The organism is Geodermatophilus sp. SYSU D00867 (assembly GCF_054050315.1).
The window spans coordinates 1-49143 of sequence record NZ_JBJGZC010000030.1; the positions used below are offsets into that span (position 1 = coordinate 1).

The following is a 49143-nucleotide window of genomic DNA, read 5'->3' on the forward strand; positions in this document are numbered from 1 at the left end:
GGGGGCGGCGGCGCGGCGTACCACCCGCGGCACGCGGGCCCCCCCCGGTTGGGCCGCGCCGGGGGATCGGGGCGGCCCCCTCCCGTGTCAGGCGGGTGCGCCGATGCGCGGCATGCCGAGCAGCACGCCGGGCGTGGTCGGGCGGGTTCCGGCCTCGTGCGCGTCGCCGGCGCGGGTGCGGCGGTGCGACAGCAGCGGGCCGTCGGCGACCAGGTGGTGCGGCGCGGCCGCGGTGACGACGGTCTCGACGACGTCGCCGGGTCGCACGCCCTCGCCGCCGGCGAAGTGCACCAGCCGCCCGTCGCGGGCGCGGCCGCTCATCCGGCCGGTGCGGGCGTCCTTGCTGCCCTCCCCCGCGGCGGCCAGCAGCTCCACCGTGCGGCCGACCTGCGCACGGTTCTCCGCCCAGCTGACCTCGTCCTGCAGCGCGGTCAGCCGCAGGTAGCGCTCCTGCACGACCTCCTTGGGCAGCTGGCCGTCCATCGTGGCGGCCGGCGTCCCGGGACGCTTGGAGTACTGGAAGGTGAACGCGCTCGCGAAGCGGGCCCGCCGCACCACCTCGAGGGTCTGCTCGAAGTCGGCCTCGGTCTCGCCGGGGAACCCGACGATGACGTCCGTGGTGATCGCGGCGTCCGGCATGGCGGCGCGGACCCGGTCGATGATCCCGAGGTAGCGGTCCTGCCGGTAGCCGCGGCGCATGCGGCGCAGCACGTCGTCGGACCCCGACTGCAGCGGCATGTGCAGCTGGTGGCACACCGCCGGCGTCTCGGCCATCGCCTCGATGACGTCGTCGGTGAACTCCCGCGGGTGCGGGCTGGTGAACCGGAGCCGCTCCAGGCCCTCGATCCGGCCGGCGGCGCGCAGCAGGTCGGCGAACGCGCCCCGGTCCCGGAACTCGACGCCGTAGGCGTTGACGTTCTGCCCGAGCAGGGTCACCTCGAGCACGCCCTGGTCGACCAGCGCCTGCACCTCGGCCAGGATCTCGCCCGGCCGGCGGTCCTTCTCCTTGCCGCGCAGCGCCGGGACGATGCAGAACGTGCAGGTGTTGTTGCAGCCGACGCTGATCGACACCCACCCGGAGTAGGCGGAGTCCCGCTTGGCCGGCAGCGTCGAGGGGAAGACCTCGAGCGCCTCGGCGATCTCCACCTGCGCCTCGGCGTTGTGCCGGGCCCGCTCCAGCAGCGCCGGCAGCGACCCGACGTTGTGCGTCCCGAAGACGACGTCGACCCACGGCGCCCGCTGCACGATCTCGCCGCGGTCCTTCTGCGCCAGGCACCCACCGACGGCGATCTGCATGCCCGGGTGCGCGTCCTTCACCGGGCGCAGGTGGCCGAGGTTGCCGTAGAGGCGGTTGTCGGCGTTCTCCCGCACGGCGCAGGTGTTGAGCACGACGACGTCCGCGTCCTCGCCCTCGGGCGCCGCCGCGTAGCCGGCGGCCTCCAGCAGCCCGGACAGCCGCTCGGAGTCGTGCACGTTCATCTGGCACCCGTAGGTGCGCACCCGGTAGGTGCGCGGCGGGCTGGCGACCTCGGTTCCCATGACGCCTGCGAGGGTACGGCGCGACACCGGTCACACGGCGTCACCGCCTTCGTTACTCGACCGTGACGCCCCCGGGACGTCGGCACCTGCTCACGGCCCTAGGGTTCCGGACGTGACCAGCCAGCTCGCCGGAGGACCTCTCGTCCAGCTGACCGGCGTCAACAAGTGGTTCGGTGACCTGCACGTCCTGCAGGACATCGACCTCTCGATCGACCGCGGCGAGGTCGTCGTGGTCATCGGGCCGTCCGGGTCGGGCAAGTCGACGCTGTGCCGCGCGATCAACCGGCTGGAGGCCATCCAGCAGGGCGAGATCCGCATCGACGGCGAGAAGCTGCCCGAGGAGGGCAAGGCGCTCGCCCGGCTGCGCAGCGACGTCGGGATGGTCTTCCAGAGCTTCAACCTCTTCGCCCACAAGACGATCCTCGAGAACGTCACCCTCGCCCCGACGCGCGTGCGCCGGATGCCGAAGGCCGACGCCGAGCGGCGGGCGCGCGAGCTGCTCGACCGGGTCGGCGTCGGGCACCAGGCCGACAAGTACCCCGCCCAGCTGTCGGGCGGCCAGCAGCAGCGCGTGGCCATCGCCCGCGCGCTGGCCATGGACCCCAAGGTCATCCTCTTCGACGAGCCGACGTCGGCCCTCGACCCCGAGATGATCAACGAGGTCCTCGACGTCATGACCTCGCTGGCCCGCGAGGGCATGACGATGGTCGTCGTCACCCACGAGATGGGCTTCGCCCGCCGGGCGGCCAACCGGGTGGTGTTCATGGACGGCGGCCGGATCGTCGAGTCCGCCGACCCGGAGACCTTCTTCACCAGGCCGCGCTCGGAGCGGGCCCGCGACTTCCTGTCCAAGATCCTCAACCACTGACCCACCCGGGAGGACACCCCATGCGCAGCACCCGACGGCTCGCGGCCCTGGCCACCCTCGGCCTGGCGCTGGCCGCCTGCTCCAGCGAGGCGGGCACCCAGGCCGAGGAGTCGGCCGAGAACACCGCCGAGGTCCAGGAGGACGTCGAGTTCGAGGCCGGCACGACGATGGCCGAGCTCAACGAGGCCGGTGCCATCACCATCGGCACCAAGTTCGACCAGCCCGGCTTCGGCCTGCTCAACCCGCAGACCGGGGACCCCGAGGGCTTCGACGTCGAGATCGCCAAGATCGTCGCGGCCGAACTGGGCATCCCGGAGGACGGCATCACCTGGACCGAGACGGTGTCGGCCAACCGGGAGCCGTTCATCCAGAACGGCCAGGTCGACATGGTCGTGGCCACCTACACGATCAACGACGCCCGCAAGCAGGTCGTGGACTTCGCCGGGCCGTACTACATCGCGGGCCAGGACATCATGGTCGCCGAGGGCAACCCCGAGGGCATCGAGGGCCCCGACGACCTGGCCGGGAAGACCGTGTGCTCGGTCGAGGGCTCGACGCCCGCGCAGAACATCCGGGACAACTACCCGCAGGCCCAGCTGGTCACCTACGACGTCTACTCCAAGTGCGCCGACGACCTGCGCAACGGCAACGTGCAGGCGGTGACGACGGACAACGTCATCCTCACCGGCCTGGTCGCCGGCAGCGACGGCGCCTTCGAGCTGGTGGGCAACCCGTTCACCGAGGAGCCCTACGGCATCGGGCTCGAGCTCGGCGACACGGACTTCCGCAACTTCATCAACGACGTCCTCGAGGAGTCCTTCGAGGACGGCCGCTGGGCCGACGCGTGGGACCGCACCGCCGGCTCCATCACCGGCGAGGAGGCCCCCGAGCCGCCGACGGTCGACCGGTACTGATCCCACTCGACCCGGACGGACGCGACGCCGCCGGGCGGGCTCCCGCCCGGCGGCGTCGCCCCGTCCCCGACCTCCCGAGGGCGCGGTGCAGTTCCTCAGCGACAACTCCGACCTGTTGTGGAGCGCGTTCCTGACGACGCTCTCCCTCGCCGTCGTCAGCGGCGTGTGCGCCCTGGTGCTCGGCACCGTGCTCGCGGGCATGCGGGTGAGCCCCGTCCCGCCGCTGCGCGGGCTGGCGACCTTCTACGTCGAGGTCTTCCGCAACACCCCGCTGACGGTGGTGTTCTTCTTCCTCGCCTTCGGCATCGTGCAGATCGACCTGCAGTTCCCGAGCCGGTTCATCACCGCCGTCGCCGCGCTGTCGCTCTACACCGCCGCGTTCGTCTGCGAGGCGCTGCGCTCGGGCATCAACGCCGTCCCGCCGGGGCAGGCGGAGGCCGCCCGCGCGCTGGGCCTGACCTTCGGCCAGTCGCTGCGCCAGGTGGTGCTCCCCCAGGCCTTCCGCACCGTGGTGCCGCCGCTGGGCAACGTGTGGATCGCGCTGGCGAAGAACACCTCGATCGCCGCCGGCTTCGCGGTGACGGACCTGACCGCCGCCCTGCAGCGGCTGGCCAACACCAACGCCGACCAGCTGCTCGCCGTGTTCGCCGCGGTCGTCGCCGGCTACCTGGTCATCACACTGCCCTCCGCCTGGCTGATCCGGGTGGTCGAGACCCGGGTGGCGATCGTCCGATGAGCAGCACCGTCCTGTTCGACCTGCCCGGCCCGCAGGCCCGCCGCCGCCAGCGGATCGGCACCGTCGTCGGCGCGCTGGTCATCGCGGCCCTCGTCGGGTGGGCACTGTGGCGCCTGGGCGTCAACGGCCAGCTCGAGCCCGACCGCTGGGCCATCCTGTTCGACCCGGCGTCCGGGGTGCCGCAGGCGCTGTGGGAGGGCCTGGTCAACACCCTCGCCGCGGCGGCCGTCGGCATGGTGCTGGCCACCCTGCTCGGCGCGCTGCTCGCCGTGGGGCGGCTGTCCGACCACGCCTGGGTGCGGGCCCCGGTCGGTGTGGTGATCGAGTTCTTCCGCGCCGTGCCGCTGCTGATCCTGATCCTGTTCTGCCTGCTGTTCCTGCCGACCGTCGGCGTCCCGATGACCGCGTTCCGCGCGCTGGTCCTCGGCCTGACGCTCTACAACATGGCCGTGCTGGCCGAGATCTTCCGCGCCGGCATCCTGTCGGTGGACCGCGGGCAGCGGGAGGCGGCCTTCGCCCTCGGCATGCGCAAGACGCAGGTCATGACCCTGGTCCTGCTGCCCCAGGCGGTGCGGCGGATGCTGCCGGTGCTGGTGGCCCAGCTGGTGGTGCTGCTCAAGGACTCGTCGCTGGGCTTCATCGTCGGCTACGTCGAGCTGCTGCGGACCGCCCGGAGCCTGGTGGAGTTCTTCGCCTTCTCCTTCGGCAACACCTACACGTTCCAGCTGTACGTGGCCGCCGCGGTGATCTACATCGTGGTCAACGTGCTGCTGTCCTGGCTGGCCAGGTACGTGGAGAAGCGCACCCGGCGGAACACGAAGGCGGCCGCGGCCAAGGACGTCGAGCTGCCCGCCGACGTGCAGATGGGCGGGGGCGGCGGGCCGGTCTGACCCGGGGGCCGCGGGACACGGAACGGTCACGCGGCGTCCCGTCCGCCCCGCCGCGCACCCCGGGCCCGTCGGTGGTCAGCCCGCGCGGCGGGGCTGCCGAGAGGGGACCCGTGGACACCGCTCTCCGCCCCGCCGTGCCGCCGCTGCCCTCGGTGGTGCGCCTGCCCGAGGGACAGGTCGACGTCGCCCAGGACTTCGTGACCCGCCTGCGCGCGGCCGCCGTGCAGTTCGCCGTCGCCGCCGGTGCCCAGACCGCCGTGGTCCGCGAGGCCGTGCCGCCGGCCCGGCACCGGCGGGCCCGCTGCCGGGTGGTGCTGCGCGCCGCCGACGGCAGCGAGCGCGACCTGACCTTCCTCGGCCCGGTCAGCCGGCCGGCCGTGCTGCCCGACCGCACGTTCGAGCAGCAGATCCAGCAGTGGCTGGCCGCCCGGGTGGGCGACGAGGGCGAGTGGCTGGTGGCCGACGACGAGGCGCCCGACGGCGTCGCCGTGGACCTCACCGCGTGGACCGGCCGGCCCGCGGCGGCCGGCCTGCCGACCCAGGCGATGCCGCTGCAGAGGGCCCAGGCGGTCCCGGGGCCCGCGCACGCGCCGGCGACCGCGGCGGTGCCCGCCGTCGCCACCCCGCTCGCGGGCTGACCCCACTCCGGACGGACAGCGGCCGGTCGCCCCGAGGGCGGCCGGCCGCTGGCGTTCCGTGGACGGACGGGGACGGGCCCGTCAGAGGTCGGCGTCGTCCCAGCCCGCGGAGTCCTCGTCGGGGTCGGTGCCGAAGCCGGTCTCGTCCATGACCTCGCGCACCACGCCCGCGGCCAGGCCGCCGTTGTAGCCCTTGCGCGCGAGCATCCCGACCAGCCGGCGGGTGGCGGTGACCCGGTCCACCCGGCGCAGCGCCGGGAGCCGGCGCTCCACCAGGTGGCGGGCGGCGGCCCGCTCGTCCTCCTCGTCGACCTGCGCGAGGGCCTGCTCGGCGTCCTCGCCGTCGACGCCCTTGGCGCGCAGCTCGGCGCGCAGCGCCCGCCGGGCCAGGCCGCGGCCGGCCTGCCGGGAGCTCACCCACGCGCGGGCGAAGGCGGCGTCGTCGATGAGCCCGACGTCGCCGAACCGGTCGAGGACCGCGGTCGCGGCCTCCTCCGGGACGCCGCGGCGCTCGAGCAGGTCGGCCAGCTGCCGGCGGGTCCTGGCCGCGCCGGTCAGGGCCCGCAGGCAGATGGCCCGGGCCACCGACTCCGGGTCCCCCGGGTCGTCGGCGTCGCGGTCCCAGGGGACGGGTGCGGTCCCCGCACCGGCGGCGGCCGGGCCGTCCGGGTCAGGGGACGGCCCGGACCGCCGCCGCCCGCGCCCACCCCGGCCCGGGGAGCCCGGCTGGCGGGCTCCCCGGGCGCGGCGGCCTGCGGGGCGATCGGCCTGCTCGGGCCCGGCCTCCTCGGGGGCCGGGCCGGACCAGCCGGTCACGAGGTCGCTCAGAAGTCGACCGGGTCAGCGGCCGGGGCGTCGACCTGCGGGCCGATGCCCAGCTTCTCCTTGACCTTCTTCTCGATCTCGTCGGCGAGGTCGGGGTTGTCGCGGAGGAACGTGCGGACGTTCTCCTTGCCCTGGCCGAGCTGGTCGCCCTCGTACGTGTACCAGGCACCGGACTTGCGGATGAAGCCCTGCTCGACGCCGGCGTCGATGAGGCCGCCCTCGCGGCTGAACCCGACGCCCCACAGCAGGTCGAGCTCGGCCTGCTTGAACGGCGCGGCGACCTTGTTCTTGACGACCTTGACGCGGACCCGGCTGCCGACGGCCTCGGTGCCCTGCTTGAGGGTCTCGATCCGGCGGACGTCCAGGCGGACCGACGAGTAGAACTTCAGCGCGCGGCCACCGGTGGTCACCTCGGGCGAGCCGTAGACGATGCCGACCTTCTCGCGCAGCTGGTTGATGAAGATCGCGGTGGTGCCCGAGTTGTTCAGCGCACCGGTGATCTTCCGCAGCGCCTGGCTCATGAGGCGGGCCTGCAGGCCGACGTGGCTGTCACCCATCTCGCCCTCGATCTCGGCGCGGGGCACGAGGGCCGCCACGGAGTCGATGACGATGATGTCGAGCGCGCCGGAGCGGATCAGCATGTCGGCGATCTCGAGGGCCTGCTCACCGGTGTCGGGCTGGCTGACCAGCAGCGCGTCGGTGTCGACGCCGATGGCCCGGGCGTACTCCGGGTCGAGCGCGTGCTCGGCGTCGATGAAGGCCGCGATGCCGCCGGCGGCCTGGGCGTTGGCCACCGCGTGCAGGGCGACCGTGGTCTTGCCGGAGGCCTCCGGGCCGTAGACCTCGATGATGCGGCCGCGGGGCAGGCCGCCGATGCCGAGCGCGATGTCGAGGGCGATCGAGCCGGTCGGGATGACCTTGATCGCCTGCGCGGTGCTGTCGCCCAGGCGCATGACCGAGCCCTTGCCGAACTGCTTGTCGATCTGGGCGAGGGCCATGTCGAGGGCCTTGTCGCGGTCGAGCGTTGCCATGGTGCTCACCTTCGGGAAGTCGCGTGTCGTGGAGTCGATGCGGTGTCGGAGGGGAACGCTAGGCCGGGGGTCTGACACTTTCCGGTGACCGACTCGACCTGTGGAGGGACGACCTCCCTGTGGACCCACCCGTCACTGTAGGGCGAACACGTGTTCGAGTCGAGCACCACGGACGGGCGCCGACCGGTGTCGGGTCAGACCAGCCCGCGGGTGTGTGCGAACACCGCCGCCTGGGTGCGGTCGCGCACCTCCAGCTTGCCCAGGATCCGGGCGACGTGGGTCTTCACGGTCAGCTCCGACAGCACCAGTGCCTCGGCGATCTCGGCGTTGGACTCCCCGCGGGCCACCGCGCGCAGGACCTCGAGCTCCCGCTCGGTGAGCAGCGCGACCCGGGGGTCGGGCGGCGTCCCGCCGGGCAGCCGGTGGGCGAGGGTCTCCAGCAGCCGGCGGGTCACCCGGGGGGAGACCACCGCGTCCCCGGCGGCGACGGCGCGGACGGCGCGCAGCAGCTCGGTCGGCTCGGCGTTCTTGAGCAGGAACGCGCTGGCGCCGGCCCGCAGCGCCGCGAACGCGTGCTCGTCGAGGTCGAAGGTGGTGAGCACGAGGACCCGGCTGGGCAGGTCCTCGGCCACGATGCGGCGGGTCGCCTCGACGCCGTCGACACCGGGCATCCGCACGTCCATGACGACGACGTCGGGGCGCAGCTCGCGGGCCAGGGCGACCGCCCCGGCGCCGTCGCCCGCCTGGCCGACGACGGTGAGGTCCTCCTGCGACTCCAGCACCATCGACAGGCCGACGCGGACCAGCGGCTCGTCGTCGACGAGGAGGACCCGTGTGGTCACGGGGCCGCCACCGGGGACCCGTCCCCTGCAGCGCGCACCGCCGACAGCGGGAGGACCGCCGCGACCCGCCAGCCGCCCCCGGGCAGCGGCCCGGCGGTGACCGACCCGTCCCACGCCGCCACGCGCTCGCGCATGCCCACCAGGCCGTGGCCGCCCCGGCCGGGGACTGCTGCGGCGGGCGCGCCGTCGTCGACGACCTCGACGGTCAGCTCGGCCGGGTGCCAGTCCAGGCGCACCGTGGCCGACCGGGCGCCGCGGGCGTGGCGCAGCACGTTGGTCAGCGCCTCCTGCACCAGCCGGTGGACCGCGAGCTGGGCCCCGGCGGTGAGCGGGACCGGGTCCCCGGTGACGGTGAGCGCCGTGGGCAGGCCGGCGGCGCGCACCTGCTCGACGACGGTGCCGACGTCGGCCAGCCCGGGGGCCGGCGTCAGCTCCGCCCGGTCCCCGTCGGTGCGCAGCACGCCCACGAGGCGGTGCATCTCGGCGAGCGCCGCCCGGCCGGTGGCGGCGATCTGCGCCACGGCCGCGCGGGCCTGGTCGGTGCCGGGCGCGAAAGCGGCGCCGTCGGCCAGCGCCGTCATGACCGACAGGTTGTGGGCCACGACGTCGTGCAGGTCGCGGGCGATCCGCGCGCGCTCCTCGACGACGGCGATGCGGGCCTGCGCGTCCCGCTCCCGCTCGGCGCGCTCGGCGCGGTCCTCCAGGGCCTGCAGATAGGCCCGGCGCGTGCGCCGGCTGCGGCCGACGACGGCGGCGGTCACGGTGACCGCCGAGAGCGGGACGACGGCGGCGCCGTCCGGGCGGCCGGCCAGCGCGGCGACCCCCACGGCCAGGGGGACCAGCAGGCAGGTCCCGACGGCGGCGGCGACGCGTACCGGCTCACACCGGTCGGCGACCCAGACCAGCAGCCACCACACGACGACGCCGGCCGGCAGCAGCGCGCGGGGCTCCGGACCGTGCGAGGCCCACCAGCCGAGCACCAGCGTCACGCCGGCGACGAGCGCGGCGAACGGCGCCCGGGCACGGGCCAGCGCCAGCGCCCAGAGCAGGAGGGAGACGGCGACCTCGGCGGGGGTCGGCCCACCGAAGCGGACGAGCGGGCCGACGGAGAGGAGGGCGCCGCCGACGACCGGGCCCACCGTCCGCACCACCGACCCGCCCGCCCCCCGCACCGGCTCCACGGGCGCCATCGTGCCGCCCCCGCGGCCGGGACGGGAGCTCACGCGTCCCGTCGGCGCACCGTCACCACCGCCGCCGCGAACAGCACCCCGAGGTAGCCGCAGAGGACCGCGAAGCCGGTCCACGGCGCGAGCTCGTCGGGTCCGGTGACGAGCTGCGCGACGCTGGACCCGGCCTGTCCGGGCAGCCACCGGACGACGTCGGGGCCCCAGCTCGAGGGCAGCAGGCTGCCGAGCACCGGCAGCAGGAAGACGACGGCGAACAGCGTGCCGATCGCGCCCCCGGTGGAGCGCAGCAGCCAGCCCAGACCGGAACCCAGCAGCCCGATCGCCGTCACGTACAGCGCGGCACCGAGGACGGTGCGCGCCACCCCGGCGTCGGTGAGGGACACCCCGGCGTCGCCCAGCACGGCCTGGCCGACGAGGAAGGCGGCCAGGGCGGCCAGGCACGTGGTCACCAGGGCCAGGGCGGCGAGCACGACGGCACGGGCCAGCAGCACCGGCCAGCGCTGCGGGACCGCGGCGAAGACGACCCGCACGGCGCCGCTGGTGTACTCGCCGGTGACCAGCAGGACGCCCAGCACCCCGACCACGAGCCCGGCGAGGTTGTGGCCGCCGAGGCTCAGGGCGACCGGGTCGGCCAGGTCCAGGCCGGGCGGGCCGCCCCGCCCCGCGGGTCCACCCGACTCCGCCGTCGCGGTGAACAGCAGGCCGAACAGGACCAGGGCGAGCGCGGCTCCGCCGAGCAACCACCAGGTGGTCCGCAGCGACCGGACGGCGACCCACTGCCCGGCGAGCAGGCCGCGCACGCCGCCCCCGGCCGGTCGGGGCGGAGCCGGGCCCACGAGGGGGCGGCGCGCGTCGAGGGTGCCGGTGCCCGCCGTGCCGGTGCTCGCCGTGCCGGTGCTCGCCGTGCCGGTGCTCGCCGTGCCGGTGCTCGCCGTGCCGGTGCTCATGCCAGGGCCTCCTGCCGGGCGTCCGTGCGGTACTCCTGGTCCTCGCGGGTCAGGTCCATGAACGCCTCCTCGAGGGAGGCCGACACGGGGGTCAGCTCGTGCAGCGTGATGCCGGCGCGGCCGGCCCGGTCGCCGATCTCGGCGGCCGAGAGCCCCTGCACCTCGATCAACCCGTGCTCGGGCGAGGAGAGGACGACGCCGTCGCCGGCCAGCAGCGGCGCGAGCGCGGCGGGGCGCGGGCTGCGGACCCGTACCGACGAGCCGCCGGCCCGCTGCAGGACGTCGGCGACCGGCTCGTCGGCCACCAGCCGACCCCGGCCGAGGACGACCAGGTGGTCGGCGGTCACCGCCATCTCGCTCATGAGGTGGGAGGAGACGAGCACGGTCCGCCCCTCGGCCGCCAGCTGCCGGGTGAGGGTGCGGATCCACAGCACCCCGTCGGGGTCCAGGCCGTTGACCGGCTCGTCGAGCACGACGGTGGCCGGGTCGCCGAGCAGCGCCGTCGCGACGCCGAGGCGCTGGCCCATGCCGAGCGAGAAGCCGCCGACCCGCCGGTCGGCGACCGACGCCAGGCCGGCGAGGTCGAGGACGACGTCGACCCGCGACCGCGGCAGGCCGGCCGTGGCCGCGAGGAGGCGCAGGTGGTCGCGCGCGGTGCGCCCCGGGTGGGCGGAGCGGGCCTCGAGCAGGGCACCGACGGCGCGCAGCGGGGCCGGGAGGTCGGCGTAGCGGCGGCCGTCGACCCGCACGGTGCCGGCGGTCGGCCGGTCGAGGCCGACGACGACGCGCATCGTCGTCGACTTCCCGGCGCCGTTGGGGCCGAGGAAGCCGGTCACCCGGCCGGGGCGGATGGTCACGGTGAGGTCGTCGACGGCCGTGCGATCGCCGTAGCGCTTGGTCAGTCCGCGGATCTCGATCACGCCGCCGACGCTAGGGACGGCGGCGGCCCCGGCGCGTCGGCCGGCAGGAGGCACCCCGGCGCGGGCGGCTACTCCGCGCGGAGTACGCCGGCGGGCTCAGCGGTCCCGTGCGGGGACGTCGTACTCCTCGCAGATCGCCAGCCACACGCGGCGCACCGGCACCCCGGCCTCGATCGCCTCGACCGCCGAGCGGCCCCCGAGCACGGAGAACACGTGGTCGCGCGCGACGCTCTCCGCCCGCATCGACCCGAACTGGGTCTCCAGCCGGGACCAGAACTCCTGCAGGCGCACGTCCCCGACGCTAGCGCGCGTCCCCGCCGGCCGTGGCGGCCGCGTGGTCGGCGATCCCCGTCCGCAGCCGCCGGACCAGCGCCGCCGGGTCGTCGGCGGCCAGCCGCAGCTCGCTCACCGGGCGGCCGCCGGTGCGGGCGAGCGGCAGCACCAGCGGCGTCCGCAGCTCGACGTCGACCTGCGTGGAGGCGACGACGGCGACCGACACCGCGCGCCGCTCCCCCTCCTCCGCGACGACGACCGTGCGCGAGCCCTCGACGCTGCGCCGCCGCACGCGCGCGGCGGCGATCTCCTCCCACGGCACCCGGACGTCGACGGTCCAGCCGCTGCGCACCCGCAGCCCCGCGGCGTCGACGGTGTGCGGGTGCACGCGCTGCCCGGCGAGCATCCCGACCATCCACAGCAGCCCGTAGACGCCGAGGACCGCCACCGCGACGCGCAGCGACGGCCAGGGCAGCAGCCAGTCCACCAGCGGGATCTCGACCGCCGACAGCACGATGAACGTCCACATCACGGGCGCGGCCGCCGAGGCGTACGGGAAGGCGTCGGCGCCGGCCGGCACGTCGGGACGGCGGCGCACCCACCGCCACAGGCTGCGCCAGGTGCCGAGCTCGAAGGCCACCGCACGGCGCACCAGCTCGCGGGCGGTCACGGGGTCTCCCCCGCGGCCGCGCCTCCCGGGACCAGGGCGCGCAGCCGGTCGAGGACCTCGTCGAGGGCGGACACCAGCCCGTCGAGGCGGTCCGGCGTCAACCCGCCGAACAGCTGCTCCGCGAGCTGCGCCTGCCCCGCCGCCATCTCCTCCAGCAGCCGCTCGGCGCGGGCGGTGGGGGTCACCAGGGTGGCCCGCCGGTCGGTGGGGTGCGGTTCGCGGGTGACCAGCCCGGCCGCGGCCAGCCCGTCGACCAGCCCCGTGACGTTGCGGGCGCTGACCCCGAGCGCGTCGGCCAGCGCGCGCTGGGTGCTAGGGCCGGCCGAGCGCAGCCGCCACAGCAGCGTCGTGCGGGCGACGGTCAGCCCCTCGGCCGCCAGCGACGTCGCCATGTCCCGCCCGAGCAGGACGGTGACCTCCAGGACCCGGTCGAGTGCCGCGACCCGCGCCTCCACCATCGTGAACCCCCTACACCGTGAACCGCCTTCACGGTACAGGACGGCCTAGGCTGGAGGCGTGTTCCCCAGCACGGGCTCGGCGACGTGGGACGTCGTCCTCGAGATCGGCATCGCGGTCTGCCTGCTGATCACGCTGGTGATGCTGTGGCGCAACATGCGCGGCCACTGAGCAGCCGAGCGCTCAGCGCCGCAGCCAGACCAGCGCCAGCGGGACCACCAGCGCCGCGGACACCCCGGCGACCAGGCCGAAGCCGCCCAGCGCCAGCAGCGGGCCGCCGACGGCCCCGGCGACCGCCGCGCCCAAGCCCATGAGCAGGTCCGCGCCGCCCTGCGCGGTGGGCCGCACCTCCGCCGGCACCGCCTCGGTGACCAGCGTGGAGCCCGCGATCAGCCCGCACGACCAGCCCAGCCCGAGCAGCAGCAGGCCGACGCCCAGCCGGCCGGCGGCCTCCGGCGGCGCCGTCCCGGCCACGCCCGCGGCGGCGAGGAGCAGCGCACCGCCCAGCGCCACCGTCGCCCGCCGGCCCACCCGGTCGGCGAGCCAGCCGACGAGCGGGCTGAACAGGTACATGCCGGCCACGTGCACGCTGATGACCACGCCCACCAGCCGCAGCGTCGTCGCGTCGTCGTGCCCGCCGGCGTGACCCATGTGCACCGGCGTCATGACCATGACGCCGACCATCACCGCGTGGGAGACCACGACGGCGACCAGGCCGAGCCGGCCGCCGGGGTCGGCCCACACCGCGGCCAGCGCGCCCCGGGTGGCCCGCCGCGGGCGGCCGGGCGCCGGTCCGCCGTCGTCGGCGAGCCGGCGGGCCAGCAGCAGCGGGTCCGGGCGCAGGGCGAGCCACAGGCCGGCGGTGACGACGGCGAACACGGCGGCGGACACGGCGAAGCCGCCTCCGAGCGCGGGCAGGCCCAGCGCGCGCCCGAGGTCGGCGCCGGGCGCGGCGAGGTTGGGGCCGAGGACCGAGCCGACCGTGGTCGCCCAGACGACCAGCGACAGCGCGCGGCCGCGCCGCTCGGGGACGGCGAGGTCGGCCGCGGCGTAGCGCGCCTGCAGGCTGCACGCGGTCGCCGCGCCGAAGGCGAACAGCCCGGCGAGCAGCAGCGGCAGCGAGGACAGCGCCGCGGCGACGACGGTGACCACCGCGCCGCCCACGGCGACGGCGTACCCGGCGGCCAGCCCCGCCCGCCGCCCGGCCCGGTCGGACACCCGGGCGAGCGGGACGGCGAGCACCGCGGCGCCGAACACGCCCATCGTCTGCCCGAGCCCCGCGGCGGCGTCGCTGCCGGACACCTCCCGCGCGAGCAGCCCGCCGACGGTGATCCCGACGGTGACGCCGAGGCCGCCGAGCGCGACCGCGCCGGAGAGGACGGCGACGCTGCGCCGCTGCACCCGGCCGACGTCGACGGCCGCCTGCGTCGTCACAGCCCCAGCGACCGGCCGATGATCTCGCGCATGATCTCGTTGGTGCCGCCGTAGATCGACTGCACCCGGGCGTCGCGCCAGGCCTTGGACACCGGGTACTCGTCCATGTAGCCGTAGCCGCCGTGCAGCTGCAGGCAGCGGTCGGCGACCTTGTTCTGCAGCTCGCTGGTCCAGTACTTGGCCATCGCCGCGTCGACGGCGGTCAGCTCGCCGGTGCCCAGCTGCCGCACGCACTCGTCGACGAACGTCCGCGCGACCGTCGTCTCGGTGTGCAGCTCGGCGAGGACGAACCGGCTGTTCTGGAAGCTGCCGACCGGCCGGCCGAAGGCGGTCCGGCTGGTCACGTACTCGAGGGTCCGGGCGAGCACCGTCTCGCAGGCGGCCACCGCACCCACGGCGATCGACAGCCGCTCCTGCGGCAGGTTCTCCATGAGGTGGGCGAAGCCGCGGTTCTCCGTGCCGAGCAGGTTCTCCGCCGGCACCCGCACCTCGTCGAAGAACAGCTCGGCGGTGTCCTGCGCCTTGAGGCCGACCTTGTCGAGGTTGCGGCCGCGGGTGAACCCGGGCATGTCCCGCTCGACGACGAGCAGGCTGGTGCCCTTGGCGCCGGGGGCGTCGGGGTCGGTGCGCGCCACCACGATCACCAGGTCGGCGTTGATGCCGTTGGTGATGAAGGTCTTGGCGCCGCTGAGCACCCAGGAGTCGCCGTCGCGGCGGGCCGTGGTGCGGATCGACTGCAGGTCGCTGCCGGTGCCCGGCTCGGTCATCGCGATCGCGGTGATCAGCTCACCGCGGCAGAAGCCGGGCAGCCAGCGCTGCGCCTGCTCCTCGGTGCACAGGTCGCGCAGGTAGGGCGAGACGACGTCGTTGTGCAGGCCGAAGCCCAGGCCGCTGGCGCCGACCCGGGTGACCTCCTCGTCGAGGACGGCGTTGTAGCGGAAGTCCCGCACCCCGCCGCCGCCGAACCGCTCCTCGATGTCCATCCCGAGCAGGCCCTGCTCACCGCCGGCGAGCCACACGTCGCGCGGGACGATCCCCTCGCGCTCCCACCGGTCGTGGAACGGCGCGACGTTCTTCTCCAGGAACGTGCGGACCGTCTGCCGGAAGTCCTCGTGCTCGGCCTCGTGGAGCGAGTGGCGCATGGCGGGCAGTGTGCCGCACGCCACCCCGGCCCGGGCGCACGCCGTCCGCTCCGGGCGTCGGCGCAGGCCAGCGGACTGTCGTACCCGCGGGGACACTGGACACGTGCCCGCTCTCGACCGGTTCTCCGCGCCCACCCGGGCCTGGTTCACCGGCGCCTTCGCCGAGCCCACGGCGGCCCAGGACGGCGCCTGGGACGCCATCAGCAGCGGCGAGCACGCGCTCGTCGTCGCCCCCACCGGGTCCGGGAAGACGCTGGCGGCCTTCCTCTGGTCGCTGGACCGGCTGACCAGCACGCCGCCGGCCGACGAGAGCCGCCGCTGCCGCGTCCTCTACGTCTCGCCGCTCAAGGCGCTGGCCGTCGACGTCGAGCGCAACCTGCGCGCCCCGCTGGCCGGCATCGGGCAGGCGGCCATGCGGCTGGGCCTGCCGCGCCCGGAGATCACCGTCGGCATCCGCTCCGGCGACACCCCGGCCGACGAGCGGCGGGCCTTCACCCGGCGGCCCACCGACATCCTCATCACCACGCCCGAGTCGCTGTTCCTCATGCTCACCAGCTCGGCGCGGGAGGCGCTGCGCGGGGTGGAGACGGTGATCGTCGACGAGGTGCACGCCGTCGCCGACAGCAAGCGCGGGGCGCACATGGCCGTCTCGCTCGACCGGCTCGACGAGCTGCTGGACCGCCCCGCGCAGCGGATCGGCCTGTCGGCCACGGTGCGCCCCATCGAGGAGGTCGCCACCTTCCTCGCCGGCGGCCGGCCGGTGCGGGTGGTGCAGCCGCCGGCGGGCAAGGAGTGGGACCTGTCGGTGGTCGTCCCGGTCGAGGACATGAGCCAGCTGGGGCAGCCCACCGGCGAGCTGGAGGGGTCGGCGGCCGGGGACCAGCCGCGGACGTCGATCTGGCCGGCGGTCGAGGAACGGGTGCTCGACCTGGTCGAGGCGCACCGCAGCACGATCGTGTTCGCCAACTCCCGGCGGCTGGCCGAGCGGCTCACCAGCCGGCTCAACGAGATGGCCTACGAGCGGGCCACCGGTGAGGCCGTCCCGCCCGGCACCAACGCCGCGGCGCTCATGGCGCAGGCCGGCTCCGGCGGCGGCGTGCCCGAGGGCGTGCAGCCGGTCGCCGCGGCCCACCACGGCTCGGTGTCGCGGGAGCAGCGGGCGATCGTCGAGGAGGCGCTGAAGTCCGGGCGGCTGCCGGCGGTGGTCGCGACGTCGTCGCTCGAGCTCGGCATCGACATGGGCTCGGTCGACCTCGTCGTCCAGGTGGAGGCGCCGCCCACCGTGGCCGCGGGCCTGCAGCGGGTCGGCCGCGCCGGGCACCAGGTCGGCGCGGTCAGCCGCGGCGTGCTGTTCCCCAAGTTCCGCGGCGACCTGGTGCAGTGCGCGCTGGTCGCCGAGCGGATGAAGGCCGGCGCGATCGAGTCGATCCGCTACCTGCGCAACCCGCTCGACGTGCTGGCCCAGCAGATCGTGGCGATCGTGTCCGAGGGCCCGCGCACGGTCGAGGAGGTCGGTGCGCTGCTGCGCCGGTCGGCGCCGTTCTCCGGCCTGCCCGACTCCGCGCTGCACGCCGTCCTCGACATGCTGGCCGGCCGCTACCCCTCCGACGCGTTCGCCGAGCTGCGGCCGCGGCTGACCTGGGACCGGGTCACCGACACCCTGACCGCCCGCAGCGGCGCCCAGCGGCTGGCGGTCACCAGCGGCGGCACCATCCCCGACCGCGGGCTGTTCGGCGTCTTCCTCGTCGGCGGTGAGGGGTCCGGCGGGCGCCGGGTCGGCGAGCTCGACGAGGAGATGGTCTACGAGTCGCGGGTCGGCGACGTGTTCCTGCTCGGCTCGTCGTCGTGGCGGATCGAGGAGATCACCCACGACCGGGTGCTCGTCTCCCCCGCGCCCGGCCAGCCCGGGAAGATGCCGTTCTGGCACGGCGACGCCCCCGGCCGGCCGCTGGAGCTGGGCCGGGCGCTCGGCGCGTTCCTCCGCGAGGTCGGGTCGGCGACGCCGGACAGGGGCCGGGAGCGGGCGCAGGCCGCGGGCCTGGACGACTGGGGCGCGGCCAACCTGCTCGCCTACCTCGCGGAGCAGAAGGCGGCCACCGGCCACCTCCCCGACGACCGCACGCTGCTGGTCGAGCGGTTCCGCGACGAGCTCGGCGACTGGCGGCTGGTCGTCCACTCCCCCTTCGGCGCGCAGGTCAACGCCCCGTGGGCGTTGGTGCTCGCCGCCCGGCTGCGTGAGCGCTACGGCGTCGACGTCGCCTCCATGCACTCCGACGACGGCATCGTGCTGCGGCTGCCCGACACCACCGGCGAGCCGCCCGAGGCCGACCTCGCCGTCCTCGACCCCGACGACGTCGAGCGCGAGGTGACCGCCGAGGTCGGCAGCTCCGCGCTGTTCGCCAGCCGCTTCCGCGAGTGCGCCGCCCGCGCGCTGCTGCTGCCCCGCCGCGACCCGCGCCGCCGCACGCCGCTGTGGCAGCAGCGCCAGCGCGCCGCCCAGCTGCTCAGCGTGGCCGGCGACTTCTCGTCCTTCCCCATCACGCTCGAGGCCGCCCGCGAGGTGCTGCAGGACGTCTACGACGTGCCGGGACTGGTCGAGCTGATGCGCGACGTCCGCTCCCGGCGGGTGCGGGTGGTCGACGTGCAGACGCAGGCCGCGAGCCCGTTCGCGCAGTCGCTGCTGTTCGGCTACGTCGGGCAGTTCCTCTACGAGGGCGACGCCCCGCTGGCCGAGCGCCGCGCGCAGGCGCTGGCGCTGGACACCGGCCTGCTCGCCGAGCTGCTCGGCCGCTCCGAGCTGCGCGAGCTGCTCGACGCCGAGGCGCTGGCCGAGGTGGAGCGCGAGCTGCAGCGGCTGCCCGCCGAGCGGCACCCCCGCGACGTCGACGGCGCCTCCGACCTGCTCCGGGGCCTGGGCGACCTCACCCCCGCCGAGGCGGCGCTGCGCGGCGTCCCCGCGGAGTGGCTGGAGGAGCTGGTGGCCTCGCGGCGGGCGATCGTCGTGCGGATCGCCGGCGAGGAGCGGCACGTCGCCATCGAGGACGCCGGCCGGCTGCGCGACGCGCTGGGCACCGCGCTGCCCGTGGGCGTGCCCGAGGCGTTCACCGAGCCGGTCGCCGACCCGCTGGGCGACATCGTCGGCCGCTACGCCCGCACCCACGGCCCGTTCCAGCCGGCCGAGGTCGCCGCGCGGCTCGGGCTGGGCGTCGCCGTCGTCACCGCCACCCTGCAGCGGCTGGTCGGCACCGGCCGGCTGGTCACCGGGGAGTTCCGGCCCGGCGGCACCGGGCAGGAGTGGTGCGACGCCGAGGTGCTGCGCTCGGTGCGCCGGCGCAGCCTGGCCAGGCTGCGCCAGGAGGTCGAGCCGGTGCCGATCGGCACGCTGGCCCGGTTCACGCCGGCCTGGCAGTCGGTGGGCAGCCGGATGCGCGGCGTCGACGGCGTCCTCGCGGTCGTCGAGCAGCTGGCCGGCGCGCTGGTGCCGGCGAGCGCGCTGGAGACGCTGGTGCTCCCGACCCGGGTGCGCGACTACTCCCCCGCGATGCTCGACGAGCTGACCAGCGCCGGCGAGGTGCTGTGGGCCGGCGCCGGCGGGCTGCCCGGCGGGGACGGCTGGATCAGCCTGGTGCCCGCCGACCTCGCCCCGCTGCTGCTGCCCGACACCGTCGAGTTGCCGGAGGAGGGCGGCGTCGGGTTCGCGGTCCTCGAGCAGCTGTCGGCCGGGCAGGCGGTGTTCTTCCGCGGCCTGTCCGACCTGGTCGGCTCCACCGACGACACCGCGCTCGCCGACGTCGTCTGGGACCTGGTGTGGGCCGGGCTGCTCACCAACGACACCCTCGCCCCGCTGCGCACGCGGCTGGCCGGCGGCGGCACGCACAAGCGGACGCCGGCACCGCCGCGCGCCCGCGTGGACCGTACCCGCTACGGCCGCACCCGGCTGGGCCGCCCGGCGATGCCCAGCCGCACCGGCCCGCCCACGGTCGCCGGCCGCTGGTCGCGGCTGCCCGACCGGGAGGCCAACGCCACCCGGCGCACCACCGCCCGGGCCGAGGCGCTGCTCGAGCGGCACGGCGTGCTGACCCGCGGCGCGGTCGTGGCCGAGCAGGTGCCCGGCGGGTTCTCCGCGGTCTACCCGGTGCTGCGCGCGTTCGAGGAGAACAACCGGGCGCGGCGCGGCTACTTCGTCGAGACCCTCGGCGCCGCGCAGTTCGGCACGGTCGGCGCGGTCGACCGGCTGCGCGCGTTCGCCGTCCCCGACCGCACGCCCGAGGGCGCGGTGGTGCTCGCGGCCACCGACCCGGCCAACGTCTACGGCGCCGCCCTCCCCTGGCCCGACCGCACCGGCTCCGCCGACGGCGAGTCCACGGGGTCGTCGGCAGCGCAGGTCGCCGTCGACGTCGGCGAGGGCACCGGCGGTGGGAAGCGGGCCACCGGGCACCGCGCCGGGCGCAAGGCGGGGGCGCTGGTGGTCCTCGTCGACGGCGAGCTGGTGCTCTACGTCGAGCGCGGCGGCAAGACGCTGCTGTCGTGGACCGAGGACGAGCAGACGCTCAAGGAGGCGGCCACCGCGCTGTCGGGCGCGGTCGCGGCGGGAGCGCTGGGCCGGATGGTGGTGCAGAAGGCCGACGGCGCCTCGGTGCACCAGGACACCCCGCTGTCGTCGGCGCTGCAGGCGGCCGGGTTCGCGGCCACCCCGCGCGGGCTGCGTCTCCGCGGCTGACGGGAGCCGGCCCGCCCCGGACGCGTACCGTGGACCGTCGCAGTACGTGAGGGATCGAGGGATACAGACATGGCAGCCGGCACGGTCCGCTGGTTCGACGCGGACAAGGGCTTCGGGTTCATCGAGCCCCAGGACGGCGGGGACGACGTCTTCGTCCACTTCTCGTCCATCGAGGACACCGGTGGCTTCCGGACCCTCGACGAGGGCCAGCCCGTCGAGTACGACGCCACCGAGGGGCCGCGCGGCCCGCAGGCCGAGCGGGTGCGCCCGACCGGCGGCGCCCCGCGCGGCGGCCGCCGCGACGACCGCGGTGGTCGGGACGACCGGGGACGGGACGACCGCGGCCGGGACGACCGGGGACGGGACGACCGCGGCCGGGACGACCGGGGGCGGGGCCGGGCTCCTCGCGGCATCGTCGTCCAGGGCACCGTGGCGCGCTTCGACGCCGACCGCGGCTTCGGGTTCATCGTCCCCGAGGACGTCTTCGTGCACGTCTCCGCGGTGACCCGCGGCGGCGACCTCGAGGAGGGCGACCGGGTCGAGTTCGAGCTGGTCGAGGGCAGCCGCGGCCTGCAGGCCGACTCCGTGCGGCTGCTGCCGTCGACCCCGCGCCGCGGCGGCTACGACCGCCCCGCGCCCCGCGACCGCCGGGACGACCGCGGTGGCCGGGACCAGCGGCCGGCCCGCGCCCCGCGCGGCGGGGACGCCGGCGGCGACGCCGAGGGCACCGTGCAGTGGTTCAACGCCGAGAAGGGCTTCGGCTTCATCACCCCCGACGACGGCGGCGACGACGTCTTCGTGCACTACTCCGAGATCGAGGACGACGGCGGCTACCGCGAGCTCGAGGAGGGCCAGCGGGTCGCGTTCACCCGCACCTCCGGCGCCCGCGGCACCAGCGCCAGCGGCGTCCGCCCGCTCGGCTAGGTCGACCGGTGGAGGCCGCCCGCTCCCCGCGGGCGGCCTCCACCAGCACCGACGCCCGGCTGCGCGACGGTCCTCAGCGGCGGCCGCGGAGCCAGGGGGCGAGCCAGCGCGACAGCCGCGGCATGACCACCTGGCCGAGCAGCACGACGACGACGGTCGCCGACAGCATCAGCCGCGCCGGCAGCGGCCAGGACGTGATGTGCGGGGCCACGAGCAGCTGGAAGGCGAGCGTGATGGCGAAGACCACGGCGATCGTCAGCACGGTGAGCCGCCAGCGCGGGCCCGGGCGCGGCGGGGTGAGCGCGGTGAAGAAGCTGTCCAGCCCGGCGACGCGGGCGTAGTCGGCGCCGTCGGCGAGGTGCTCGACCCGCTCGAGCGCCTGCTGCCGCTGCGCCGAGCGCTCCCAGCGGGCCAGCGACTCGCCGTCGGCGAAGCGGTAGACCAGGTGGTAGCGGGTGGAGCCCGGCCCGGGCCGCAGCAGGCTGGTGCCCAGGTTGCCCGGGAAGGCCGCGGCCCGGCCGAGGACGTCGTCGGCCCAGCGCTCGAACGCCTCGTGCTGGGCGGGCCGCACGTCACGGGCGACGGTCACGGTGACCGGCTCGCCGGCGGTCGTCAGGTGCGCGGGCGTGGAGCTGGCCGGGGCGGGACGTCGCTGCACGCGTGCTGCAGCGCCCGCACCCGGCGCGCCCTTCCCGCCGCCGGGGTGACGTCCCTCGCTGCCCAGCAGTCGGAGGCCCCTCTGCCCCCCCACCGCTCGCACGCTCGCGGCGGGCCCCTGCGGGGGGCCGAGGACACGGTCACCAGGGACACTGGGGAGGTGCCCGAGGGAGACACCGTCTGGCTGGCGGCCAAGCGCATGAACACCGCGCTGGCCGGCCAGACGCTGCGCCGTGGCGAGCTGCGGGTGCCGCAGCTGGCCGCCACCGACCTCAAGGGCCGCACGGTCCGCGAGGTGGTCCCCCGCGGCAAGCACATGCTCACCCGGTTCACCGACGGCTGGACCCTGCGCACCCACTACCGCATGGACGGCAGCTGGCACATCTACCGCAAGGGCGCGCGCTGGCACGGCGGGCCGGCGTTCTCCATCCGCGCGATCCTCGCGACCGACCGGTGGGACTGCGTCGGCTACCGGCTGCACGACGTCACGATGGTCCGCACCACCGACGAGGAGCAGGTCGTCGGCCACCTCGGCCCCGACGTCCTCGGGCCGGACTGGGACCTCGACGAGGCGCTGCGCCGGCTGCGGGCACACCCCGACGAGCAGATCGGCGTCGCGATCCTGGACCAGCGGAACCTGTGCGGGCCGGGGAACCTCTACAAGGTCGAGGGGCTGTTCGTCTGCGGCGTGCACCCGTGGATGCGGGTGGCCGACGTCGAGGACCTCCCCGGGCTCGTCGACCGGACCCGCACCCTGATGCTGGCCAACCGCGACCGCCCCGAGCAGAGCACCACCGGCGACCTGCGCCGCGGCCGCGACCACTGGGTGTACGGCCGCAAGGACAAGCCCTGCTACCGCTGCGGCACCCCGATCCTGCGCGGCGACCAGGGCCCGGACCTGCAGGAGCGGATCACCTACTGGTGCCCGACCTGCCAGGCCACCGACGCCCCCGTCGACCCGGCGGCCCGCACCGGCGAGCCCGGCCGCCCGCCGCCGCTGGCCAACGCCCACTAGGGACGCCGCGGGCCCGGCTCCCGGAGGAGCCGGGCCCGCGGCGGTCAGGACCTAGGCGTTCTCGGGGCGCTGGGCGGCCTGCTCGGTCTTCTCGAACGACGGCGACGCCGTCCCCGGGCCGATCGCCCCGGCCGCTCCGGTGCCGCCCTCGACGGCGGCCGGCCCACCCATCGCCGCGCGGATCTGCTCCAGCCGGGAGGCGCCGGCGACGTCGAGGGTCGCCTTCTGCACCTCGAGCATGCGGCCCTCGACGGAGGTCTGCGCGAGCTCGGCCTGGCCGAGCGCGTTGGCGTAGCGGGCCTCGATCTTGTCGCGGACCTCGGCCAGGCTCGGGGTGTTGCCCGGCGCGGACAGCTCGTTCACCTGGCGCATCGAGGCGGCCACGTGCTCCTGCATCTTGGCCTGCTCGAGCTGGCTCATGAGCTTGGTGCGCTCGGCCAGCGTCGTCTGCAGCCGCATGCGGCTCTGCTCGACCGCGCCGCGCGCCTGCTCGGCGGCCTGCAGCGCCTCGTCGTGGCTGCGCTTGAGGTCCTCCATCGCCTGCTCCGCGGCGACCAGCTGGGTGGCGAACGCCTGCGCGGCCTGCTCGTACTCGGCCGCCTTGGCCGCGTCCCCGCGCCCGCGGGACTGGTCGGCCAGCACCAGCGCCTGGCGGGCCGAGGCCTGCAGCTTCTCCACCTCGCCGAGCTGCCGGTTCAGCCGCATCTCGAGCTGCCGCTGGTTGCCGAGGACGGCGGCGGCCTGGTTGGCCAGCGCCTGGTGCCGCTGCTGCTCGGCCTCGATCGCCTGCTGGATCTGGATCTTCGGGTCCGCCCGCTGGTCGATCTGCGCGTTGGCCGACGCGGTCAGGTACCGCCAGAGCTTGACGATCGGGTTGGGCATGTTGGGCTCCTCCTGCTCCGGCGCGGTCCCGCGCCGCCTCCTGGCTCCCGCACCGCCGCGGTGCCACGGCGGTTCTCCCCGTCATCGTCCCAGCAGGACCGGTGTCCCGGCCAACAGGGACGTCCCCGGTCCCGGCCGGCGTCCCCCGTCCGGGGATCCCCGGAGGACCGGGCCGGACCGGGCTAGGGTCGGCTGATGGACAGCGCCGTCCCCACCCTCACCGTCCTCGGCGAGCTCGTCGTCGACCTGCTGCCGGTCCCGGACGCCGACGCCGGTCCCGAGGGCACCGCGCCGCAGTACGTGGCGCGGCCGGGGGGCAACGCGCTCAACGTGGCCGTCGCCGCGGGGCGGCTGGGCGCCCCCGTGGCGCTGCTGGCCCGCCTCGGCACCGGCCCGCTGGCCCCGGCGCTGCGGCGCCACGCGGAGCTGTCCGGCGTCGACACCCGCGGCATGGTGCCCGCGGCCGAGCCGGTGAGCCTCGCCGTCGTCGGGCTCGGTCCGGACGGGTCCGCCGACTACGGCTTCCACGTGCAGGGCGCCGCTGACTGGCAGTGGACCGACGAGGAGCTGGCCGCCGTCGTCCCGGAGGCGACGGCGGTGCTGCACGTCGGCTCCATCTCGAGCTGGACCCCGCCCGGGTGCGACGCGATCGCCCGGCTGGCCGAGCGGCTCACCGGCCGCGCGCTGGTCAGCGTCGACCCCAACCTGCGCCCGATGCTGGCAGGCGGGCCGGTCGGCGCCACGCTGGGCAACGACCCCGGCGCCGTCCGGGCCCGGCTCGACCGGCTGGTCGCCGTCGCCGACCTGGTCAAGGTCAGCGCCGAGGACCTCGGCTGGCTGGAGCCCGACGCCACCGCCGACCTCGACGCCACCGCGCAGCGGTGGGCCGGCCGCGGGCCGGCGCTGGTGCTGCTCACCGACGGCGGGGCGCCGCTGCGGATCGCCCGCCCGGGCCGGCCGCTGCTGCACCGGGAGCCGCCGCGGGTGACCGTCGCGGACACCGTCGGCGCCGGGGACACCCTCGCGGCCGGGTTCTTCGCCGGCCTGCTGGCCGCCGGGGTCACCTCCCGCGCGGCGCTGGAGGCGCTGTCCGACGACGACCTGCTGCGCCTGGTCGACGACGCCGCGCTGGCCGCCGCGCTCACCTGCACGCGGGTCGGCGCGGATCCGCCCACCGCCGCCGAGCTGGCCGCCGCCCGCGGCTGACGCCCCTACCCCGGCGCCAGCCAGGCGGCGGTGTCGGGCGGCAGGTCGCCGCCGGCTCCGGCGCTGGTGAGCAGCACCCGCCCGAGCCCGGACAGCGGGACCGGCTCCGCGGACAGGTTGACCACGCAGCGCAGCGCCGACCCGCGGTCGAAGGCCAGGACGTCGGCGCCGAGGTCCAGCCAGGTCAGCGGCTCCTCGGCCAGGAGCTCGCGGCGCAGCCGCAGGGCCGCCCGGTACAGCGTGAGCGTGGACGACGGGTCGTCCCGCTGGGCCTCGACGGTGAGGTCCCGCCACGCCGCCGGCTGAGGCAGCCACGGGGCGACGCCCTCGGGCGCGAAGCCGAAGGGCGGCCGGTCCCCCGACCACGGCAGGGGCACCCGGCAGCCGTCCCGGCCGCGCGCGGTGTGCCCGGATCGCTCCCAGGTGGGGTCCTGCAGCGCGTCGGCGGGCAGGTCCTCGACCTCGGGTAGGCCGAGTTCCTCCCCCTGGTACAGGTACGCGCCGCCGGGGAGGGCGAGCGTCAGCAGCGCCGCGGCGCGCGCCCGCCGCAGCCCCAGCGCGAGGTCCGCGGGCCCGGCCGCGTCGAAGCCCATGACGGCGGCGCCGCTGTGTGCCCGGCCGAAGCGGGTGACGTGCCGGGTCTCGTCGTGGCTGGACAGCACCCAGGTGGCGGGGGCGCCGACCGGCGCGAGCGCCGCGAGGGTGCCGTCGACCACCGCGCGCAGGGCCGCGGCGTCCCAGGGCGCCTTGAGGTAGTCGAAGTTGAAGGTGGTGTGCAACTCGTCCGGGCGCACGTAGCGGGCCAGCCGCTCGGGCCCGTTGACCACGGCCTCGGAGACGAACAGCCGGTCGCCGTCGTAGGTGTCGCCGATGCGCCGCCAGCGGCGGAAGACCTCGTGCACCTCGTCGACGTCCCAGTGCGGGTTGTCCACCCACTCGGTGCTGGCGAAGACCGCGCCGGGGCCGTGCCCGGCGTCGGGCAGGCCGGGCACCTTGGCCATCGCCGGCGCCGCGTCGACGCGGATCCCGTCCACCCCGCGGTCGAGCCAAAACCGCACGATGCCGTCGAACTCCTCCTGCACGTCCGGCGACGTCCAGTCCAGGTCGGGCTGCTCGGGGGCGAACAGGTGCAGGTACCACTGGCCGTCGGGGACCCGGGTCCACGCCGGCCCGCCGAACGCGCTGATCCAGTCGTTGGGCGGCTCCGTGCCGCCCGCGCGGCCGTCCCGGAAGAAGTAGCGCGCCCGCTCCGGCGCCGCCGGTCCCCCGGCGAGGGCGGCCCGGAACCACGGGTGCTCGGCCGAGGTGTGGTTGGCGACCAGGTCGACGACCACGCGCAGCCCGAGCGCGTGCGCGTCGTCCAGCAGCGCGTCGACGTCGGCCAGGGTGCCGAAGCGCGGGTCGACGTCACGGTAGTCCGCGACGTCGTACCCGCCGTCGGCCATGGGCGAGGGGTACCAGGGGGTGACCCACAGGGCGTCGACGCCGAGGTCGGCCAGGTACGGCAGCCGACCGCGCAGGCCGGGCACGTCGCCCAGCCCGTCCCCGGTCCCGTCCGCGAAGCTGCGCAGGTAGACCTCGTAGACCACCGCCGTCCGCCACCACGGGCGACGGCGGTGGTCCACGAGGAGGGTCCGGTCCTCCCTCAGGCGCCGGCCCGGTGGGCCCCGGACGACCCGGAGGTCCCGGACGGCCCGGTGGTCCCGGAGATGACACTGGAGCCGACGGTCTGCCCGGTGGCCTGCGCGTCCTGCACCTGCTCGACCCTGTCCTCCTCGGCGAGCTGGGTGAGCCGGGCGCCGGCCTCGGCGTCGCGGGTCAGGTTCTCACCCGTCTGCGGGTCGAAGACGTGGATCTTCCGGCTGTCGAGCCAGAACTCCGCGTCCCGGCCCTCGCGGATGCGGCTGGTCGCGTCGATCGACACGATCGCCTGGGTGCGCAGCTCCTCGGAGTCCAGCTCCCGGGACAGGTCGCGCAGCTGGCTGGTGATCGCCTCCGGCGCCTCGTAGGGGATGTAGGCGTACTGCGAGTCCCCGAGCCACTCCGTCACGTCGACGCGGGCGCGGAAGACCGACCCGTACGGCCGCTTGGCCTCGTCGACCAGCGAGGCGTCCTCGAAGTACTCCGGCCGGATGCCGACCAGCAGCAGGTCGCGGCCCCGCACGGCGGCGACGCGGCGCTCGTCGAGCTCCACCGACCCGAACGGCGTCTGCAGCGCGTTGCCCTGCAGCGTCGCCGGGAGGAAGTTCATCGGCGGGGAGCCGATGAACCCCGCGACGAAGAGGTTGACCGGCTGCTCGTAGAGCTCCCGCGGCGAGGCGACCTGCTGGATCTTGCCCTTGCGCAGGACGCAGACCCGGTCGCCGAGGGTCATCGCCTCGGTCTGGTCGTGGGTGACGTAGACGGTCGTGATGCCCAGCCGGCGCTGCAGCCGGCTGATCTCGGTGCGCATCTGGCCGCGCAGCTTGGCGTCGAGGTTGGACAGCGGCTCGTCGAAGAGGAACGCCTCGGCCTGGCGCACGATGGCCCGCCCCATCGCGACGCGCTGCCGCTGACCACCGGAGAGGTTGGCCGGCTTGCGCTCGAGGTGCTCGCGCAGCTCGAGCACCTCGGCGGCCTCGTTCACCCGGCGCCGCACCTCGTCGTCGGGCGTCTTGGACAGCCGCAGCGGGAAGGCGATGTTCTCGAACACCGTCATGTGCGGGTACAGCGCGTAGTTCTGGAAGACCATCGACAGGTTGCGCTCGCGCGGCGCCAGCTCGTTGACGCGCTTGCCGCCGATGAGCATGTCGCCGCTGGTGATGTCCTCGAGCCCGACGATCATCCGCAGCAGCGTCGACTTCCCGCAGCCGGACGGGCCGACCAGGATCATGAACTCGCCGTCCGCGATGTCCAGGCTGACGTCGTTCACGGCCGGATAGCCGTCCCCGTACTGCTTGACGATGTTCTTCATCTCGATGGAGGCCATCAGATCTCGTCCCCTCGATGGGTCGGCGGGATGGGGGGCACGGCCGGGTCAGCCCTTGACCGCACCGTTGGTGAGACCGGCGACGATGCGCCGCTGGAACAGGAGCACCAGGACGACGACGGGGATGGTGACGATCACCGCCGCCGCGGCGATGGCGCCCGTGGGGTCCTGGAACTGGGTCGCGCCGGAGAACAGGCCGAGCGCGGCCGGGACGGGGCGGGCGGCGTTCGTCGAGGTGAGCGAGATGCCGTACGCGAAGTCGTTCCAGGCGATGAAGAAGGCGATGATGGCCGTGGTGAACACCCCGGGTGCGGCGAGCGGGACGATCACCTTGCGGAACGCCTGCCAGGTGGTCGCGCCGTCGACCTGGGCCGCCTGCTCCATCTCCCAGGGGATCTCCCGGAAGAACGCCGACATGGTCCAGATGGAGATCGGCAGGGTCAGCGACAGGTAGGGGATGATCAGGCCGGGCCAGGTGTCGTACAGCCCGATCTGCCGCCACAGGTTGAACAGCGGCGTGACGATCGAGATCACCGGGAAGATCGCCACGGCCAGCGCGGTGCCGAGGATGAGCCGCTTGCCCGGGAAGTCCAGCCGGGCGATCGCGTAGGCGGCGAACATCGACAGGAGGCACGAGATGAACGTCGCGATCAGGCAGATCCCGAACGAGTTGCGCAGCGCCGGCAGGAACAGGTCACTCCCCGAGCCGGTGAGGATCGTCGAGTAGTTCTCCCACGTCCAGGCCGACGGCAGGAACGACTTGTTCGCGAGGTCCGCCGTCGTCTTGAACGACAGCGAGACGATCCAGGCGATCGGGAACAGGCAGTAGACGACGATCAGGGCGCCGCCGATCCACCACCAGGTCTTCTCCTTGGTCGACATCAGCGCTCCCCTCGTGCCTGGGCCAGGTCGACCCGGAATCCCTTGATGAAGCTGAAGGCGATGAGCACCACCGACAGGAAGAGCAGCACGGAGACGGCCGAGCCGAGGCCGATCTCCACCCGGGAGATCGTCTGCCGGTAGGCGAGGAACGAGACCGACTCGGTGTTGTTCGCGCCGGCGGTCATGATGAAGATGCTGTCGAAGATCCGGAACGCGTCCAGGGTCCGGAACAGCAGCGCCACCATGATGGCGGCCTTCATGTTGGGGATGGTGACCCGCCACATCCGCTGCCACCAGGTGGCGCCGTCGACCTTGGCCGCCTCCTGCAGCACCTCCGGGACCTGGGCCAGGCCCGCCAGGAGCAGCAGCGAGATGAACGGGGTCGTCTTCCAGATCTCGGCCAGGCAGATCACGAACAGCGAGGAGCCCTGGCCGCCGAACCAGTCGGTGGTGTCGCTGACGCCCGGGAGCCAGGCGAACCAGCTGTTGACGAAGCCGGTGTTGATCCGGAAGGCGAACGCCCAGGCGTAGGCCGACACGACCGTGATCACCGCGTAGGGGATCAGGATGGCGGCCCGGACCACCGGGCGGATCGACGAGAGGGCCTTGGCCATCACCAGGGCCAGGGCGAAGCCGAGCACCAGCTCGACGGCCACCGTGACCACCGTGATGATCACGGTGACGAGGATGGACTGCCACCACACGCCGTCGGTGAGGATCACCCAGTAGTTGCCGAGGCCGTCGAAGGACCGGTTCTCGGGGTCGGTGAGCCGGTAGTTGAACAGCGAGTAGTAGACCGCCTGGATGATCGGGTACGCGGTCACCAGCAGCATGACCACGAAGGCCGGGCCGGCCAGGATCCAGCCGAGCTTGCGCTCGGCCCGGGACCGGTCGCTGATCGTGCCGCGGGGCGCCGAGACGGGTTGGGTCTTCTCGACCGGCGGCAGCGTCGTCTGACTCATAGCAGCTGCTCCCCTGACAGGATGGCCTGGGTGAGGGTCTCCGTGCGCTCACCGGTCTGGTCGTCGACCGAGCCCGGCGGGTGGAACTCGCGGAGGAAGGACCCCAGGACCTCGCTGTAGTAGGCCGTGAGCGGGCGGGACGCCGCCAGCTCCAGGGACTCGCGGATGGTGTCGGCCATCGGGTAGGCCTCCTGCACCTCGGGGTCGTCGTAGACCGCGACCGACGACGCCGGGTTGCCGTTGGTCACCATGTACTCGGCCTGGTTCTCGTCCTGGACGATGCAGGTGACCGCCTCGTAGGCGAGGTCGGGGTACCGGCTGAACGCCGACACGGCGATGTCGATCCCGCCGAGGGGCGGCGCGCTCGGCGTGCCCTCGTCGACGGCGGGGTACAGCGCCCAGCCGTAGTCGTCGGGCACCGACTGGTCCAGCGTCCCGGCCTCGACCTTGCTGAGGGCCTGGGCGTAGACGAACGGCCAGTTGACCATGAAGCCGGCGTCGGCGCTCTCGAACTCGCTCGCGTTGGTGTCCTCGTTGGACGTGGTGAAGCCGGCGCCGACCGCGGAGGAGTTGGCGACGGCGGCCATCACCTCGGCGGCGCGGTCGGCCTCGGGGGTGGCGAGACCGAACTCGATGCTCTCGGGGCTGTCCCCGCTCTCGACGATGTACTGGCCACCGGCGGACTCCAGGAGCGCGTTGAACCACACCATCAGGGACTCCGACCGCCGCCCCTGGGCGCTGAGGAGCTTGTCCTGGCCCTCCGCGGCCTCGATCAGCTGGTCCCAGGTCACCGGCTGGGTCATGTCGAGACCCGCGGCCTCGGCCACCGACTTCCGGTACCAGAGGAGCTGGGTGTTGGACCAGAAGGGGACCGCGACGAGCTCGCCGTCCCACGTGGCGGAGTCCACCGCACCCTGGAACACGCCCTCGGTGACCTCCTGCGCGACGTCCTCCGGGACGGGGGCCAGGAAGCCCGCCTGGGCGAACTCCGGCGGGAAGACGACGTCGAGGCTCATGAGGTCGATCGACCTGTCCTCGGCCGCCAGCCGGCGGACCAGCTGCTCGCGCTGGGCGGGCGAGTCACGGGGGAGCTGGGACACCTCGATCTGGTAGGCCCCGTTCGACTCCTCGGAGCAGCGCTCGGCGATCGTCGCCTGGCCGCCGGAGTCGGGGTTGATGTACCAGGTCAGGGTCGGGGTCGCACTGTCTCCCCCGCCGCCACCGCAGGCGGCCAGCGTGGACGCGACCACGGCGGCGGTGGCCGCGCTGCCCAGTGCACGGCGCCGTCTGCGCCGGCTCCGGGGTGGCCGGTCCGCTCCGGTCTCCGGGATCCGTCCTCCTGCGATGGACAAGACTCATCGCCTCCGTTTCGGCGAGCACCGACGATCACCGCGTGCTCGTACCGTGGCCCTGATCACAGGAGCGCGCAACCCGGCCGTTAACCGGCCGTGACCTGCGGGAGGGGCGGGGTCCGCCTCAGGTCCGGCGGGCGATGACCGACGGCGTGGTGATCTCCTCGGGGGTCCGGGAGAGGACGTTGTCGATGTAGGACCGCGTGGCCTTCGTCGCCCCGACGTCGCGGCCGGCCTGCTCGGACAGGAACCACCGGTGCTCGAGCACCTCGTGGAACACCTCGGCCGGCGCCAGGCGCCCGGCGAGCTCCTTCGGGACCGCGTCGACGACCGGCTGGTACACCTCGGTCAGCCAGCGGGTGCTGGCCTCGGCCTGCGGCACCGGCCGGCCCGTCCTCTGCTCGAGGTAGGCGCGGTAGGAGCGCAGGTCGTTGAGCAGCCGGCGGGCCTGGTTCTCCTGCACCTCCAGGCCGGTGAGCCGGAACAGCTCCCGCCGGTGCTGGCCCGGGGAGGAGACCCGCGTCTCGACCCGGAGCCGGGCGCCCTCGTCGGAGGTGACGAGCTCGACCTCGCCGACGTCGAACCCGAGGTCGTTGAGCCGTCGCAGCCGCTCGGCCACCCGGTAGCGCTGCTCGTCGGGGTGGAAGACCTCCTCGCGCGTGACCTCGTCCCACAGCCGTTCGTAGCGGAGGGGCAGGCTCTCGGCCACCTCGATGGGGTCCACGCCCTCGGGCAGGAGCTCGCCGAACTGCAGGTCCAGCAGCTCCGCGCCGACCCGCTCGCGCGCGAGGTCGAGGTCGTAGTGGCGCTGGCCGCGGGACAGCTGCGGGTGCCGCTCGGCGGTCTCGGCGTCGACCAGGTGCGCGGCCAGCGCCCCGGCGTCCAGCCGGAACAGGGTGTTGGACAGCGAGCAGTCACCCCAGAAGACGCCGGCCAGGTGCAGCCGCACGAGCAGCACCACCATGGTGTCCATGAGCTGGTCCACCGACTGCCGGGCGCTGGGCCGCGAGAACAGGTAGCGGTAGGACATCGAGTACTCGAGGTACCGGGTCACCAGGATCGCGTCCTGGCCGCCGGGCCGGTCCACGCAGACGCCGAGCACCGAGACCGCCGGCAGGCCCTCCTCCTCGAACTCGCCGAGCAGCGCGTACTCGTGCCGCGCCAGCGGCTCGGCGATCTCCTTGAGGGCGAAGACCTGCCCCTGCTCGGCGACGAAGCGGACGACGTGCCGGGAGATGCCGCGCTGCGGGACCTCGAGCAGCAGGTCCGGGTCCCACTCCTCCAGCGGCTGGTGCCAGGGCAGGGAGAGCAGCCGGGCACCCTCGGTCCCCGGTGGCCGGAACAGGTACCGCACGGCGACCTCCGTCTGTGCCCGGAGCAGCCGACCGCCCGGCGGTGGGCGGTCCCCCCGTGGTCACCCTGCCACGCCCGGCGGCGCGACGCCCGGCACCACGGCGGGGCGGCTCACCCCCGCCGTGGGCGGCTACGCGGCGAGCGAGACGGCCCGCAGCCCGGCGCGGGCCGGCGCCCCGGCGCCGACCAGCGCGAGCGCGGGCTCGGCAGCGGGCGCGGCCTCGGCGGCGGGCGCCGACGCGGCGGCCGGCTCGTCCGCGGCCTCCCCGGCGGGGGCGGTGCCGGTGGGCGCCAGCGGGCGGACGCGGGTGTCGGCACCCCGCAGGCCGGAGCTGACCTCGGCGAGCAGGTCGGCGAGCTCGACGTCGAGGGCGTCGCAGATGGAGGCGAGCAGCTCGGAGGAGGCCTCCTTCTGCCCGCGCTCCACCTCGGAGAGGTAGCCCAGGCTCACCCGGGCGGCACCGGAGACGTCACGCAGCGTGCGCCGCTGCTGCAGCCGGTGACCGCGCAGGGTCCGCCCGAGCTGGGTGCGCAGCAGCGTCATGGCCGTCTCCTGTCTGGCAGAGGGAAGAGCGGCGGCACCCCCGGGTGCCGTGCGCCCACGGTACGCGGCCCGCCCACCCGGGACCGAGCCGGCGCGGACGCGTCCGCTCATGGCGTAACACCGCAGGCGGGCGCGGCCTTCCCGGCGACTACGCCGCGGTGTCGGTGACCGAGCCGGTGGGCCCGGCGGCACGCCGCGCGGCGGCGGCGCCCACGGCCCGGGCACTGGAGCGGCGCAGGGTGAGCGCCCGGTAGACGTAGTCGAGGCCCGTGACCAGCGTGAGCGCGACCGCGGCCGCCATGACCCACCAGCGGGCGCTGGCCAGCGCTCCGGTCAGCGGCAGGGTGTACAGCCCGATGGCCAGGGCCTGGACGACGGTCTTGGCCTTGCCGCCGCGGCTGGCGGCGATGACGCCGTGCCGGATGACCCAGAACCGCAGCAGGGTCACGCCGACCTCGCGGACGAGGATGGTCAGCGTCACCCACCAGGGCAGCAGCCCGAGCACCGACAGCCCGACCAGCGCGGTCCCGGTGAGCGCCTTGTCCGCGATCGGGTCGGCGAGCTTGCCGAACTCGGTCACCTGGCCGGTTCGGCGCGCGATGAGCCCGTCGTAGCGGTCGGTGATGATCGCCAGCGCGAAGAACACCGTCGCCCACACGCGGCGGTCGTCGTCCATGCCGCCGTCGGACAGCAGCAGGACGGCGAACACCGGCACCAGGGCCAGCCGGAGGACGGTGAGCGCGTTCGGCAGGTTGACCAGCCTGGCCGACTGCGGCGGGGTCGCCGCCGGGTCCGGCAGGACGGCGCTCACCGCGCGGTCACCGCCCGGCCGGGAGGGCGGCGGGCTCGAGGGCGGCCGCGACCAGGTCGACGCCCTCGGTGCCGACCACCTCGGCCGTGAGCAGCTGCCCGGGCCGGGCGTCGGCGGGGACGCGGGTCACCGTGGTCGTGCCGTCGGCGTCGGGGTCCTGGTGCGCGGCGTGGCCGGCCCAGACGCCCGGCCCCTCCTCCGCGGACAGGTCCTCGGTGAGCAGCACCTCGACGCGCTCGCCGACGCGGTCCTCGGCGCGCTGGGCGGTGAGCTCCTCGACCAGGTCGGTGATCCGCCGGACGCGGGCGTCGATCTCGGCGCGGCCGAGCTTGCCCGGCAGGCCGATCGCCTCGGTGCCCTCCTCGTCGGAGTAGCCGAAGACCCCGACGGCGTCGAGGCGGCCCTCGGTGAGGAAGCGCTCGAGCTCGGCGACGTCGTCCTCGGTCTCCCCCGGGAAGCCGAGGATGACGTTGGTGCGGAACCCGGCCGTGGGCGCCAGCGACCGGGCGCGCTCGATCAGGGCGAGGAAGTCGTCGGTGCCGCCGAACCGGCGCATCCGGCGCAGCAGGCCGGGCGAGGAGTGCTGGAACGACAGGTCGAAGTAGGGCGCGACGCCGTCGGTCGCGGCGATGACCTCGAGCAGGCCCGGGCGCAGCTCGGCCGGCTGCAGGTAGGCCACCCGCACCCGGGCGATCCCCTCGACCGCGGCCAGCTGCGGCAGCAGCCGCTCCAGCGAGCGCAGGTCGCCGAGGTCCTTGCCGTAGGAGGTGGAATTCTCGCTGACCAGCACCAGCTCGGTCACGCCCTGCTCGGCCAGCCAGCGGGCCTCGCCGAGGACCTCGGCCGGGGGCCGGGAGACGAACGAGCCGCGGAAGGTCGGGATGGCGCAGAAGGCGCACCGCCGGTCGCAGCCGGAGGCGAGCTTGAGCGCGGCGGAGGGGCCGGAGGCCAGCCGGCGGCGCTGCACCCAGCCGTGGCCGGGGATGGCCGGGGCCTCCGCGGAGGCGGCCGCGGCGGTGCGGGTGACCGGGCTGATCGGCAGGAGCGTGCGGCGGTCGCGCGGCGAGTGCGGGACCAGCGGCCGGCCGGCGAGGACGTCGTCGAGCCGGTCGCCGATCGCGGCGTAGTCGTCGAAGCCGAGGACGGTGGCCTCGGGCAGCGCCTCGGCCAGCTCGGAGCCGTAGCGCTCGGCCATGCACCCGACGGCGACCACCTCGGCGCCGCTGTCGGTGGCCGCGAGGACGGCGTCGACCGAGTCCTTCTTCGCCGACTCGATGAACCCGCAGGTGTTGACCAGGACGGCGTCGGCGCCCTCGGGGTCCTCGACCAGTCGGTAGCCGTCGGCGGCCAGGCGGCCGGCCAGCTCCTCCGAGTCGACCTCGTTGCGGGCGCAGCCGAGGGTCACCACCGCCACCGTGCGGGCAGGGCTGGGCGGAGCTGTCACCGGCCCATCGTAGTCGAAGGACCCTCCTGGCCCCCACGGCTCACGGGGACGCCGCGGGCCCCTGCTGGAGGGGCGCCGCACGCCGCCTCGGCCGCGGCGCTCACGCCTCGGTGGGCAGGGTCCCGCCACGCAGCGTGAACAGGACCGACTCCAGCTCGTCGGGCTTGACCAGCACGTCGCGGGCCTTGGAGCCCTCGGACGGGCCGACGACGCCCCGGGTCTCCATGAGGTCCATGAGCCGGCCGGCCTTGGCGAAGCCGACCCGCAGCTTGCGCTGCAGCATCGACGTCGAGCCGAACTGGCTCGTGACGACGAGGTCGACCGCCTGGCACAGGAGGTCCAGGTCCCCGCCGATGTCCTCGTCGATCTCCTTCTTCTCGCCCTGCGCGGCGCTGAAGACCTCCTCGCGGTACTCCGGCTCGGCCTGGCGCTTGGTGAACTCGACGACCGCCTCGATCTCGGCGTCGGACACGTAGGCGCCCTGCACGCGGATCGGCTTGCCGGCGCCGATCGGCAGGAACAGGGCGTCGCCCATGCCGATCAGCTTCTCCGCGCCGGGCTGGTCGAGGATGACCCGGCTGTCGGTGAGGCTGGAGGTGGAGAACGCCAGCCGCGAGGGCACATTGGCCTTGATGAGGCCGGTGACGACGTCGACGGAGGGCCGCTGGGTGGCGAGCAGGAGGTGGATGCCGGCCGCGCGCGCCTTCTGGGTGATGCGGACGATCGACTCCTCGACGTCGCGCGGGGCGACCATCATGAGGTCGGCGAGCTCGTCGACGATCGCGAGGATGTAGGGGTAGGGCCGGTAGACCCGCTCGCTGCCGGGCGGCGCCACGATCTCGCCGCGCTCGACCTTGCGGTTGAAGTCGTCGATGTGCCGGACGCCGGACGCCCGCATGTCCTGGTAGCGCTGCTCCATCTCCTCGACCAGCCAGGCCAGCGCGGTGGCCGCCTTCTTCGGGTCGGTGATGATCGGCGTGATCAGGTGCGGGATGCCGTCGTAGGGCGTGAGCTCGACCATCTTCGGGTCGACCAGGATCATCCGCAGCTGGTCGGGCGTGGCCCGCAGCAGCAGCGACACCAGCACCGAGTTGACGCAGCTGGACTTGCCGGAGCCGGTGGCGCCGGCGACCAGCAGGTGCGGCATCTTCGCGAGGTTGGCGCAGACGAAGCCGCCCTCGATGTCCTTGCCCAGGCCCACGAGCATCGGGTGCGGGTCCTGCTTGGCCACGTTCGAGCGCATGACGTCGCCGAGGCTGACGGTCTCGCGGTCGGTGTTGGGCACCTCGACGCCGACCGCGGACTTGCCCGGGATCGGGGCGAGGATGCGGATGTTGTCATTGGCGACCGCGTACGCGAGGTTCTTGGTCAGCGCGGTGATCTTCTCGACCTTGACCGCGGGGCCGAGCTCGATCTCGTAGCGGGTGACCGTCGGGCCGCGGGTGAAGCTGGTGACGGCGGCGTCGACGTTGAACTGCTCGAGGACGCCGGTGATCGCCTCGATGGCGGCGTCGTTGGCCTGGGAGCGGGCCCGCGGCGGCGTGCCCGGGCGCAGCGAGTTGATCGAGGGCAGCACGTAGTCGCCCTCGACCGGCTCGATGACCAGCTGCTGGGGCTCCTCGACCGGCGGGAGCTCCTCCGGCGGCGCCGTCCGGTCGACGACGGCGGGCCGCCGGCCCGGGGCGGGCGCCGGCTCGGGGGCGGGCTCGTGCCGGACGGCCTCCCGCACGTCCGCGGTCGGCACGTGATCGATCGGGCCCGTGGTGGTGAGGTCGGGCGAGTCGCCCTCGGCGAGCGCCTCGGCCAGCGCCGCGCGCTTGGAGCGGCGCGGCTTGACCGGCTCGGCCGGCTCCTCCTCGGCCCAGTCCTCGTCGTAGCCGTCCTCGTCCCACTCCTCGTCGCCGCCCCGGCCGACGAGCTCGCGCAGCCGCTCGGGCACCTGGTGCAGGGGGGTCCCGGTGAGCACCAGGAGCGCGAAGACGGCGAGCAGGGAGAGCAGGACGACGGCGACGACGGCGCCGAGCCCCGCGGTCAGCGGCGTCCCGACCGCCCAGCCGACCAGGCCGCCCGAGCCGGGCTCGCCGGCCATCGGGTCGGCGGGGGTGCCGACGACGGACGCGATGCCGAGCACCGCGAGCGTGGCGCACACCCAGCCGATGGCCAGCCGGCCGCGGGCCTCCGGACGCGGGGCGCGGCGCAGCAGCCGCAGCGCGACGAGGAACAGCAGCGCCGGCAGCACCACGAGCAGGGAGCCGACGATCCAGCGGACGCCGTCGGCGAGGCCGGCGCCCACGGGGCCGATGCCGTCGAACCACGCGGCGGCGCCGAGGACGACGGCGAGCCCGAGGACGGCGAGGCCGGCCCCGTCGCGGCGGTGCTCGGGGGCCAGCGGCTCGGCCTCCTCCGGGCGGGCGATCGAGCGGGCCAGCCCACCGGCGCCGCGGGCGAGCAGGGACCAGGCACCCGCGGCCGCCCGGAACGCGCCCGCCGCCGCGCCCGGCCCCTGCTTGGGGGCGGGTCTGCGGGCGGGCGGCTTGCGGTTGCCGTTGCGGGCGGGCGTGCGCGAGGCCGGCCGCTTGCCGGAGGCCGTCGACCCGGACCGGCCCTTCGGGGCCGAGCCGGCCGGCCGGCGCGAGGGCGTGGTGCGGGCAGGCATGTGTCGACGGTAGCCGCCGGCCGGCGTCCTCCCAGGAAGGCGCGTGCTCGTGTCCCCGGCCTACGGTCGCTGCATGCCGACCTCCTCCCCCGTGCCGTACGGCAGCTGGCCGACCCCGATCACCTCGGCACTCGTCGTCCGCGCGGCGGCGCGCCTCGGCGAGGTCGCCGTCGACGGCGACGACGTCTGGTGGTCCGAGTCACGCCCCGGCGAGGGCGGCCGGTCGGCGCTGGTCCGGCGCTCGGCCGACGGCACCACGACCGACGCCCTCCCCTCCCCCTGGAACGCCCGCACCCGGGTGCACGAGTACGGCGGGGCGGCGTGGACGGTCGCGGGCGGCACGCTGTGGTTCACCCACTTCGACGACCAGCGGCTGTACCGGCTGTCCCCCGGCGACGACGGCCCGGTCGCCGTCACGCCCGAGCCGGACCTGCCGGCCGGGGTGCGGTACGCCGACCTGACCCCGGACGCCGGTGGCGCGCTGCTCGCCGTCCGCGAGACGCACGCCGCCTCCGGCGCCGCGGCCGACGTCGTCGACGAGGTGGTGCGGCTGGCGCCGGACGGCACCGCCGAGGTGCTGGTCAGCGGGCCGGACTTCGTCTCCGACCCCCGGCCCGGCCCGGGCGGGCAGCTGGCCTGGCTGCAGTGGGACCACCCGGACATGCCCTGGGACGCCGCGCAGCTGGTCGTCCGCGCCGCCGACGGCACCGAGACCGTGGTCGCGGGCGGCCCGGGCGAGTCGGCGGTGCAGCCCACCTGGGCCGACGACGGCACCCTGTGGTTCTGCTGCGACCGGACCGACGTGTGGTCGCTGTGGCGGTGGCGGCCGGGCGGCGGGGCGGAGCTGGTCCTCGACACCGGCACCGAGATCGCCGGGCCGCAGTGGGTCTTCGGCGCCCGCCGGTTCGTCCTGCTGCCCGGCGGCCGGGTGGTCGCCGCGGCCGGCGGCGAGGGCGGGGACCGGCTGGTCGTCGTCGAGGCCGACGGGACCACGCGGGAGGTGCCGCTGCCCGGGTGGACCGCCCTGCGGTACCTCACCGCGCTCGGCGACGGCGTCGTCTGCGTGGCCGGCAGCCCGGCGAGCGAGCCGGTCGTGCTGCGCGCGGACCTCTCCGGGCGCAGCGAGGTCCTGCGCCCGGCGCGCGACCTCGGGCTGGACCCGGCGTGGTCCTCCGCGCCGGAGCACCTGACCTTCCCGACCGAGGAGCGCGGCACCGGCATCGCCGAGGCGCACGCCGCGGTCTACCCGCCGGCGAACCCGGAGGCCCGCGCGCCCGAGGGGGACCTGCCGCCGCTGATCGTGATGGTGCACGGCGGCCCGACGTCGGCCCACCCGCGCGTGCTGGACCTGGAGATCCAGTACTTCACCTCGCGCGGCTTCTGCGTCGCGCACGTCGACTACCGCGGCTCCACCGGCTACGGCCGCCGCTACCGCGACGCGCTGCAGGGCCGGTGGGGCGTCGTCGACCTCGACGACGTCGTCGCCTGCGCGCAGCACCTCGCCGACGCCGGCCGGGTGGACCCCGCCCGCATGGCCATCCGCGGCGGCTCGGCCGGCGGCTACACGACGCTGGCCGCGCTCACCCTGCGGCCGGGCGTCTTCACCGCCGGCGCCAGCCACTTCGGCGTGGCCGACCTGGGCGCCCTGGCCTCGGACACCCACAAGTTCGAGTCCCGCTACCTCGACGGGCTGGTCGCGCCGTGGCCCGAGGGCGCCGACGTGTACGCCGAGCGCTCACCCATCACGCAGGTCGACGCGCTGGACACCCCGCTGGCGGTGTTCCAGGGCGCCGAGGACCGCGTCGTCCCGCCGGAGCAGGCCGAGGTGATGGTCGCGGCGCTGCGGGAGAAGGGCGTGCCGCACGCCTACCTGCTGTTCGACGGCGAGCAGCACGGCTTCCGGCGTGCGGAGAACATCCGCGCCGCCCTCGACGGGGAGCTGTCCTTCTACGCGCAGGTCTGGGGCTTCACGCTGCCGGAGGAGGGGATCGCGCCGGTGACCGTCGTCCGGTGAACCGCCGCGGCCCGGCGTGCGTACGTCCTCGGGACGGGGGACCCGGGAGGAGGCGCGGATGGCCAGGCGGGCACCGGCGGCACCGCTGGACGTGCGGGCGGCCTACGCCGCCCACGGCGCCGAGCTCTACCGCTTCGCGCTGCGCCAGCTCGGCGACGGCGGCGCGGCGCAGGACGTCGTCCAGGAGGTGTTCCTCCGCGCCTGGCGCGCCTCCGGCTCGTTCGACCCGCAGCTGGCGAGCCTGCGCACGTGGCTGTTCGCCATCGCCCGCAACGCGGTGGTCGACGAGGCCCGCCGGTTCGCCGTCCGGCCGTGGCAGCGGCAGCTGACCGACGACGCGGCGTCCGACGCGCCGCCCGTGGCTGCCGCCGACGAGGCGCTGGTGGACGCCTGGGTGGTCGAGGAGGCGCTGCGCCGGATCAGCGAGGAGCACCGGACGGCGATCGTGCAGACGCACCTGCGCGGCCGGCCGCACGCAGAGGTGGCCGCTGAGCTCGGCGTGCCGGTCGGGACCGTCCGCAGCCGGGTGTTCTACGGGCTCAAGGCCTTGCGCCTGGCCCTCGACGAGATGGGGGTCGAGCCGTGAGCGGTCCGCGCGGGGACGAGCACCGGGAGCTGCGCGAGCTGCTCGGCGCCTACGCGCTGGGTGCCCTCGGGCCGGCCGAGCGCGACCGCGTGCGCGCCCACCTCGACGGATGTCCCGGCTGCCGCGCCGAGCTCGCCGAGATCGCGCCGCTGGCCGCGCGGCTGGCCCGCGTCGACCCCGACGCGCTCGACGCCACCCCCACTCCCCCGCCGGACCTCGGCGCCCGCGTGCTCGGCCGGATCGCCGAGGAGGAACGGCGGCGGGTGCTCCCGCTGCGGCGGGCGGGGACGCGCCGACGGGTGCTGGCGGCCACGGCGGTGGCCGGGGTGGCCGCGGCCGGTGGCGCCGTCGGCTGGCTGGTGCGGCCGGTGCCCGACCCGCCCCCGCTCGAGCCGGTCGCGGTCCAGGCCGTGGCTCCCGGCGTGCAGGCGCGCGCGGACCTGGTGCCGCACACCTGGGGCGTGGAGGTGAAGCTGACCGGTACCGGGTTCGAGGACGGCGAGGTCTACCGCGTCGCGGTCACCGACGACGCCGGGCGCGAGGTGCCCGCAGGGGAGTTCCTCGGCGTCGGCGGAGTCGAGCTGCGCTGCAACCTCAACTCCTCGGTGCTGCGCGCCGACGCCGTCGGCTTCGAGGTGGTCGACGCCGACGGCGACGTGGTGGTCCGCTCCGACTTCTGAGGGAGAGGGGGCGCCGACCCCCGTGCCCGACGCCCCCTCCCCGGATCAGGCCTCGCCGGGGACGGTGCGCCCGTCGACGGTGAAGCCGGTGCCGGCGCCGTCCTGGAACACGTCCGGGCCGGTGGGCGCGGTGTTGGCGCGGATGGTCGTGTGGGTGACGGTCATGGTCCCGGCCGCGGAGTTCCACAGCCCCCCGCCCTCGGTCGCGGCGGTGTTGCCGGTGACCGTGCCGCGGTCCACGCGGACGGTGCCGGGGCCGGTCAGGTGCAGGCCGCCGCCGTTGCCCGGGCTCGCGCCCGTGGTGTTGCCGGTGAGCTCGGTCCGCTCCAGTGTCGTGGTACCGGTGTCGGCCTCGACGCCGCCGCCGGCCCGACGCGCGCTGTTGCCCGCGACCACCGAGCGGGTGACGGTCAGCGTGCCGCTGTCGTTGAGCAGCCCGCCACCGGAGCCCGAGGCGCCGTCGGCGACGTTGCCGCGGACCTCGGTGCGGTCGACCGTCAGCGACCCGCCGTCGTTGAACAGCCCGCCGCCGCCGTTGTCGGCCGCTGGGCCGGCGGCGCGGTTGCCGGTGACGGTGCTGCGCTCGACCGTCATGGTCCCGGCCGCGGAGTTCCACAACCCGCCGCCCTCCGCCGCGGCGGTGTTGCCGGTGACCGTGCTGCGGTCGACGTGCACGGTGCCGGCGCCGGTCAGGTGCAGACCGCCGCCGTTGCCCGGGCCCGCGCCCGTGGTGTTGTGCGACAGCGTCGAGCGGGTGACGGTCGTCGCCGACCCGGCGACCGCCTCGATGCCGCCGCCGGCGCGGGCGGCGGTGTTGCCGGTGACGGTGCTGCGGTCGAGGACGAGGGTCCCGGCGTTGAGGACGCCGCCGCCGGAGGCGCCGCCGGAGGCGCCCGGCGCGCCGGGGGCCACGCCGCCGGTGACGGTGGTGCCCCGCAGCGTCAGCGAGCCGCCGGGCCGGACGTCGAACACCCGGTCCAGGCCGGCTGCGTCGACGGTGGCACCGCGCCCCTCGACGACGAGCCGGCCGGTGACGTCGAGGTCGCCGGCGGCCGCGGTGTCGTCCTGGCCGGACAGCGCGAGGCGGTACGTGCGGTCGGACAGCACGATCGTGCCCGAGCCGGCGGCGTTGGCCGCCTGCACCGCGGCGCGCAGGGAGCCGGGGCTCCCGTCGGCGGTGGTCGTGACGCCGCTCCCGCCGGAGGAGCCCGGGCCGCCGCTCCCGCCGGAGGAGCCCGGGCCGCCGGCCGCGGCCGGGGTCGCGGTGAGCAGCAGCAGGGCGAACGCCGACGCGCCGGCCGCGGTGCCGGCGCGCAGGGTCGTGGGTCGCATGGCAGTCCCCTCGGTCCGCGGCGCCCGCCAGCCGGGCGCCGCTCACGAGGGGGTACGGCCGCGGCCGCCGCCCCGTTCAGACCGCCGGGATCACACCTCGAGGACGGTCGGGATGATCATCGGGCGGCGGCGGTGGGTGTCGGACACCCACTTGCCGACCGTCCGGCGGATCGTCTGCGACAGCCGGTGGGCGTCGCGCTGACCGTCGGCGAGGTCCCGCTTGAGGTTGTCCTCGACCAGGTGCAGCACCTCGTCGAAGGCACTCGGGTCGTCGGAGAAGCCGCGGGTGGACAGGTGCACCGGCCGGACGATCGTGCCCGTCGAGGGCTCGATCACCACGGTGAGCGCCACGAAGCCCTCGTCGCCGAGGATGCGCCGCTCCTGCAGCGACTCCTCGCCGACGTCGCCCACGTTGAGCCCGTCGACGTAGACGTTGCCCACCGGCACCGACCCGGTGATCGAGGCCTTGCCGTCGACCAGGTCCACCACCACGCCGTCCTCGGCGAGGATGACCCGGTCGGTGGTCATGCCGGTCTCCTCGGCCAGCGCGGCGTGCGCCCGCAGGTGCCGCCACTCCCCGTGCACCGGCATGAGGTAGCGCGGCTTGGCGACGTTGAGCAGCGTCCGCAGCTCGCCGGCGGGGGCGTGCCCGGAGACGTGCACGCGGGCGGTCTCCTTGTGCACGACGGTGGCGCCGAGCCGGGCCAGCCCGTTGATGACCTTGTAGACGGCGGTCTCGTTGCCGGGCACCAGCGAGGAGGCGAGCACGATGGTGTCGCCGGCCTCGATGGTGACCTGGTGGTGCTCGCCGCGGGCCATGCGCCCGAGCGCGGACAGCGGCTCGCCCTGCGAGCCGGTGCTGATGAGCACCACCTGCTCCGGCGGCATGCTCGTCGCCTCGTCCAGGCTCACCATCAGCCCCGGCGCGACCCGCAGCAGGCCGAGGTCCCGGGCGACGCCCATGTTGCGGACCATCGAGCGGCCGACCAGGGCGACCTTGCGGCCGTGCATCTCGGCGGCGTCGAGCACCTGCTGGATGCGGTGCACGTGGCTGGCGAAGCTGGAGACGATCAGCCGCTGGGTGGCGCGGCGGAAGACGTCCTCGAGCACCGGCCCGATCGACCGCTCGGAGGTGACGAACCCGGGGATCTCGGCGTTGGTGGAGTCGGCCAGCAGCAGGTCGATGCCCTCGAGGCCCAGCCGGGCGAAGGCGCCGAGGTCGGTGAGGACGCCGTCGAGCGGGAGCTGGTCCATCTTGAAGTCGCCGGTGTGCACCAGCACGCCCGCGGGCGTGTGCACGGCGACGGCCAGCGCGTCGGGGATCGAGTGGTTGACCGCGATGAACTCGCAGTGGAACGGCCCGGCGACGTGGTCGTCGCCCGCCGCGACCTCGACCAGCGTCGGCACCAGCCGGTGCTCGCGCAGCTTGGCCGCCACCAGGGCGAGGGTGAACCGCGAGCCGACCAGCGGGATGTCCCCGCGCAGCCGCAGCAGGTAGGGGATCGCGCCGATGTGGTCCTCGTGCCCGTGGGTGAGGACGACGGCGACGACGTCGTCGAGGCGGTGCTCGATGACCCCGAAGTCGGGGAGGATCAGGTCGACGCCGGGCTGCTCGGCCTCGGGGAAGAGCACCCCGCAGTCGATGACCAGCAGCTTCCCGTCGAACTCGACCACGGCCATGTTGCGGCCGATCTCGCCGAGCCCGCCCAGCGCGATGACCCGCAGGCCGCCGGCGGGCAGCGGGGGCGGCGTCTTGAGGTCCAGGTGCGGCTGACCGGCGGTGCCGGCGGTGCTCACGGTCACGGGGTGGCGCTCACAGGGCTCACAGGGGGATGCCTCCGTCGGCGAGGTCGGCGCGCAGCTGCGCGATCTGCTCGGGCGTGGCGTCGACGAGCGGGGGGCGCACGGGGCCGGCGGGCAGCCCCAGCTCGCGCAGCGCCGCCTTCACCATGATGACGCCCTGGGTGCGGAAGATGCCGGTGTACAGCGGCAGCAGGGTCTCGTTGACCTCGCGCGCCTTGGCCAGGTCGCCGGACTCGACCGCGGCGATGAGCTCGGCGAGCCGGGGGCCGGCCAGGTGGCCGACCACGCTCACCACGCCGACGGCGCCGAGGGCCAGCATCGGCAGGTTGACCATGTCCTCGCCGCAGTAGTAGGCGAGGTCGGTGCGGGCCAGCGTCCAGGCGAGCGCGCCGAAGTCGCCCTTGGCGTCCTTCACCGCGACGATGCGCGGGTGCTCGGCGGCGCGGACCAGCGTCTCCACCTCGATCGGCACGACCGAGCGGGGCGGGATGTCGTAGAGCATCACCGGCAGGTCGGTGGAGTCGGCGACCGCGGTGAAGTGGCGCAGCAGCCCGGCCTGCGGCGGCTTGTTGTAGTACGGGGTGACGACGAGCAGGCCGTCCGCCCCCAGCCGCTCGGCCCGGCGCGCGTTCTCGATGGTGTGCGCGGTGTCGTTGGTGCCCACGCCCGCGACCACGGAGGCGCGGTCGCCCACCGCGTCGATGACCGCCTCGAGGACGGCGTGCTGCTCGCCGTCGCTGAGCGTGGGAGCCTCCCCGGTGGTGCCGAGGACGACGAGGCCGTCGTGGGCCTGCCGGTCGACCAGGTGCGCGGCCAGCTCCTGGGCCCCGGCGAGGTCGATCGAGCCGTCCTCCGCGAGCGGGGTGACCATCGCCGTGACGACGCGTCCGAACGGCCGGGCGGGGTCGGTGGTCATGCGGAGGAATCTACCGACCGGCCGCGGGCGTCCCGGTCCCGGCAGCGTCCCGGCGGAACTCGGAGACGGCGTACCGCAGGCCCGTCGCCGAGGTGGCCCACCCCTCCTCCGGCGTGCGGGACACGCGCCGCCAGCCGTCGTCGAGGACGGGGGCGCGGGTGTCGCCGTCGACGGCCAGGTCGACGTCCGTGACGACCAGCCGGTGCGCGTGCGGGAGGAACGCCGCGTAGACGGCCGCGCCGCCGATCACCCAGCAGTCCGGGTGCGCGGCCAGCACGCCGGCGACCGAGCCGGCCCGCCGCGCGCCGTCGGCGGTCCAGTCCGGGTCGGTGGTGAGGACGACGTTGACCCGGCCCGGCAGCGGCCGGTTGCGCGCGGGCAACGACTCCCAGGTGCGCCGCCCCATGACGACGGTGCCGCCGCCGGTCAGGCGCTTGAACAGCCGCAGGTCCTCGGGCAGGTGCCAGGGCAGGGTGCCACCGGCGCCGATGACCCGGCCGTGGGCCTGCGCCCAGATGCAGGCTATGCCCATCGGCGCCGAGTCCTGCGCACGGTCACACGGCCACGGCGGCGCGGATGGCCGGGTGCGGGTCGTAGCCGTGCAGGGTGAACGACTCGAAGGTGTGCTCGAACAGCGACGGCGCCGGGGCGATCTCCAGCGTCGGGAACGGCCGTGCCTCGCGGGAGAGCTGCTCGCGGACCTGCTCGACGTGGTTGCTGTAGACGTGGCAGTCGCCGCCGACCCAGATGAACTCGCCCGGCTCCAGCCCGACCTGCGCGGCGACCATGCGGGTCAGCAGCGCGTAGCTGGCGATGTTGAACGGGACGCCGAGGAACATGTCGGCGCTGCGCTGGTAGAGCTGGCAGGACAGCCGGCCGTCGTGGACGGCGAACTGGAACAGCGCGTGGCAGGGGGCCAGCGCCATCTCCGGCAGCGCGGCGACGTTCCACGCCGACACGACCATGCGCCGGGAGTCGGGGTCCTTGCGGAGCGTGTCGAGGACGCCCTGGATCTGGTCGACCGTGCCGCCGTCGGGGGTGGGCCAGGAGCGCCACTGGACGCCGTAGACCGGACCGAGGTCGCCGTTCGCGTCGGCCCACTCGTCCCAGATGGTGACGCCGTGCTCCTGCAGCCAGCGGACGTTGCCGTCGCCGCGCAGGAACCACAGCAGCTCGACCGCCACCGACCGGAAGTGCACCTTCTTCGTCGTGACGAGCGGGAACGCCGTCGACAGGTCGTAGCGCAGCCGCTCGCCGAAGGTGCTGACCGTGCCGGTCCCGGTGCGGTCGGACTTCGGCGTGCCGGTCTCGAGGATCCGCCGCAGGAGGTCCTCGTACTGCGTGTCCACCGGTCCGTTGCTCACCACGGGCGTCGAGCCTAGGCGACCACGGTGCGCGGGGCGGGCAGCGCGGAGGTGAGGTCGGCCGCGAGGTCCCCGCGGTCGGCCACGGCGACGTCGTCGAGCTCCAGCCAGTCCGCCATCAGCCGCAGCTCCTCCGCCAGCGCGGCGGCGACCTCCGCGCGGTCGACGCCGTCCTCGGCGTGGGTGGCCTGCGCCCGCAGGACGCCGGCCCGGCGGTCGGCCTTGAGGTCGACCCGCGCCACCAGGCGGTCCCCGAGCAGGAACGGCAGGACGTAGTAGCCGTGCACCCGCTGCGCGGCGGGCGTGTAGATCTCCAGCCGGTAGCGGAAGCCGAAGATGCGCTCGACCCGCGGCCGCTCCCACACCAGCGAGTCGAACGGCGACAGCAGCGCGCGGGCGCGGATCCACCGCGGCCGGCGGGCGGCCGGGTCCAGCCAGGCGGGCGCGCCCCACCCGGCCACCTCGACCGGCAGCAGCTCCCCCGCGTCGGCGAGCTCGGCGATCGCCTGCCGCGCCTGCGCCGACTTCAGCCGGAAGTAGTCGCGCAGGTCCCGCTCGGTGGCCACACCGAGCGCGCGGGCGGCGTTGCGCACCAGCTCGCGGACGGCGTCGGCGGGGTCCGGCGTCGGCGTCTGCAGGACGGCGGCGGGCAGGACCCGCTCGGTGAGGTCGTAGACCCGCTCGAACGACGTCGTGCGCGCCCGCGCCGTGAGCACGCCGGTGTAGAAGAGCCACTCGAGGGCGACCTTGCCGGCGTGCCAGTTCCACATCTGCCCGGGCCGGTCCGGGCGGGGCTCGTCGAGGTCGCTGGCCTTGGTGGGACCGCCCTCCCGCACCCGGTCGAGCACCTCGGCCACGTAGCCGGGCCGCTCGCGCTGGATGCGCACCATCGAGCCCCAGGCGTGCTCCTCGGCGGCGGCCATGCGCCAGCGCAGGTAGGGGTGCAGCCGGACCGGGAGGAAGGACGCCTCGTGCGCCCAGAACTCGAACAGCTCGTGCCGGCGGGCGGTGAAGTCGTCGAGGACCGCCCGGCGGTAGGCGCCCAGCCGGCTGAACGCCGGCAGGTAGTGCGACCGGGACAGCACGTTGACCGAGTCGATCTGCACGACGCCGAGCCGGTCGACCATCCGCCGCAACTGCCGGCTGTCGACCACCCCGGTGGGACGCGGGTCGGCGAAGCCCTGCGCGGCCAGCGCGATGCGCCGGGCGAGGGCGGCGGGCAGCCGGTCGGCGACGGAGGCGGGCACGCCGCCGATCCTGCCGTGCACCGGTGACGGTCCGCCGCCGCGCTCCCCCGACCTAGGCTGCCCGGCGTGGACCCCCGCCCGGCCTTCCCGCGCCTGACCGGCACCGCGGACGTGTCCGTGCGCCCCGCCGTCGCCGCGGACGCCGCCGAGGTGGCGCGCGTGCAGGGCGACACCTGGCGCACCGCCTACGCCGACGTCCTGCCCCCTGCCGCGCTCGAGGGCTGGGACGCCGCGGCCGCCGAGGCGGCCTGGCGCGCGGCGATCACCGCCCCGCCCACCGCGGCGCACGGGGTGCTGGTCGCCCTCGACGACGGCCGGGTGGTCGGGTTCGCCGCGTTCGGTCCCGCCGAACTGTCCGACGGCGAGCAGCCGCACCCGGCCGGTCCGACGACCGAGCTCGCGGTCCTCCTGGTGGAGCCGCGGTGGGGACGGCGTGGGCACGGGAGCCGGCTGCTCGCCGCGGTGGCCGACCTGGCCGCCGGCACCGGTGCGGCGCGGCTGACCGCCTGGGTGCCCGAGGCCGACCGGGTCACGGCCGGCTTCCTCGAGTCGGCCGGGTGGGACCGGGACGGCCGGGCGCGCACCCTCGACGCCGCCGGGGTCCCGCTGCGCGAGGTCCGCTGGCACACCCTCCTGGGAGGAGACGCATGACGTTCCAGGGCTTCCCCGACGAGGGCCTGGTGTTCTACGAGGGCCTGGAGGCGGACAACTCCAAGACCTACTGGACGCGGCACCGCGCCGTGTACGACGCCTGTGTCAAGGCGCCCATGCAGGCCCTCGTCGACGAGCTGGCCGCCGAGTTCGGCCCGGCGAAGCTCTTCCGCCCCTACCGGGACGTCCGCTTCGGCAACGACAAGACGCCGTACAAGACGCACCAGGGCGCCGTCGCCAACCCGGAGGGCCGCGGCGCGGGTGCCTGGTACGTCGAGATCTCCGCCGAGGGCCTGCGGGTGGCCGGCGGCGCCTGGCGGCTGGAGTCCGACCAGGTCGAGCGCTACCGCCGCGCCGTCGCGGACGACGTCCAGGGCCCGCGGCTCCGGGACGAGGTGGGTCGCCTGGCCGCCGCTGGCTGGTCCGTCGACGGCGACCGGCTCACCCGGGTGCCCAGGGGCTACGACCTGGGCGACGACGCCCGCGCGGACCTGCTGCGGCACCGGTCCCTGCACGCCGGCCGGCTCTTCGATTTCGCCGAGTGGCTGCACGGGCGTGAGGCCCTCGAGCAGGTCCGCACCGCCTGGCGGGACCTGGTGGCTCTCAACGCCTGGCTGGCGGACAACGTCGGCGCGACGACGAAGGAGATCCGTCGGCGCTGATCGGCCGTCCGTTGCCGTTCTGACGAAATGCCGGAAGGGCCCCGCACCGGGTGGTGCGGGGCCCTTCCTGAATGGTTGTCCGGCGGCGTCCTACTCTCCCACCCCGTCTCCGGGGCAGTACCATCGGCGCTGAGAGGCTTAGCTTCCGGGTTCGGAATGGATCCGGGCGTTTCCCTCTCGCCATGGCCGCCGTAACACTG

At 75.3% G+C, this 49143-nt stretch carries 44 protein-coding genes and 1 rRNA gene; 14 read left to right on the forward strand and 31 right to left on the reverse strand.

Features of this window, described 5'->3' with window-relative positions; genetic code table 11:
• Window positions 1–87 precede the first annotated feature (87 nt).
• On the reverse strand, window positions 88–1539 hold the full coding sequence (miaB, locus tag ACI8AK_RS21275) for a tRNA (N6-isopentenyl adenosine(37)-C2)-methylthiotransferase MiaB (protein WP_456957902.1): 1452 nt from the start codon (window positions 1537–1539) through the stop codon (window positions 88–90).
• A 112-nt stretch (window positions 1540–1651) separates the two neighbouring features.
• Between miaB and ACI8AK_RS21280 the strand changes: the two genes are divergently transcribed.
• From ACI8AK_RS21280 to ACI8AK_RS21300, 5 genes are all read left to right on the forward strand, one after another.
• Entirely contained in the window at window positions 1652–2407 is a 756-nt protein-coding gene (locus ACI8AK_RS21280) for an amino acid ABC transporter ATP-binding protein (protein WP_456957904.1), read from the forward strand.
• A gap of 20 nt (window positions 2408–2427) precedes the next feature.
• A complete protein-coding gene (locus ACI8AK_RS21285) occupies window positions 2428–3321 on the forward strand; it encodes a glutamate ABC transporter substrate-binding protein (RefSeq protein WP_387993660.1) in 894 nt (297 codons plus the stop codon).
• 85 nt (window positions 3322–3406) lie between these two features.
• On the forward strand, window positions 3407–4057 hold the full coding sequence (locus tag ACI8AK_RS21290) for an amino acid ABC transporter permease (RefSeq protein ID WP_456949360.1): 651 nt from the start codon (window positions 3407–3409) through the stop codon (window positions 4055–4057).
• Window positions 4054–4947 carry an amino acid ABC transporter permease gene (locus ACI8AK_RS21295; RefSeq protein WP_456904205.1) on the forward strand — a complete coding sequence of 298 codons (894 nt, stop codon included), beginning with the start codon at window positions 4054–4056 and terminating at the stop codon, window positions 4945–4947. Before ACI8AK_RS21290 ends, ACI8AK_RS21295 begins: the two co-directional genes overlap by 4 nt.
• A 110-nt stretch (window positions 4948–5057) precedes the next feature.
• Window positions 5058–5585 (forward strand): hypothetical protein, encoded by a 528-nt coding sequence (locus ACI8AK_RS21300; RefSeq protein ID WP_456949359.1) that lies wholly within the window; start codon window positions 5058–5060, stop codon window positions 5583–5585.
• An 81-nt stretch (window positions 5586–5666) separates the two neighbouring features.
• On the opposite strand, the gene ACI8AK_RS21305 is transcribed toward ACI8AK_RS21300, so the two are convergent.
• The 11 genes from ACI8AK_RS21305 to ACI8AK_RS21355 form a co-directional block, all read right to left on the reverse strand.
• Window positions 5667–6170 (reverse strand): regulatory protein RecX, encoded by a 504-nt coding sequence (locus ACI8AK_RS21305; RefSeq protein ID WP_456957906.1) that lies wholly within the window; start codon window positions 6168–6170, stop codon window positions 5667–5669.
• A gap of 239 nt (window positions 6171–6409) precedes the next feature.
• Window positions 6410–7441 carry a recombinase RecA gene (gene recA / locus ACI8AK_RS21310; RefSeq protein WP_387993673.1) on the reverse strand — a complete coding sequence of 344 codons (1032 nt, stop codon included), beginning with the start codon at window positions 7439–7441 and terminating at the stop codon, window positions 6410–6412.
• Window positions 7442–7635: 194 nt separating this feature from the next.
• The gene (locus ACI8AK_RS21315; protein WP_387993676.1) at window positions 7636–8283 is read right to left on the reverse strand and encodes a response regulator; all 648 of its coding nucleotides are present in this window, start codon (window positions 8281–8283) and stop codon (window positions 7636–7638) included.
• Window positions 8280–9464, reverse strand: a complete 1185-nt coding sequence (locus tag ACI8AK_RS21320; RefSeq protein ID WP_456949357.1) for a sensor histidine kinase — start codon at window positions 9462–9464, stop codon at window positions 8280–8282. Before ACI8AK_RS21320 ends, ACI8AK_RS21315 begins: the two co-directional genes overlap by 4 nt.
• A gap of 38 nt (window positions 9465–9502) precedes the next feature.
• Window positions 9503–10417, reverse strand: a complete 915-nt coding sequence (locus ACI8AK_RS21325; protein WP_456957908.1) for a hypothetical protein — start codon at window positions 10415–10417, stop codon at window positions 9503–9505.
• The gene (locus ACI8AK_RS21330; RefSeq protein ID WP_456904017.1) at window positions 10414–11337 is read right to left on the reverse strand and encodes an ATP-binding cassette domain-containing protein; all 924 of its coding nucleotides are present in this window, start codon (window positions 11335–11337) and stop codon (window positions 10414–10416) included. Before ACI8AK_RS21330 ends, ACI8AK_RS21325 begins: the two co-directional genes overlap by 4 nt.
• Before the next feature lie 96 nt (window positions 11338–11433).
• On the reverse strand, window positions 11434–11628 hold the full coding sequence (locus tag ACI8AK_RS21335; protein ID WP_387993686.1) for a DUF3046 domain-containing protein: 195 nt from the start codon (window positions 11626–11628) through the stop codon (window positions 11434–11436).
• A gap of 10 nt (window positions 11629–11638) precedes the next feature.
• Entirely contained in the window at window positions 11639–12280 is a 642-nt protein-coding gene (locus ACI8AK_RS21340) for a hypothetical protein (RefSeq protein WP_387993689.1), read from the reverse strand.
• Window positions 12277–12738, reverse strand: coding sequence for a MarR family winged helix-turn-helix transcriptional regulator (locus tag ACI8AK_RS21345; protein ID WP_387993691.1), 462 nt, complete (start codon window positions 12736–12738; stop codon window positions 12277–12279). Before ACI8AK_RS21345 ends, ACI8AK_RS21340 begins: the two co-directional genes overlap by 4 nt.
• A 181-nt stretch (window positions 12739–12919) precedes the next feature.
• Complete coding sequence (locus ACI8AK_RS21350; RefSeq protein ID WP_456957910.1) at window positions 12920–14170, reverse strand: MFS transporter; 1251 nt, start codon at window positions 14168–14170, stop codon at window positions 12920–12922.
• A complete protein-coding gene (locus ACI8AK_RS21355; protein WP_456957912.1) occupies window positions 14167–15312 on the reverse strand; it encodes an acyl-CoA dehydrogenase family protein in 1146 nt (381 codons plus the stop codon). The genes ACI8AK_RS21350 and ACI8AK_RS21355 overlap by 4 nt, the downstream gene beginning before the upstream one ends.
• Before the next feature lie 103 nt (window positions 15313–15415).
• Between ACI8AK_RS21355 and ACI8AK_RS21360 the strand changes: the two genes are divergently transcribed.
• On the forward strand, window positions 15416–20032 hold the full coding sequence (locus ACI8AK_RS21360; RefSeq protein ID WP_387993699.1) for an ATP-dependent helicase: 4617 nt from the start codon (window positions 15416–15418) through the stop codon (window positions 20030–20032).
• Window positions 20033–20101: 69 nt separating this feature from the next.
• Window positions 20102–20956, forward strand: a complete 855-nt coding sequence (locus ACI8AK_RS21365) for a cold shock domain-containing protein (protein ID WP_456949349.1) — start codon at window positions 20102–20104, stop codon at window positions 20954–20956.
• A 73-nt stretch (window positions 20957–21029) separates the two neighbouring features.
• On the opposite strand, the gene ACI8AK_RS21370 is transcribed toward ACI8AK_RS21365, so the two are convergent.
• Window positions 21030–21614 (reverse strand): antibiotic biosynthesis monooxygenase, encoded by a 585-nt coding sequence (locus ACI8AK_RS21370; protein WP_456957914.1) that lies wholly within the window; start codon window positions 21612–21614, stop codon window positions 21030–21032.
• Between the two features lie 159 nt (window positions 21615–21773).
• On the opposite strand from ACI8AK_RS21370, the gene ACI8AK_RS21375 reads away from it, so the two are divergent.
• Entirely contained in the window at window positions 21774–22628 is an 855-nt protein-coding gene (locus tag ACI8AK_RS21375; protein ID WP_387993704.1) for a DNA-formamidopyrimidine glycosylase family protein, read from the forward strand.
• Window positions 22629–22679: 51 nt separating this feature from the next.
• On the opposite strand, the gene ACI8AK_RS21380 is transcribed toward ACI8AK_RS21375, so the two are convergent.
• Window positions 22680–23510, reverse strand: coding sequence for a PspA/IM30 family protein (locus tag ACI8AK_RS21380; RefSeq protein WP_387993706.1), 831 nt, complete (start codon window positions 23508–23510; stop codon window positions 22680–22682).
• Window positions 23511–23705: 195 nt separating this feature from the next.
• Here ACI8AK_RS21380 and ACI8AK_RS21385 point away from each other — a divergent pair, with 195 nt between their 5' ends.
• Window positions 23706–24716 (forward strand): PfkB family carbohydrate kinase, encoded by a 1011-nt coding sequence (locus tag ACI8AK_RS21385; protein WP_387993708.1) that lies wholly within the window; start codon window positions 23706–23708, stop codon window positions 24714–24716.
• A 5-nt stretch (window positions 24717–24721) separates the two neighbouring features.
• Here the strand turns inward: ACI8AK_RS21385 and ACI8AK_RS21390 are convergent, their stop codons facing one another.
• The 10 genes from ACI8AK_RS21390 to ACI8AK_RS21435 all read right to left on the reverse strand — a co-directional run bounded on the left by ACI8AK_RS21390 (window position 24722) and on the right by ACI8AK_RS21435 (window position 37688).
• Complete coding sequence (locus ACI8AK_RS21390) at window positions 24722–26341, reverse strand: glycoside hydrolase family 13 protein (protein ID WP_456957916.1); 1620 nt, start codon at window positions 26339–26341, stop codon at window positions 24722–24724.
• A gap of 20 nt (window positions 26342–26361) precedes the next feature.
• Complete coding sequence (locus ACI8AK_RS21395) at window positions 26362–27684, reverse strand: ABC transporter ATP-binding protein (protein ID WP_387993714.1); 1323 nt, start codon at window positions 27682–27684, stop codon at window positions 26362–26364.
• Between the two features lie 48 nt (window positions 27685–27732).
• Entirely contained in the window at window positions 27733–28566 is an 834-nt protein-coding gene (locus ACI8AK_RS21400; RefSeq protein WP_456957918.1) for a carbohydrate ABC transporter permease, read from the reverse strand.
• Complete coding sequence (locus ACI8AK_RS21405; protein ID WP_387993719.1) at window positions 28566–29528, reverse strand: carbohydrate ABC transporter permease; 963 nt, start codon at window positions 29526–29528, stop codon at window positions 28566–28568. The genes ACI8AK_RS21400 and ACI8AK_RS21405 overlap by 1 nt, the downstream gene beginning before the upstream one ends.
• Window positions 29525–30778 carry an extracellular solute-binding protein gene (locus ACI8AK_RS21410; protein WP_387993722.1) on the reverse strand — a complete coding sequence of 418 codons (1254 nt, stop codon included), beginning with the start codon at window positions 30776–30778 and terminating at the stop codon, window positions 29525–29527. Before ACI8AK_RS21410 ends, ACI8AK_RS21405 begins: the two co-directional genes overlap by 4 nt.
• A 226-nt stretch (window positions 30779–31004) precedes the next feature.
• Window positions 31005–32234, reverse strand: coding sequence for a DUF4032 domain-containing protein (locus tag ACI8AK_RS21415; RefSeq protein WP_387993725.1), 1230 nt, complete (start codon window positions 32232–32234; stop codon window positions 31005–31007).
• A gap of 129 nt (window positions 32235–32363) precedes the next feature.
• Window positions 32364–32777 carry a helix-turn-helix domain-containing protein gene (locus ACI8AK_RS21420; protein WP_456904033.1) on the reverse strand — a complete coding sequence of 138 codons (414 nt, stop codon included), beginning with the start codon at window positions 32775–32777 and terminating at the stop codon, window positions 32364–32366.
• Window positions 32778–32925: 148 nt separating this feature from the next.
• Entirely contained in the window at window positions 32926–33588 is a 663-nt protein-coding gene (gene pgsA / locus ACI8AK_RS21425; protein ID WP_456957920.1) for a CDP-diacylglycerol--glycerol-3-phosphate 3-phosphatidyltransferase, read from the reverse strand.
• A 7-nt stretch (window positions 33589–33595) separates the two neighbouring features.
• A complete protein-coding gene (gene rimO / locus ACI8AK_RS21430; RefSeq protein ID WP_456957922.1) occupies window positions 33596–35032 on the reverse strand; it encodes a 30S ribosomal protein S12 methylthiotransferase RimO in 1437 nt (478 codons plus the stop codon).
• Between the two features lie 100 nt (window positions 35033–35132).
• Window positions 35133–37688 (reverse strand): DNA translocase FtsK, encoded by a 2556-nt coding sequence (locus tag ACI8AK_RS21435; protein WP_456957924.1) that lies wholly within the window; start codon window positions 37686–37688, stop codon window positions 35133–35135.
• Window positions 37689–37761: 73 nt separating this feature from the next.
• On the opposite strand from ACI8AK_RS21435, the gene ACI8AK_RS21440 reads away from it, so the two are divergent.
• The 3 genes from ACI8AK_RS21440 to ACI8AK_RS21450 are packed head-to-tail and all read left to right on the forward strand — an operon-like array spanning window position 37762 to window position 40968.
• Window positions 37762–39702, forward strand: a complete 1941-nt coding sequence (locus tag ACI8AK_RS21440) for a dipeptidyl-peptidase 5 (protein ID WP_456957926.1) — start codon at window positions 37762–37764, stop codon at window positions 39700–39702.
• 58 nt (window positions 39703–39760) lie between these two features.
• Window positions 39761–40288 carry a sigma-70 family RNA polymerase sigma factor gene (locus ACI8AK_RS21445; RefSeq protein ID WP_456904189.1) on the forward strand — a complete coding sequence of 176 codons (528 nt, stop codon included), beginning with the start codon at window positions 39761–39763 and terminating at the stop codon, window positions 40286–40288.
• Window positions 40285–40968: a zf-HC2 domain-containing protein gene (locus tag ACI8AK_RS21450; RefSeq protein WP_387994259.1), complete on the forward strand. Its 684-nt coding sequence runs from the start codon at window positions 40285–40287 to the stop codon at window positions 40966–40968. Before ACI8AK_RS21445 ends, ACI8AK_RS21450 begins: the two co-directional genes overlap by 4 nt.
• A 45-nt stretch (window positions 40969–41013) precedes the next feature.
• Here the strand turns inward: ACI8AK_RS21450 and ACI8AK_RS21455 are convergent, their stop codons facing one another.
• From ACI8AK_RS21455 to ACI8AK_RS21480, 6 genes are all read right to left on the reverse strand, one after another.
• Window positions 41014–42300, reverse strand: a complete 1287-nt coding sequence (locus tag ACI8AK_RS21455) for a right-handed parallel beta-helix repeat-containing protein (RefSeq protein ID WP_456957928.1) — start codon at window positions 42298–42300, stop codon at window positions 41014–41016.
• Between the two features lie 90 nt (window positions 42301–42390).
• Entirely contained in the window at window positions 42391–44097 is a 1707-nt protein-coding gene (locus ACI8AK_RS21460) for a ribonuclease J (RefSeq protein ID WP_387994253.1), read from the reverse strand.
• Window positions 44098–44122: 25 nt separating this feature from the next.
• Window positions 44123–45019, reverse strand: coding sequence for a 4-hydroxy-tetrahydrodipicolinate synthase (gene dapA, locus ACI8AK_RS21465; RefSeq protein ID WP_387994250.1), 897 nt, complete (start codon window positions 45017–45019; stop codon window positions 44123–44125).
• Between the two features lie 10 nt (window positions 45020–45029).
• Window positions 45030–45551, reverse strand: coding sequence for a dihydrofolate reductase (locus ACI8AK_RS21470; protein WP_456957930.1), 522 nt, complete (start codon window positions 45549–45551; stop codon window positions 45030–45032).
• Window positions 45552–45573: 22 nt separating this feature from the next.
• Window positions 45574–46386: a thymidylate synthase gene (locus ACI8AK_RS21475; RefSeq protein ID WP_456957932.1), complete on the reverse strand. Its 813-nt coding sequence runs from the start codon at window positions 46384–46386 to the stop codon at window positions 45574–45576.
• Window positions 46387–46397: 11 nt separating this feature from the next.
• A complete protein-coding gene (locus tag ACI8AK_RS21480) occupies window positions 46398–47630 on the reverse strand; it encodes a winged helix-turn-helix domain-containing protein (protein ID WP_456957933.1) in 1233 nt (410 codons plus the stop codon).
• Between the two features lie 66 nt (window positions 47631–47696).
• Here ACI8AK_RS21480 and ACI8AK_RS21485 point away from each other — a divergent pair, with 66 nt between their 5' ends.
• Complete coding sequence (locus ACI8AK_RS21485; RefSeq protein ID WP_387994241.1) at window positions 47697–48281, forward strand: GNAT family N-acetyltransferase; 585 nt, start codon at window positions 47697–47699, stop codon at window positions 48279–48281.
• The gene (locus ACI8AK_RS21490; RefSeq protein WP_456957935.1) at window positions 48278–48943 is read left to right on the forward strand and encodes a DUF2461 domain-containing protein; all 666 of its coding nucleotides are present in this window, start codon (window positions 48278–48280) and stop codon (window positions 48941–48943) included. Before ACI8AK_RS21485 ends, ACI8AK_RS21490 begins: the two co-directional genes overlap by 4 nt.
• A 77-nt stretch (window positions 48944–49020) precedes the next feature.
• Here ACI8AK_RS21490 and rrf read toward each other — a convergent pair.
• Window positions 49021–49137: ribosomal RNA gene (rrf, locus tag ACI8AK_RS21495) — 5S ribosomal RNA — on the reverse strand.
• Between the last annotated feature and the right edge of the window lie 6 nt (window positions 49138–49143).

Excerpts from the sequence above, each read along its gene's own strand:
- recA (WP_387993673.1), bottom strand. The coding sequence starts at position 7,441 with ATGGCAACGCTCGACCGCGACAAGGCCCTCGACATGGCCCTCGCCCAG.
- ACI8AK_RS21385 (WP_387993708.1), top strand. The coding sequence starts at position 23,706 with ATGGACAGCGCCGTCCCCACCCTCACCGTCCTCGGCGAGCTCGTCGTC.
- ACI8AK_RS21380 (WP_387993706.1), bottom strand. The coding sequence starts at position 23,510 with ATGCCCAACCCGATCGTCAAGCTCTGGCGGTACCTGACCGCGTCGGCC.
- ACI8AK_RS21345 (WP_387993691.1), bottom strand. The coding sequence starts at position 12,738 with ATGGTGGAGGCGCGGGTCGCGGCACTCGACCGGGTCCTGGAGGTCACC.
- ACI8AK_RS21470 (WP_456957930.1), bottom strand. The coding sequence starts at position 45,551 with ATGGGCATAGCCTGCATCTGGGCGCAGGCCCACGGCCGGGTCATCGGC.
- ACI8AK_RS21445 (WP_456904189.1), top strand. The coding sequence starts at position 39,761 with ATGGCCAGGCGGGCACCGGCGGCACCGCTGGACGTGCGGGCGGCCTAC.
- ACI8AK_RS21295 (WP_456904205.1), top strand. The coding sequence starts at position 4,054 with ATGAGCAGCACCGTCCTGTTCGACCTGCCCGGCCCGCAGGCCCGCCGC.
- ACI8AK_RS21405 (WP_387993719.1), bottom strand. The coding sequence starts at position 29,528 with ATGAGTCAGACGACGCTGCCGCCGGTCGAGAAGACCCAACCCGTCTCG.
- miaB (WP_456957902.1), bottom strand. The coding sequence starts at position 1,539 with ATGGGAACCGAGGTCGCCAGCCCGCCGCGCACCTACCGGGTGCGCACC.
- ACI8AK_RS21365 (WP_456949349.1), top strand. The coding sequence starts at position 20,102 with ATGGCAGCCGGCACGGTCCGCTGGTTCGACGCGGACAAGGGCTTCGGG.
- ACI8AK_RS21435 (WP_456957924.1), bottom strand. The coding sequence starts at position 37,688 with ATGCCTGCCCGCACCACGCCCTCGCGCCGGCCGGCCGGCTCGGCCCCG.
- ACI8AK_RS21325 (WP_456957908.1), bottom strand. The coding sequence starts at position 10,417 with ATGAGCACCGGCACGGCGAGCACCGGCACGGCGAGCACCGGCACGGCG.
- ACI8AK_RS21420 (WP_456904033.1), bottom strand. The coding sequence starts at position 32,777 with ATGACGCTGCTGCGCACCCAGCTCGGGCGGACCCTGCGCGGTCACCGG.
- dapA (WP_387994250.1), bottom strand. The coding sequence starts at position 45,019 with ATGACCACCGACCCCGCCCGGCCGTTCGGACGCGTCGTCACGGCGATG.
- ACI8AK_RS21285 (WP_387993660.1), top strand. The coding sequence starts at position 2,428 with ATGCGCAGCACCCGACGGCTCGCGGCCCTGGCCACCCTCGGCCTGGCG.
- ACI8AK_RS21355 (WP_456957912.1), bottom strand. The coding sequence starts at position 15,312 with ATGCGCCACTCGCTCCACGAGGCCGAGCACGAGGACTTCCGGCAGACG.
- ACI8AK_RS21395 (WP_387993714.1), bottom strand. The coding sequence starts at position 27,684 with ATGGCCTCCATCGAGATGAAGAACATCGTCAAGCAGTACGGGGACGGC.
- ACI8AK_RS21400 (WP_456957918.1), bottom strand. The coding sequence starts at position 28,566 with ATGTCGACCAAGGAGAAGACCTGGTGGTGGATCGGCGGCGCCCTGATC.
- ACI8AK_RS21490 (WP_456957935.1), top strand. The coding sequence starts at position 48,278 with ATGACGTTCCAGGGCTTCCCCGACGAGGGCCTGGTGTTCTACGAGGGC.
- ACI8AK_RS21440 (WP_456957926.1), top strand. The coding sequence starts at position 37,762 with ATGCCGACCTCCTCCCCCGTGCCGTACGGCAGCTGGCCGACCCCGATC.
- ACI8AK_RS21455 (WP_456957928.1), bottom strand. The coding sequence starts at position 42,300 with ATGCGACCCACGACCCTGCGCGCCGGCACCGCGGCCGGCGCGTCGGCG.